At 61.0% G+C, this 56966-nt stretch carries 56 protein-coding genes, 4 tRNA genes and 1 pseudogene (1 of these 61 cut by a window edge); 33 read left to right on the forward strand and 28 right to left on the reverse strand.

Going from position 1 to position 56966, the window contains the following annotated elements:
* A pseudogene (locus P7F60_RS04740) lies at window positions 1-81 on the reverse strand (30S ribosomal protein S12); the annotation flags it as partial.
* A 503-nt stretch (window positions 82-584) separates the two neighbouring features.
* Between P7F60_RS04740 and P7F60_RS04745 the strand changes: the two are divergent.
* Window positions 585-878, forward strand: coding sequence for a transcriptional regulator (locus P7F60_RS04745; protein ID WP_277916571.1), 294 nt, complete (start codon window positions 585-587; stop codon window positions 876-878).
* 91 nt (window positions 879-969) lie between these two features.
* On the opposite strand, the gene rpoC is transcribed toward P7F60_RS04745, so the two are convergent.
* The 12 genes from rpoC to P7F60_RS04805 form a co-directional block, all read right to left on the reverse strand.
* Window positions 970-5181, reverse strand: coding sequence for a DNA-directed RNA polymerase subunit beta' (gene rpoC / locus P7F60_RS04750; protein ID WP_277916572.1), 4212 nt, complete (start codon window positions 5179-5181; stop codon window positions 970-972).
* Between the two features lie 190 nt (window positions 5182-5371).
* Entirely contained in the window at window positions 5372-9511 is a 4140-nt protein-coding gene (rpoB, locus tag P7F60_RS04755) for a DNA-directed RNA polymerase subunit beta (protein ID WP_277916573.1), read from the reverse strand.
* A gap of 257 nt (window positions 9512-9768) precedes the next feature.
* Complete coding sequence (gene rplL, locus P7F60_RS04760) at window positions 9769-10146, reverse strand: 50S ribosomal protein L7/L12 (protein WP_277916574.1); 378 nt, start codon at window positions 10144-10146, stop codon at window positions 9769-9771.
* Between the two features lie 57 nt (window positions 10147-10203).
* Window positions 10204-10722, reverse strand: a complete 519-nt coding sequence (rplJ, locus tag P7F60_RS04765) for a 50S ribosomal protein L10 (protein ID WP_277916575.1) — start codon at window positions 10720-10722, stop codon at window positions 10204-10206.
* Between the two features lie 340 nt (window positions 10723-11062).
* Complete coding sequence (gene rplA, locus P7F60_RS04770) at window positions 11063-11761, reverse strand: 50S ribosomal protein L1 (protein ID WP_277916576.1); 699 nt, start codon at window positions 11759-11761, stop codon at window positions 11063-11065.
* Window position 11762: 1 nt separating this feature from the next.
* Window positions 11763-12194, reverse strand: coding sequence for a 50S ribosomal protein L11 (gene rplK / locus P7F60_RS04775; protein WP_277916577.1), 432 nt, complete (start codon window positions 12192-12194; stop codon window positions 11763-11765).
* 148 nt (window positions 12195-12342) lie between these two features.
* On the reverse strand, window positions 12343-12873 hold the full coding sequence (gene nusG / locus P7F60_RS04780) for a transcription termination/antitermination protein NusG (protein ID WP_277916578.1): 531 nt from the start codon (window positions 12871-12873) through the stop codon (window positions 12343-12345).
* 18 nt (window positions 12874-12891) lie between these two features.
* Window positions 12892-13092, reverse strand: coding sequence for a preprotein translocase subunit SecE (secE, locus tag P7F60_RS04785; protein WP_277916579.1), 201 nt, complete (start codon window positions 13090-13092; stop codon window positions 12892-12894).
* Between the two features lie 183 nt (window positions 13093-13275).
* Window positions 13276-13351: transfer RNA gene (locus tag P7F60_RS04790), tRNA-Trp, on the reverse strand.
* A 372-nt stretch (window positions 13352-13723) separates the two neighbouring features.
* Window positions 13724-14899 (reverse strand): elongation factor Tu, encoded by a 1176-nt coding sequence (gene tuf / locus P7F60_RS04795; protein WP_277916568.1) that lies wholly within the window; start codon window positions 14897-14899, stop codon window positions 13724-13726.
* Window positions 14900-15107: 208 nt separating this feature from the next.
* Window positions 15108-15181, reverse strand: a tRNA-Gly gene (locus P7F60_RS04800).
* A gap of 26 nt (window positions 15182-15207) precedes the next feature.
* Window positions 15208-15292 (reverse strand) — tRNA-Tyr (locus P7F60_RS04805).
* Between the two features lie 258 nt (window positions 15293-15550).
* Here P7F60_RS04805 and P7F60_RS04810 point away from each other — a divergent pair.
* Complete coding sequence (locus P7F60_RS04810) at window positions 15551-16420, forward strand: RNA methyltransferase (RefSeq protein ID WP_277916580.1); 870 nt, start codon at window positions 15551-15553, stop codon at window positions 16418-16420.
* Between the two features lie 4 nt (window positions 16421-16424).
* Here the strand turns inward: P7F60_RS04810 and folK are convergent, their stop codons facing one another.
* Genes folK through folP form a run of 3 tightly spaced genes read right to left on the reverse strand, consistent with a single transcriptional unit; the run spans window position 16425 to window position 18169 of the window.
* Window positions 16425-16943 (reverse strand): 2-amino-4-hydroxy-6-hydroxymethyldihydropteridine diphosphokinase, encoded by a 519-nt coding sequence (gene folK, locus P7F60_RS04815; RefSeq protein WP_277916581.1) that lies wholly within the window; start codon window positions 16941-16943, stop codon window positions 16425-16427.
* Complete coding sequence (gene folB / locus P7F60_RS04820; RefSeq protein ID WP_277916582.1) at window positions 16936-17304, reverse strand: dihydroneopterin aldolase; 369 nt, start codon at window positions 17302-17304, stop codon at window positions 16936-16938. The genes folK and folB overlap by 8 nt, the downstream gene beginning before the upstream one ends.
* A 13-nt stretch (window positions 17305-17317) precedes the next feature.
* Window positions 17318-18169 carry a dihydropteroate synthase gene (gene folP / locus P7F60_RS04825; RefSeq protein WP_277916583.1) on the reverse strand — a complete coding sequence of 284 codons (852 nt, stop codon included), beginning with the start codon at window positions 18167-18169 and terminating at the stop codon, window positions 17318-17320.
* Between the two features lie 109 nt (window positions 18170-18278).
* Here folP and P7F60_RS04830 point away from each other — a divergent pair, with 109 nt between their 5' ends.
* Complete coding sequence (locus P7F60_RS04830; protein WP_277916584.1) at window positions 18279-18905, forward strand: DUF922 domain-containing protein; 627 nt, start codon at window positions 18279-18281, stop codon at window positions 18903-18905.
* A gap of 324 nt (window positions 18906-19229) precedes the next feature.
* On the opposite strand, the gene P7F60_RS04835 is transcribed toward P7F60_RS04830, so the two are convergent.
* Both P7F60_RS04835 and P7F60_RS04840 read right to left on the reverse strand, forming a co-directional pair.
* Window positions 19230-19550 (reverse strand): 2Fe-2S iron-sulfur cluster-binding protein, encoded by a 321-nt coding sequence (locus P7F60_RS04835; RefSeq protein WP_277916585.1) that lies wholly within the window; start codon window positions 19548-19550, stop codon window positions 19230-19232.
* 173 nt (window positions 19551-19723) lie between these two features.
* The gene (locus P7F60_RS04840; protein ID WP_277916586.1) at window positions 19724-20092 is read right to left on the reverse strand and encodes an Hpt domain-containing protein; all 369 of its coding nucleotides are present in this window, start codon (window positions 20090-20092) and stop codon (window positions 19724-19726) included.
* A gap of 477 nt (window positions 20093-20569) precedes the next feature.
* Between P7F60_RS04840 and P7F60_RS04845 the strand changes: the two genes are divergently transcribed.
* Window positions 20570-28204: a hypothetical protein gene (locus tag P7F60_RS04845; protein ID WP_277916587.1), complete on the forward strand. Its 7635-nt coding sequence runs from the start codon at window positions 20570-20572 to the stop codon at window positions 28202-28204.
* A gap of 77 nt (window positions 28205-28281) precedes the next feature.
* Here the strand turns inward: P7F60_RS04845 and P7F60_RS04850 are convergent, their stop codons facing one another.
* The 5 genes from P7F60_RS04850 to P7F60_RS04870 all read right to left on the reverse strand — a co-directional run bounded on the left by P7F60_RS04850 (window position 28282) and on the right by P7F60_RS04870 (window position 33012).
* On the reverse strand, window positions 28282-30060 hold the full coding sequence (locus tag P7F60_RS04850) for a PAS domain-containing methyl-accepting chemotaxis protein (RefSeq protein WP_277916588.1): 1779 nt from the start codon (window positions 30058-30060) through the stop codon (window positions 28282-28284).
* 203 nt (window positions 30061-30263) lie between these two features.
* Window positions 30264-30569, reverse strand: coding sequence for a hypothetical protein (locus P7F60_RS04855; RefSeq protein WP_277916589.1), 306 nt, complete (start codon window positions 30567-30569; stop codon window positions 30264-30266).
* A complete protein-coding gene (locus P7F60_RS04860; RefSeq protein ID WP_277916590.1) occupies window positions 30566-30694 on the reverse strand; it encodes a hypothetical protein in 129 nt (42 codons plus the stop codon). Before P7F60_RS04860 ends, P7F60_RS04855 begins: the two co-directional genes overlap by 4 nt.
* Before the next feature lie 689 nt (window positions 30695-31383).
* A complete protein-coding gene (locus P7F60_RS04865) occupies window positions 31384-32619 on the reverse strand; it encodes a site-specific integrase (RefSeq protein ID WP_277916591.1) in 1236 nt (411 codons plus the stop codon).
* Window positions 32620-32622: 3 nt separating this feature from the next.
* The gene (locus tag P7F60_RS04870; RefSeq protein WP_277916592.1) at window positions 32623-33012 is read right to left on the reverse strand and encodes an Arc family DNA-binding protein; all 390 of its coding nucleotides are present in this window, start codon (window positions 33010-33012) and stop codon (window positions 32623-32625) included.
* A gap of 73 nt (window positions 33013-33085) precedes the next feature.
* On the opposite strand from P7F60_RS04870, the gene P7F60_RS04875 reads away from it, so the two are divergent.
* From P7F60_RS04875 to P7F60_RS04995, 25 genes are all read left to right on the forward strand, one after another.
* Window positions 33086-33319: a helix-turn-helix domain-containing protein gene (locus P7F60_RS04875; protein WP_347276853.1), complete on the forward strand. Its 234-nt coding sequence runs from the start codon at window positions 33086-33088 to the stop codon at window positions 33317-33319.
* Window positions 33316-33735, forward strand: a complete 420-nt coding sequence (locus P7F60_RS04880) for a hypothetical protein (RefSeq protein ID WP_277916593.1) — start codon at window positions 33316-33318, stop codon at window positions 33733-33735. Before P7F60_RS04875 ends, P7F60_RS04880 begins: the two co-directional genes overlap by 4 nt.
* Window positions 33732-33908: a hypothetical protein gene (locus P7F60_RS04885; protein ID WP_277916594.1), complete on the forward strand. Its 177-nt coding sequence runs from the start codon at window positions 33732-33734 to the stop codon at window positions 33906-33908. The genes P7F60_RS04880 and P7F60_RS04885 overlap by 4 nt, the downstream gene beginning before the upstream one ends.
* A complete protein-coding gene (locus P7F60_RS04890; protein WP_277916595.1) occupies window positions 33905-34033 on the forward strand; it encodes a hypothetical protein in 129 nt (42 codons plus the stop codon). Before P7F60_RS04885 ends, P7F60_RS04890 begins: the two co-directional genes overlap by 4 nt.
* Window positions 34030-34278 (forward strand): hypothetical protein, encoded by a 249-nt coding sequence (locus P7F60_RS04895; RefSeq protein WP_277916596.1) that lies wholly within the window; start codon window positions 34030-34032, stop codon window positions 34276-34278. The genes P7F60_RS04890 and P7F60_RS04895 overlap by 4 nt, the downstream gene beginning before the upstream one ends.
* On the forward strand, window positions 34275-35300 hold the full coding sequence (locus P7F60_RS04900) for a hypothetical protein (protein WP_277916597.1): 1026 nt from the start codon (window positions 34275-34277) through the stop codon (window positions 35298-35300). Before P7F60_RS04895 ends, P7F60_RS04900 begins: the two co-directional genes overlap by 4 nt.
* Entirely contained in the window at window positions 35297-35842 is a 546-nt protein-coding gene (locus P7F60_RS04905) for a hypothetical protein (RefSeq protein WP_277916598.1), read from the forward strand. The genes P7F60_RS04900 and P7F60_RS04905 overlap by 4 nt, the downstream gene beginning before the upstream one ends.
* Entirely contained in the window at window positions 35842-36051 is a 210-nt protein-coding gene (locus tag P7F60_RS04910; protein WP_277916599.1) for a hypothetical protein, read from the forward strand. The genes P7F60_RS04905 and P7F60_RS04910 overlap by 1 nt, the downstream gene beginning before the upstream one ends.
* A 547-nt stretch (window positions 36052-36598) precedes the next feature.
* Window positions 36599-37765 carry a phage portal protein gene (locus P7F60_RS04915; protein ID WP_277916600.1) on the forward strand — a complete coding sequence of 389 codons (1167 nt, stop codon included), beginning with the start codon at window positions 36599-36601 and terminating at the stop codon, window positions 37763-37765.
* Window positions 37749-38165 (forward strand): hypothetical protein, encoded by a 417-nt coding sequence (locus P7F60_RS04920; protein ID WP_277916601.1) that lies wholly within the window; start codon window positions 37749-37751, stop codon window positions 38163-38165. The genes P7F60_RS04915 and P7F60_RS04920 overlap by 17 nt, the downstream gene beginning before the upstream one ends.
* Window positions 38165-38668: an HK97 family phage prohead protease gene (locus P7F60_RS04925; RefSeq protein WP_277916602.1), complete on the forward strand. Its 504-nt coding sequence runs from the start codon at window positions 38165-38167 to the stop codon at window positions 38666-38668. The genes P7F60_RS04920 and P7F60_RS04925 overlap by 1 nt, the downstream gene beginning before the upstream one ends.
* A 1-nt stretch (window position 38669) precedes the next feature.
* Window positions 38670-39077 (forward strand): hypothetical protein, encoded by a 408-nt coding sequence (locus tag P7F60_RS04930; RefSeq protein ID WP_277916603.1) that lies wholly within the window; start codon window positions 38670-38672, stop codon window positions 39075-39077.
* Window positions 38963-39913, forward strand: a complete 951-nt coding sequence (locus tag P7F60_RS04935) for a phage major capsid protein (protein ID WP_277917181.1) — start codon at window positions 38963-38965, stop codon at window positions 39911-39913. Before P7F60_RS04930 ends, P7F60_RS04935 begins: the two co-directional genes overlap by 115 nt.
* Before the next feature lie 11 nt (window positions 39914-39924).
* Complete coding sequence (locus P7F60_RS04940) at window positions 39925-40308, forward strand: hypothetical protein (RefSeq protein WP_277916604.1); 384 nt, start codon at window positions 39925-39927, stop codon at window positions 40306-40308.
* 1 nt (window position 40309) lies between these two features.
* Window positions 40310-40537 carry a hypothetical protein gene (locus tag P7F60_RS04945; RefSeq protein ID WP_277916605.1) on the forward strand — a complete coding sequence of 76 codons (228 nt, stop codon included), beginning with the start codon at window positions 40310-40312 and terminating at the stop codon, window positions 40535-40537.
* Window positions 40537-40941 (forward strand): HNH endonuclease signature motif containing protein, encoded by a 405-nt coding sequence (locus P7F60_RS04950; protein WP_277916606.1) that lies wholly within the window; start codon window positions 40537-40539, stop codon window positions 40939-40941. The genes P7F60_RS04945 and P7F60_RS04950 overlap by 1 nt, the downstream gene beginning before the upstream one ends.
* 21 nt (window positions 40942-40962) lie before the next feature.
* A complete protein-coding gene (locus P7F60_RS04955; RefSeq protein ID WP_277916607.1) occupies window positions 40963-41283 on the forward strand; it encodes a head-tail connector protein in 321 nt (106 codons plus the stop codon).
* On the forward strand, window positions 41276-41707 hold the full coding sequence (locus P7F60_RS04960) for an HK97-gp10 family putative phage morphogenesis protein (RefSeq protein ID WP_277916608.1): 432 nt from the start codon (window positions 41276-41278) through the stop codon (window positions 41705-41707). Before P7F60_RS04955 ends, P7F60_RS04960 begins: the two co-directional genes overlap by 8 nt.
* Before the next feature lie 70 nt (window positions 41708-41777).
* Window positions 41778-42188, forward strand: a complete 411-nt coding sequence (locus P7F60_RS04965) for a DUF3168 domain-containing protein (protein WP_277916609.1) — start codon at window positions 41778-41780, stop codon at window positions 42186-42188.
* A complete protein-coding gene (locus P7F60_RS04970) occupies window positions 42185-42496 on the forward strand; it encodes a phage head closure protein (protein ID WP_277916610.1) in 312 nt (103 codons plus the stop codon). The genes P7F60_RS04965 and P7F60_RS04970 overlap by 4 nt, the downstream gene beginning before the upstream one ends.
* The gene (locus P7F60_RS04975) at window positions 42493-42921 is read left to right on the forward strand and encodes a phage terminase small subunit P27 family (RefSeq protein WP_277916611.1); all 429 of its coding nucleotides are present in this window, start codon (window positions 42493-42495) and stop codon (window positions 42919-42921) included. Before P7F60_RS04970 ends, P7F60_RS04975 begins: the two co-directional genes overlap by 4 nt.
* Window positions 42893-44506: a terminase TerL endonuclease subunit gene (locus P7F60_RS04980; RefSeq protein ID WP_277916612.1), complete on the forward strand. Its 1614-nt coding sequence runs from the start codon at window positions 42893-42895 to the stop codon at window positions 44504-44506. Before P7F60_RS04975 ends, P7F60_RS04980 begins: the two co-directional genes overlap by 29 nt.
* An 11-nt stretch (window positions 44507-44517) precedes the next feature.
* A complete protein-coding gene (locus tag P7F60_RS04985; RefSeq protein WP_277916613.1) occupies window positions 44518-47841 on the forward strand; it encodes a tape measure protein in 3324 nt (1107 codons plus the stop codon).
* Complete coding sequence (locus tag P7F60_RS04990; RefSeq protein WP_277916614.1) at window positions 47838-48581, forward strand: hypothetical protein; 744 nt, start codon at window positions 47838-47840, stop codon at window positions 48579-48581. The genes P7F60_RS04985 and P7F60_RS04990 overlap by 4 nt, the downstream gene beginning before the upstream one ends.
* The gene (locus P7F60_RS04995; RefSeq protein ID WP_277916615.1) at window positions 48581-49507 is read left to right on the forward strand and encodes a hypothetical protein; all 927 of its coding nucleotides are present in this window, start codon (window positions 48581-48583) and stop codon (window positions 49505-49507) included. Before P7F60_RS04990 ends, P7F60_RS04995 begins: the two co-directional genes overlap by 1 nt.
* 2 nt (window positions 49508-49509) lie before the next feature.
* On the opposite strand, the gene P7F60_RS05000 is transcribed toward P7F60_RS04995, so the two are convergent.
* Both P7F60_RS05000 and P7F60_RS05005 read right to left on the reverse strand, forming a co-directional pair.
* Window positions 49510-49728 carry a hypothetical protein gene (locus P7F60_RS05000; RefSeq protein ID WP_277916616.1) on the reverse strand — a complete coding sequence of 73 codons (219 nt, stop codon included), beginning with the start codon at window positions 49726-49728 and terminating at the stop codon, window positions 49510-49512.
* 534 nt (window positions 49729-50262) lie between these two features.
* Window positions 50263-50338, reverse strand: a tRNA-Thr gene (locus P7F60_RS05005).
* A gap of 253 nt (window positions 50339-50591) precedes the next feature.
* On the opposite strand from P7F60_RS05005, the gene P7F60_RS05010 reads away from it, so the two are divergent.
* Both P7F60_RS05010 and P7F60_RS05015 read left to right on the forward strand, forming a co-directional pair.
* Window positions 50592-51356, forward strand: coding sequence for an NAD kinase (locus tag P7F60_RS05010; RefSeq protein WP_277916617.1), 765 nt, complete (start codon window positions 50592-50594; stop codon window positions 51354-51356).
* A gap of 10 nt (window positions 51357-51366) precedes the next feature.
* On the forward strand, window positions 51367-51846 hold the full coding sequence (locus P7F60_RS05015; protein ID WP_277916618.1) for a hypothetical protein: 480 nt from the start codon (window positions 51367-51369) through the stop codon (window positions 51844-51846).
* Between the two features lie 12 nt (window positions 51847-51858).
* Here the strand turns inward: P7F60_RS05015 and P7F60_RS05020 are convergent, their stop codons facing one another.
* A complete protein-coding gene (locus P7F60_RS05020; protein ID WP_277917182.1) occupies window positions 51859-52434 on the reverse strand; it encodes a J domain-containing protein in 576 nt (191 codons plus the stop codon).
* A gap of 270 nt (window positions 52435-52704) precedes the next feature.
* A complete protein-coding gene (dusA, locus tag P7F60_RS05025; protein WP_277916619.1) occupies window positions 52705-53715 on the reverse strand; it encodes a tRNA dihydrouridine(20/20a) synthase DusA in 1011 nt (336 codons plus the stop codon).
* A gap of 311 nt (window positions 53716-54026) precedes the next feature.
* Between dusA and P7F60_RS05030 the strand changes: the two genes are divergently transcribed.
* Window positions 54027-55028 (forward strand): DUF4214 domain-containing protein, encoded by a 1002-nt coding sequence (locus tag P7F60_RS05030; protein WP_277916620.1) that lies wholly within the window; start codon window positions 54027-54029, stop codon window positions 55026-55028.
* A gap of 6 nt (window positions 55029-55034) precedes the next feature.
* Here the strand turns inward: P7F60_RS05030 and P7F60_RS05035 are convergent, their stop codons facing one another.
* The gene (locus tag P7F60_RS05035; protein ID WP_277916621.1) at window positions 55035-56129 is read right to left on the reverse strand and encodes a DUF4214 domain-containing protein; all 1095 of its coding nucleotides are present in this window, start codon (window positions 56127-56129) and stop codon (window positions 55035-55037) included.
* A 145-nt stretch (window positions 56130-56274) separates the two neighbouring features.
* Between P7F60_RS05035 and P7F60_RS05040 the strand changes: the two genes are divergently transcribed.
* A protein-coding gene (locus P7F60_RS05040) for a fumarylacetoacetate hydrolase family protein (RefSeq protein ID WP_277916622.1) crosses the window boundary here: on the forward strand, window positions 56275-56966 show its 5' portion. It continues 4 nt past the right edge of the window; the window shows 692 of its 696 coding nt (coding positions 1-692); its start codon is at window positions 56275-56277; its stop codon lies off the right edge, out of view.

Here is a 56966-nt window from a genome sequence, read left to right on the forward strand (position 1 = left end):
ATTTTCCTGCAGGGCAGGAACCTTGTTACGCTTGACCTGTGCCTGGCGAGGCTTGCGGATCAGCTGGTTTACGGTAGGCATTGAACCATCCCTTGCGACTAAACTTGCCCTTGCGGGCGTTTTCCTGCCGTTTCCGGCGACGAGCACACGCGTCTTTCATGCACAAACGTGGCCCTATCCGCGTTCGACGGATGGACCACGGGAACCAGAGGACGTGTGAGGGTCACGCGTCTTGCGAGCGGCATTTCATGTCAACGTGCGTTTTGGTACCTTGCGAGAAGCCATTTCCGGGCGCAATAACCCGTAAAGCCATGCCTTGCATGGGAACCGATGTGCGGCGTACTACTGATTAAACCCCTAAACGTCAAGGGCATTTGCGTATATTGTCACCGCGCGCGGCCTGACGCGGCGGCTTGCGCCGCGTTTCCGACTAAAATTGCCGGCAATCCTCATTCGGCGCAAGATAATTCTCCGTGAAGCCCTGCTCTTCTGCTAGTCAGGGGCGCCGCGCCAGCGGCCGCAGCCAGTTTTCCGACTCGCATCGGGCGAGTCGCGGGCGGTTTTCCCGCGGAAAGGACGATCTCATGATTTCCACCTATGACAACGACAACCACAACGATTCCCCCTTCGTCTTCATCGTTATCGGCCGCGCATATCTGGAGAAGGATGGCGAAGGGATTGAACTGCATGTGATGCTGCAGGCGCCGGATGACGATTCCGCCGTGCGCATGACGCTAAACGCGCTGCAGGAGGAAGGTTTCCTCGAAGCTGACCTCGACCAGATCGGCACCATCACCGAACCGCCGGTCGACGAACCGCACGCCTCCGCCTATCAGGGCGCGCTCGAAGGCGAAGTCGCGATCATCCGCTTCGGCTGATCCGCCTCTGCCCTTCCTTTCTCAAGCAGGTTGAAACACAAAAACGCCCGGATTGCTCCGGGCGTTTTGTCTTGTCTCGGAGGCCGGCCGATTATTCGGCGGCCGGTGCGTTCTCGCCGGCGAGATCCTGCAACATTGGCGTTGCGGTTCCTGCCCCGCTGCTCTTGCGACGCTCTTCGAGGATCAGCTCGTCGCGCGAGGTGGCGATACGGCGGATCTGGGTCATGGTGCCGCCGGTACCGGCCGGGATGAGGCGGCCGACGATAACGTTTTCCTTCAGACCCTGCAGCGTGTCGGTCTTGCCGGCGATCGCCGCTTCCGTCAGCACCTTCGTCGTTTCCTGGAAGGACGCGGCGGAGATGAAGGACGGCGTCTGCAGCGAGGCCTTGGTGATGCCGAGCAGCACCGGTTCGCCCGAAGCCGGCTTCTTGCCCACTTCGATCAGATGATCGTTGGTGTCTTCCAGCTCGATCCGGTCGACATTGTCGCCGACGATATAGGTCGAGTCGCCCGCATCGGTGATCTCCACCTTCTGCAGCATCTGGCGCACGATCACTTCGATGTGCTTGTCGTTGATGACAACGCCCTGCAGACGGTAGACTTCCTGGATCTCGTTGACGAGGTAGGAAGCGAGTGCTTCCACGCCCTTGATCGCCAGGATGTCGTGCGGCGCCGGGTTGCCGTCGAGGATGTAGTCGCCCTTCTCGATGTAGTCGCCTTCCTGAAGATGGAAAGGCTTACCCTTCGGGATCAGGTATTCGACCGGCTCGACACCGTCCTCCGACGGCTCGATGATCACGCGACGCTTGTTCTTGTAGTCGCGTCCCAGGCGGATCGTGCCATCGATTTCTGCGATGATGGCGTGATCCTTCGGACGACGCGCTTCGAACAGTTCGGCAACCCGCGGCAGACCGCCGGTGATGTCCTTGGTCTTGGCGCTTTCCATCGGCGAACGGGCAAGCACGTCACCCTGGCTGACCTTCTGACCCGGTTCGACCGACAGGATCGCATCGACCGACAGAAGGAAGCGGGCTTCGCCACCGCGCGACAGCTTCATGACGTTGCCGCCGGCATCCTTGATGACGATCGCCGGCTTCAGGTCGGAGCCGCGCGGCGTCGAACGCCAGTCGATAACCTGGCGCTTGGTGATACCGGTGGACTCGTCGGTCGCTTCGAGAACCGACAGGCCATCGACCAGGTCTTCGAAATGAACGACGCCTTCCACTTCCGTCATCATCGGACGGGTGTAGGGATCCCACTCGGCCAGACGTTGGCCGCGCTTGACCTTGTCACCATCGTCCACGAACAGCTTGGAGCCGTAGGCCACGCGCTGCGAAGACCGCTCGACGCCACGCTCGTCCAGGATCGCGACCGCCATGTTACGACCCATGGCGACGAGATTGCCGTCCGAGTTGCGCAGCATGTTGCGGTTCTTGATCTGGATCGTGCCTTCATAGGACGCTTCCAGGAACGACTGGTCGACCACGTTCGCCGTACCGCCCAGGTGGAAGGTACGCATGGTGAGTTGGGTGCCCGGCTCGCCGATCGACTGCGCCGCGATGACGCCGACCGCTTCGCCCATGTTGACCGGCGTGCCGCGCGCGAGGTCGCGGCCATAGCAGATCGAGCAAACGCCGGTCTGCACTTCGCAGGTCAGGGCCGAGCGGATGCGGATCGACTGGATACCGGCCTTCTCGATTTCGACGACGTCGGCTTCGAGGATCATCTTGCCGGCATCGACGATGCGCTCACCCGTGATCGGATGATCGATGTCGTCGAGCGCCGTGCGGCCGAGGACGCGGGCGCCGATCGAAGCGACCACCTGGCCGGCGTCGACGATGGCGGTCATGGTCAGGCCGTTCGGCGTGCCGCAATCGACCAGATTGACGATGCAATCCTGGGCGACGTCGACGAGACGGCGGGTCAGGTAACCGGAGTTCGCGGTCTTCAAGGCGGTGTCTGCCAGACCCTTACGGGCGCCGTGCGTCGAGTTGAAGTACTCGTTCACGGTCAGGCCTTCCTTGAAGTTCGAGATGATCGGCGTCTCGATGATTTCACCCGACGGCTTGGCCATCAGGCCGCGCATGCCGCCCAACTGGCGCATCTGGTTCGGCGAACCGCGGGCACCCGAGTGGGACATCATGTAGATCGCGTTCATCGGCTTCTGGCGGCCGGTCTCGGGGTCGAACTCGACGGCCTTGATGCGGGCCATCATGTCTTCCGCGACCTTTTCGGTGGCCTTGCCCCATGCGTCGACGACCTTGTTGTACTTTTCGCCCTGGGTGATCAGGCCGTCATTGTACTGCTGCTCGTATTCCTTGACGAGCGACTCGGTGTCGCCGACGATCTTCGCCTTGCTGTCCGGGATCACCATGTCGTCCTTGCCGAACGAAATGCCGGCGCGGCAGGCATGGGTGAAGCCGAGCTGCATGATGCGGTCGCAGAAGATGACCGTGTCCTTCTGGCCGCAATGGCGGTAGACGGTGTCGATCATCTTGGAGATGTTCTTCTTGGTCATCTCCTGGTTGCAGATATCGAACGGAATATTGCCGTTCTTCGGCAGCAACTCGCCGATGATCATGCGGCCGGGGGTCGTTTCATAGATCTTCGACACCGGATTGCCATCGAGATCGACGGACTTGAAGCGGCCGCGGATCTTGGCGTGCAGCGTCACGACCTTGTTTTCCAGAGCATGGTGCAGTTCGCCCATGTCCGAGAAGGCCATGCCTTCGCCCGGCTCGTTCTGGTTCAGGATCGACAGGTAGTACAGGCCGAGAACCATGTCCTGCGAAGGAACGATGATCGGGGCGCCGTTGGCCGGATGCAGGATGTTGTTGGTCGACATCATCAGCACACGCGCTTCCAGCTGCGCTTCCAGCGACAGCGGAACGTGAACGGCCATCTGGTCGCCGTCGAAGTCGGCGTTGAAGGCGGTGCAGACGAGCGGATGCAGCTGGATCGCCTTGCCTTCGACCAGGATCGGTTCGAAGGCCTGGATGCCCAGGCGGTGCAGCGTCGGTGCGCGGTTCAGCAGCACCGGATGCTCGCGGATGACCTCGTCGAGGATATCCCAGACTTCCGGCTTCTCTTTTTCAACCAGCTTCTTGGCCTGCTTGACGGTCGAGGAGAAACCCTTGGCGTCGAGGCGGGCGTAGATGAACGGCTTGAACAGTTCGAGCGCCATCTTCTTCGGCAGGCCGCACTGGTGCAGCTTCAGTTCCGGACCGGTCACGATGACCGAACGGCCGGAATAGTCGACGCGCTTGCCGAGCAGGTTCTGGCGGAAGCGGCCCTGCTTGCCCTTGAGCATGTCGGACAGCGACTTCAGCGGACGCTTGTTGGCACCGGTGATGACGCGGCCGCGGCGGCCGTTGTCGAACAGGGCGTCAACCGATTCCTGAAGCATGCGCTTCTCGTTGCGGATGATGATGCCCGGTGCGCGCAGCTCGATGAGGCGCTTCAGACGGTTGTTACGGTTGATGACGCGGCGATACAGGTCGTTGAGGTCCGACGTCGCGAAACGGCCGCCGTCCAGCGGAACCAGCGGGCGCAGGTCCGGCGGGATCACCGGAACGACCTTCATGATCATCCATTCCGGGCGGTTGCCAGAATCGATGAAGTTCTCGACGATCTTCAGCCGCTTCATCAGCTTCTTCTGCTTCAGATCCGACGTGGTGTCGGCCAGATCAGAGCGCAGGTCGCCGGCCAGCTTGTCGAGGTTCATCGACGCCAGCATTTCATAGATGGCTTCGGCGCCGATCATCGCCGTGAACTGGTCTTCACCATATTCGTCGACGGCGATCATGTATTCTTCTTCGGACAGAAGCTGGTTCGCCTTCAGCGCGGTCAGGCCCGGCTCGGTGACGATATAGTTCTCGAAATAGAGAACGCGCTCGACATCCTTCAGCGTCATGTCGAGCAGCGTCGAGATGCGCGAGGGAAGCGACTTCAGGAACCAGATATGGGCAACCGGCGCTGCCAGCTCGATATGGCCCATGCGCTCGCGGCGAACGCGCGACAGCGTCACTTCGACGCCGCACTTTTCGCAGATGATGCCCTTGTACTTCATGCGCTTGTACTTGCCGCACAGGCACTCGTAGTCCTTGATCGGGCCGAAGATGCGCGCGCAGAACAGGCCGTCACGCTCGGGCTTGAACGTGCGGTAGTTGATGGTTTCCGGCTTCTTGATCTCACCGTAGGACCACGACAGAATCTTCTCCGGAGACGCAATCGAAATCCGGATGGAATCGAAGGTCTGCGCAGGCAACTGCGGGTTGAAAAGGTTCATGACCTCTTGGTTCATGCCTATCTCCTTATGGGGCTGGCGAAGCCCTCAACTTGCGTCCCTGCCCGGCAATTCCCGGGAACCGGGCCGGACGCATTAAACGACGGTAACCGCAGAATGCGGCAAAAATCCCCGTTTCCAGCCCGGCGAAAAGCTGGCTCGAAACGGGAACGGTGCGCGCCGGCGTGGGCGCGCACCCTGTCGATCCTTATTCCGCGGCGTCGGGAAGCTGCTGGCCGCCATTCTCGTCGAGCTTGGAATTCTCCAGTTCGACGGAAAGGCCGAGCGAGCGCATTTCCTTGACGAGAACGTTGAAGCTTTCCGGAATACCGGCCTCGAACGTGTCGTCGCCACGCACGATGGCCTCGTAGACCTTGGTGCGGCCGGCAACGTCGTCCGACTTGACGGTGAGCATTTCCTGCAGCGTGTAAGCCGCACCATATGCTTCCAGAGCCCAGACTTCCATTTCCCCGAAGCGCTGTCCGCCGAACTGCGCCTTGCCACCCAGCGGCTGCTGGGTCACGAGGGAGTACGGGCCGATCGAACGGGCATGGATCTTGTCGTCGACCAGGTGGTTCAGCTTGATCATGTACATGTAGCCGACGGTCACCTTGCGGTCGAAGGCTTCACCGGTACGGCCGTCATACAGGACCGACTGACCCGATTCGTTCAGGCCCGCCTTCTTCAGCATCGCGGCAACGTCCGGCTCATGCGCGCCGTCGAAGACCGGCGTGGCGATCGAAACGCCGCGCTTGGCCTCTTCGGCAAGCTTCACCAGCGACTCGTCGTCGAACCGCTTGACCTCGTCATGGGCTTCGCTTGCGTAGATCTCGGTCAGCTCACTGCGCAGCTCGGAGATGTCCATCGTCTTGCGATAGGCTTCGAGCATGTCGCCGATCTTCTTGCCCATGCCTGCGCATGCCCATGCGAGGTGGGTTTCGAGGATCTGGCCGACGTTCATGCGCGAGGGAACGCCAAGCGGGTTCAAGCAGATGTCGACATGCGTGCCGTCTTCCAGGAACGGCATGTCTTCGATCGGCACGATGCGCGACACGACACCCTTGTTGCCGTGACGGCCGGCCATCTTGTCGCCCGGCTGGATCTTGCGCTTCACGGCGACGAAGACCTTGACCATCTTCATGACGCCCGGAGGCATTTCATCGCCGCGCTGGACCTTCTCGACCTTGTCCATGAAGCGCTGTTCGAGGCGCGACTTGGATTCGTCGTACTGGCCGCGGAGCGCTTCGATCTCGCCCTGCACCTTCTCGTCCTCGACGGCGAACATCCACCACTGCGAGCGGGGATATTCCGAGACGATGGCGTTGGAAAGCTCGACGCCCTTCTTGAAGCCCTTCGGACCGGCGACGGAGACCTGGCCGCGCAGCATGTCGACCAGGCGGCCGTAGACGTTGCGGTCGAGGATCGCCTGTTCGTCGTCGCGGTCCTTGGCGAGGCGTTCGATTTCCTCGCGCTCGATCGCCATCGCGCGCTCGTCCTTTTCAACGCCGTGGCGGTTGAAGACGCGCACTTCGACGACGGTCCCGAACGTGCCCGGAGGCATGCGCATCGAGGTGTCGCGAACGTCGGAAGCCTTTTCGCCGAAGATGGCGCGCAGAAGCTTTTCTTCCGGCGTCATCGGGCTTTCACCCTTCGGCGTGATCTTGCCGACCAGGATATCGCCCGGCTGAACTTCCGCACCGATATACACGATACCGGCTTCGTCCAGGTTCTTCAGCGCTTCTTCCGAAACATTCGGAATGTCGCGGGTGATTTCTTCCGGACCCAGCTTCGTGTCGCGCGCCATCACTTCGAATTCCTCGATGTGGATGGAGGTGAACACGTCGTCGGAAACGATACGCTCCGACATCAGGATCGAGTCTTCGTAGTTGTAGCCGTTCCAGGGCATGAACGCGACGAGCGCGTTGCGGCCGAGAGCCAGATCGCCCAGATCCGTCGACGGACCGTCGGCAATGATGTCGCCCTTGTTGAGGACGTCACCGACCGTCACCAGCGGGCGCTGATTGACGCAGGTGTTCTGGTTCGAACGCTGGAACTTCTGCAGGCGGTAGATATCGACGCCCGACTTGCCGGCATCGAGGTCTTCCGTGGCGCGGATAACAATACGGGTGGCATCGACCTGGTCGACCACACCGCCACGACGGGCCGCGATGGCAGCGCCGGAGTCGCGAGCCACGATCGGTTCCATGCCGGTGCCGACGAACGGCGCTTCGGCGCGCACCAGCGGTACGGCCTGACGCTGCATGTTCGAGCCCATGAGCGCGCGGTTGGCGTCGTCGTTCTCAAGGAACGGGATGAGCGCCGCCGCCACCGAAACGAGCTGCTTCGGCGAAACGTCCATCAGGTTGATGTTATCGCGCGGGGCGAGCATGACTTCGCCGGCATGACGGCAGACGACGAACTCTTCCGCGAACGAATTGTCGGCGTTCAGCGGCGAGTTGGCCTGCGCGACATGGTACTTGGCCTCTTCCATGGCGGAGAGGTAGACCACGTCGTTGGTAACGCTGCCGTCCACGATCTTGCGGTACGGGCTTTCGATGAAGCCGTACTTGTTGACGCGGGCGAAGGTCGCGAGCGAGTTGATCAGACCGATGTTCGGTCCCTCTGGCGTTTCGATCGGGCAAATACGGCCGTAATGGGTCGGGTGAACGTCGCGGACTTCGAAGCCGGCGCGCTCACGGGTCAGACCGCCCGGACCAAGAGCCGAGAGACGGCGCTTGTGGGTGATTTCCGAAAGCGGGTTCACCTGGTCCATGAACTGCGACAGCTGCGACGAACCGAAGAATTCGCGCACGGCAGCCGCGGCCGGCTTGGCGTTGATCAGATCCTGCGGCATGACCGTGTCGATCTCGATCGACGACATGCGCTCCTTGATGGCGCGCTCCATGCGCAGCAGGCCGAGGCGATACTGGTTTTCCATCAGCTCGCCGACCGAACGGACGCGGCGGTTGCCGAGATTGTCGATATCGTCGATCTCGCCCTTGCCGTCACGCAGCTCGACCAGCATCTTGACCACGGCCAGGATGTCGTCCTTGCGCAGCGTGCGCACCGTGTCCGCGACGTCGAGGTCGAGACGCATGTTCATCTTGACGCGACCGACGGCCGACAGGTCGTAACGCTCGGCGTCGAAGAACAGCGAGTTGAACATCGCTTCGGCCGATTCCATGGTCGGCGGTTCGCCCGGACGCATGACGCGGTAGATGTCGAACAGCGCGTCCTGGCGGTTCTCGTTCTTGTCCGCAGCAAGCGTGTTGCGGATATAGGCGCCGACATTGATATGGTCGATGCCGAGAACCGGAATCTCGGTGAAACCGGCATTCAGGATGACCGGCAGGGTCTTCTCGTCGATCTCGTCGCCGGCCTCGAGATAGATCTCGCCCGTCGAATAGTTGACGATGTCTTCCGCCAGGAAGTTACCGTACAGGTCTTCGTCCGTCGCCTGCAGGGCCTTCAGGCCCTTCTCGGTAAGCTGGCGCAGCAGGCGCGGGGTCAGTTTCTTGCCGGCTTCGACCACGACTTCGCCGCTGTCTGCGTCGATCATGTCGTTGATCGTCTTGGTGCCCTTCAGCACCTCCGGCTGGAACGGAATCCGCCAGCCGCCCTTGGCGTCGCGCTCGTAGAGCGACTTGGTGTAGAAGGTCTCGAGGATCTGCTCGCCATCCATGCCGAGCGCCATCAAGAGCGACGTCACCGGAATCTTGCGGCGACGGTCGATACGCGCATAGACGATGTCCTTGGCGTCGAATTCGATGTCGAGCCAGGAGCCGCGATAGGGGATGACGCGGGCGGCGAACAGCAGCTTGCCCGAGGAGTGGCTCTTGCCCTTGTCGTGATCGAAGAACACGCCGGGCGAACGGTGCATCTGGGAGACGATGACGCGCTCGGTACCGTTGACGATGAACGTGCCGTTGTCGGTCATGAGCGGCATGTCGCCCATGTAGACGGACTGTTCCTTGATGTCCTTGATCGACTTCGCGCCCGTATCCTCGTCGATATCGAACACGATGAGACGCAGGGTCACTTTCAGCGGCGCCGCGAAGGTGAGGTCACGCTGACGGCATTCCTCGACGTCGAACTTCGGAGGTTCAAACTCATAGGAGACGAATTCGAGCATCGATGCACCGGAAAAATCGGTGATCGGGAAAACGGACTTGAAAACGGACTGCAGCCCCTCGTCCGGACGACCGCCCTTGGGCTCGTCGACCATGAGGAACTGATCGTAGGATGCCTTTTGAACCTCGATGAGGTTCGGCATCTGCGTGACTTCTGGGATTTTTCCGAAAAACTTGCGTACGCGCCTGCGACCATTATACGAAAGGGTCTGAGCCATCGTCGCTCCTTCAAACTTTGTGCATCCGGGCCTGCAACGGACGGGGTTCGCTGGCCAGTCGATCCCGTCGATCAATGGGAAGTTCAAACTCGTTCCGGGGCGAAAGCGTGGGCCGGATTGCCTGCACGTTCCCGTCCGGAACCATCCTCTTGAAGAACCCATTACCCAAAAGCCGTTTTTCACCGCGGCTTTTGGGTAATATGTTTGAAGGGATGCGAAATCCGGGAGAGGAAAACCTCTCCCGGAGCATTCCGATATTACTTGACGTCGACCTTGGCGCCGGCATCCTCAAGCTTCTTCTTGAGATCAGCGGCTTCAGCCTTGGAAACGCCTTCCTTGACAGCCTTCGGAGCGCCTTCGACCAGGTCCTTGGCTTCCTTGAGGCCGAGACCGGTGATGGCGCGGACTTCCTTGATGACGTTGATCTTGTTGGCGCCGGCATCAGCGAGGATGACGTCGAACTCGGTCTTTTCTTCTTCGACCGGAGCAGCGGCAGCAGCGCCGCCAGCAGCAGCAACAGCAACCGGAGCAGCGGCGGAAACGCCCCACTTTTCTTCGAGCAGCTTGGAAAGCTCAGCGGCTTCCAGAACGGTCAGGGCGGACAGGTCTTCAACGATCTTTGCGAGATCAGCCATTGTAGTAGTTCCTTTTGTTCGGTTCGAACTGGTTTAAATTGTACAGCGAAAACCGCCTTACGCGGCTTCGTCCTTCTTGGCATATGCCGAGAACACGCGGGCGAGCTGTGCCGCCGGTGCCTGGACAACGCCTGCGATGCGCGTGGCCGGGGTCTGAATCATACCCACCAGTCTTGCACGCAGTTCGTCCAGCGAAGGCAGGGTCGCGAGCGACTTGACTGCATCCGCATTGAGCGTCGTTGCCCCCATGGCGCCACCGAGAACAACGATCTTGTCGTTGGTCTTGGCGAAATCCATGACGATTTTCGGAGCCGTGATCGGGTCGGCGCTGAAAGCGATCAGCGTCTGGCCCTTGAAGAGATTTGTCATCCCTTCGGACTCCGTGCCCTGAAGAGCGATCTTGGCCAGGCGGTTCTTCGCGACTTTGACGGTGCCGCCAGCAGCGCGCATCTTCGAACGGAAGTCGTTCATCTGCGCAACTGTGACACCAGCATAGTGGGCCACGACAACCGAACCGGAAGCCTTGAAGACTTCGTTCAGCTCCGTGACGAATTCGCGTTTTTCCGCTCTTTCCACTGTCTGTCTCCAGTAGACGGGACCGCAATCCTGCAAGTCCCATCGGGTTTGCCTTTGCCGCCAACAATCTCCTCGAAAGGAGATCCAAAGCGACGCTTGAGGATCCTGTCCCCTCCGCGCTGTCGCCGTAGCTCCAGGCAAAAGGCACTCTAGGTTCGAACCGAAAGCGTTTGGAAACGCTTTAAAACTCGGGTCTCACCCGTCTCATGCAGGCCAAGTGATTAAGGGAAAACCACCTGCAATCTCGGACAGGAGTTCCGGATAACTCCGGAAATCTCCGGCCCCGAAGGGCCGGAAATCTTTAAATCCGGACGAGTGAAAGTCCGGAAAACTTGAAAAATCAGGCGGCGGTGACCGAGGACGGCTCGACCTTGACGCCCGGGCCCATCGTCGAGGAGATGGCGACGCGCTTCAGGTAGTTGCCCTTGGCACCAGCCGGCTTCGCCTTGATGACGGCGTCGGCGAATGCCTTGATGTTCTCTTCGAGAGCCTTGGCATCGAACGAGGCCTTGCCGATACCGGCATGGATGATACCAGCCTTCTCGACGCGGAACTCGACGGCGCCGCCCTTGGATGCCTTGACGGCACCGGTGACGTCCATCGTGACCGTACCGACCTTCGGGTTCGGCATCATGCCGCGCGGGCCGAGAACCTTACCGAGGCGGCCGACGAGCGGCATCATGTCCGGGGTGGCGATGCAGCGATCGAAGTCGATCTTGCCGCCCTGGACGATTTCGAGCAGGTCTTCGGCGCCGACGATGTCTGCACCGGCAGCCTTGGCTTCGTCAGCCTTGGCGCCACGTGCGAAGACGGCGACGCGAACGTCGCGGCCCGTGCCGTTCGGCAAGTTGACCACACCGCGAACCATCTGGTCGGCGTGACGCGGGTCGACGCCGAGGTTCATGGCGATTTCGACGGTTTCGTCGAACTTGGCGGTGGCACGCTCCTTGACGAGGGCGATGGCGTCCGTGAGAGCGACCAGCTTGGTGGGGTCGATGCCTTCGCGGATCTTCTGAATGCGCTTTGCGAGCTTTGCCATGTTATGCCACCACTTCCAGACCCATGGCGCGGGCGGAGCCCTCGATCATGGCCATTGCGCCTTCGATATCGGCGGCGTTCAGATCCTTCATCTTCGCTTCCGCGATCGACTTGATCTGAGCCTTGGTGAGCTTGGCGGCGGCAGCGCCCTTGCCCGGCGTCTTCGAGCCGGACTGGATCTTCGCTTCCTTCTTGAGGAAGTAGCTGACCGGCGGCTGCTTCATCGCGAAAGTGAAGGACTTATCCTGGTAATAGGTGATGACGACCGGGATCGGCATACCCTTTTCCATTTCCTGCGTGGCGGCGTTGAACGCCTTGCAGAATTCCATGATGTTGATGCCGCGCTGACCAAGTGCAGGACCGATCGGCGGGGACGGATTGGCCGACCCAGCCTTTACCTGCAGCTTGAGCTGGCCCATGACTTTCTTAGCCATAACTCTCTGCCTTTCTAAAGAGGCCGGAAAACCGGCCGATGATGCCGGACGTCCGTCCGGCGGCTGCGGTTGCGTGGTCCGGTTGATTGACGGCCGGCCAAAGCCGCCTCACCTTCCACGCGCATGCGGACCGGAGGTCCGCGATCGCTCAGACCTTTTCGACCTGAGCGTATTCCAGTTCGACGGGCGTCGCGCGGCCGAAGATCGAGACTTCGACCTTGAGGCGCGAGCGCTCCTCGTCGACATCCTGAACGATGCCATTGAACGAAGCGAACGGACCGTCGGACACCCGAACCTGCTCGCCGATCTCGAAGGAGATCGTGGACTTCGGACGCTCGACGCCCTCCTGGACCTGGCCCAGGATACGGTCGGCTTCGGAGTCCGGGATCGGAACCGGCTTGTTGTCGGAACCGAGGAAACCGGTGACGCGCGGCGTGTTCTTGATCAGGTGATAGGCTTCATCCGTCAAGTCGGCCCGAACCATGACATAGCCCGGAAAGAACTTGCGCTCGGAATCGACCTTGCGACCCCGCCGCACCTCGACCACCTTCTCGGTCGGGACAAGAATCTTTTCGAAGAGATGCTCAAGGCCCTTCTGGCGAACCTTCTCCTCGATCGACTCCGCGACCTTCTTTTCAAAATTCGAATATGCGTGGACGATATACCAGCGCGCCGCCATTGCCTGTCTCCACCCGTATTATCTGCTGATGTTCAGCACGAGGCTCAAAAGCCAGCCCATCAACTGATCCGCGGCGAAGAAGAACAACGCAGCGAAAATAACCATGACCAGCACCATGGCGGTCGAGATCATCGTCTCGCGGCGCGACGGCCACGTGACCTTGGCCGTCTCCGCCCGGACCTGCCGGAGAAACGTAACTGGGTTGGTTTTCGATGCCATTGACTACCCACGCAATTACGGCGCGTAAAGCTGGTTGAATCAGCCCCACGCACCGCGTGTCTGTTTGAACCTTACATAAACATCGAAGACGCGATTCTCAAGTGTCAATTCGATATTTACGGCCTTAGATATGTTTTGCCAAACCAGCGTCGGCTGCATGATACTGCGCCGGATGAAATGGAATGGCAGGGGCAGAGGGGCTCGAACCCCCGACCTGCGGTTTTGGAGACCGCCGCTCTACCAACTGAGCTATACCCCTTCGTCTCCGCCTCCGGCATCGGCTCGCTTTTGCGCCGCACCGTCGGCATGGGGCTCCTTTAAGGCGGCTTGGCCGGCATTGCAAGCCTGTTTTTTCATTTTCCTATCGGGATGGTCAAATTTTCGCAAGAGCACCCTGCCCGCCGGTGGAAAACCGCAAGGCCCTGTTTTCACGCTGCGATTTGAAACAACGGAATCGCATCACAGAACGCAAAAAGCCCCGCCGTTTCCGGCGGGGCTTTTCGAATGGATACCGAGTAAAGACTACTCGATGATCGAGGCGATGATGCCGGCGCCGCCTGCAAATCGCGCTTGCGCGTCATTTGCAGATCTTCACTTGCCGTCGGCAAGCTTACGGCATCGTCATCATCGATTACTCGATGATCGAGGCGACGATGCCGGCGCCGACGGTGCGGCCGCCTTCGCGGATCGCGAAGCGCAGCTTTTCTTCCATCGCGATCGGAACGATCAGCTCGACGTCAACGGTCACGTTGTCGCCCGGCATCACCATTTCCGTGCCTTCCGGCAGCGTCACGATGCCCGTCACGTCCGTCGTGCGGAAGTAGAACTGCGGACGGTAGTTGGTGAAGAACGGCGTATGACGGCCGCCTTCTTCCTTCGTCAGGATGTAGGCTTCGGCCTTGAACTTCTTGTGCGGCTTGACCGAACCCGGCTTGCACAGGATCTGGCCACGCTCGACGCCGTCACGGTTCACACCGCGAACCAGCGCGCCGATGTTGTCGCCGGCCTGGCCCTGGTCGAGCAGCTTGCGGAACATTTCAACGCCGGTCACCGTCGTCTTCGAGGTCGGGCGGATGCCGACGATCTCGACTTCTTCACCGACCTTGACGATGCCGCGCTCGACGCGACCGGTCACGACCGTACCGCGGCCCGAGATCGAGAACACGTCTTCGATCGGCATCAGGAACGGCTGGTCGATCGGACGTTCCGGCGTCGGAATGTAGGCGTCGACTTCTTCCATCAGCTTGCGGACAGCGTTCTCGCCGATTTCCTTGTTGGAATCTTCGAGAGCGGCCAGCGCCGAGCCCTTGACGATCGGAATGTCGTCGCCGGGGAAGTCGTAGGACGACAGCAGTTCGCGCACTTCCAGCTCGACGAGCTCGAGCAGCTCGGCGTCGTCGACCTGGTCGACCTTGTTGAGGAACACGACGATCGCCGGAACGCCGACCTGGCGGGCAAGCAGGATGTGTTCGCGCGTCTGCGGCATCGGGCCGTCAGCAGCCGAGCACACCAGGATCGCACCGTCCATCTGGGCAGCGCCGGTGATCATGTTCTTGACGTAGTCGGCGTGGCCGGGGCAGTCGACGTGGGCGTAGTGGCGGTTGGCGGTCTCGTACTCGACATGCGCCGTCGAGATCGTGATGCCGCGGGCCTTCTCTTCCGGTGCTGCGTCGATCTGGTCGTAAGCCTTGAATTCACCGAAGAACTTGGTGATCGCAGCCGTCAGAGACGTCTTGCCGTGGTCGACGTGGCCGATCGTGCCAATGTTCACGTGCGGCTTGTTGCGCTCAAACTTACTCTTTGCCATTTGAATGCTTCCTGTGGATCGGTAAGAGGAGACCCGGCGAACGGGTTTAGTGCCGCCGTTTAAGGCTTTCGCAATAAATGCGCAAGACTTAAATATTTGCAGCGGGCGGCGGCGAAGCGATAATCCTAGGCTTTGCGCAAATCAGGTTAACGAGCTGAAATCACACAGGCCCAAGACGTCAAACAAGTATGTTTTCGGAAGTTACAGATGGAGCGGGTAGCGGGAATCGAACCCGCGTATTCAGCTTGGAAGGCTGCTGCTCTACCATTGAGCTATACCCGCAGGGTCTGGCGCTTTCCGAGGACGAATGGTGGAGAGAGTTGGATTTGAACCAACGTAGGCTGAGCCAACGGATTTACAGTCCGTCCCCTTTAACCACTCGGGCATCTCTCCAGTTTCGTCCTGGTCGGAAGGCCAAGTTTTCTCGACTTCGTAGCGTGTGCTCCGCTGTCTGTGCGGCGTATATGACTTCCCCGATCCGATCTGTCAACACGCATTCTCATGAATAAATTCGATTTTTTAAAGCGGCTGTGGAAAGCTCGATTTTTCTGGGCTTCGGTCGAAAAACCATCGGCGACCGCCCGTGGCGTCTTTGCGCGCGTCCATGCGATTGTCCCTAGCGGGCCGGTTTTCCCCCCGATATAAAGCGCCATGACCAAGGACAAAGACAACGATAAATCCGCCCGCGACACGCATTACGCCACTCTGCGGCGTGCTCATCGCGATGCCCGCCGAGAGCGTGGCGAGATTCCCACTCCCGACAGCCGCAAGCGCGCCGGCCAGAAGGACTGGAAGCCGCCGGCGCTCGAGGCCAACCAGGTCTTCCTGTATGGCTTGCATACCGTGCGCGCAGCACTGGCCAATCCGCAGCGCAAGAACGTGCGCCTCAGCGTCACACAGAACGCTCTGGCGCGGCTGGAGGTCGAGCCCGAAACGCTCGGCATTCCCGTCGATATCGTCTCGCCGCATGAGATCGAACGCATCCTCGGCCCGGAGGCCATACACCAGGGCGTCATGCTGGAAACCCGTCCCCTGCCCGTGCGCCGGCTGGAAGCGCTGAAGGACAGCCCGCTGATCCTGGTTCTCGACCAGGTGACCGATCCGCACAATGTCGGCGCGCTGATGCGTTCGGCTGTCGCCTTCGATGCCGGCGCGGTCATCACCACGATTCGCCATAGCCCGACCGAATCGGGCGTGCTCGCCAAATCCGCCTCCGGCGCGCTGGAAATGATTCCCTATATCCAGATCACCAATCTGGCGGATGCGCTGGCTGAGTTGCACGACCTCGGCTTCCAGACCCTCGGCCTCGATTCAGAGGGACCGGCGGTTCTCGAAGACAGCTTTTCGGGCGACAAGGTGGCGCTGGTGCTGGGTTCGGAAGGCAAGGGCCTACGCCAGAAGACGCGCGAGACCGTCAGCACGCTCGCCCGCCTCGACATGCCCGGGCAGATCAAGTCGCTGAACGTCTCCAATGCCGCCGCCATCGCGCTCTACGCGACGCGTGCCTATCTCAAGCGCTGACCTCTCAGGCGCGCCGCCACCAGTCGGGATCGCCATCGGCGATCTCGATTCCGGTGGTATCGGCTGCCTGTAGCCAATCGGACACCGGCCGTCCGGAAACGACCATTGCGCCGGCGAAATCGGCGAGTGGCATCAGCACGAAGCCGCGCTCCAGCATCCGCGGATGCGGAATCACCAGTCGCTCACTGTCTAGCGTCAAATCATCATAGGTCAGGATATCGATATCCAGCGTGCGCGGCCCCCAGCGCGCGTCGCGCACCCGCTTCATATGCCGCTCGATATCGAGGCAGAGCGCGATCAGTTCCGCCGGTGTAAGCACGGTGTGCAGTTCCGCGCAGGCGTTGAAGAAATCCGCCTGGTCGGTCTTGCCCCAGGGCGGCGTGCGGTAAAGCCGCGAGACGGCGCTGACCATACAATCGTCGCGGGCGTCGAGCGCCTGCAATGCATCCGCCATGGCGCGGGCGGGATCGCCGAGATTTCCGCCGAGACCCAGCGCCGCGCGATGCGTTAAAGCCTCAGGCACGGTGCTCAACGCTCACCTGGACGTAATCGAGAATGCCTGGCACCGGTGCGCCGGGCTTGCGCACGGTGATTCTGGCGCGGCGCACCTGAGGATGCTGCTGACAGATGGATTTGGCGATGTCATGCGCCAGCGCCTCGATCAGGTAGCGGCGCGTGCCGGTCACGATCGATTCGACGACTTGGAACACCTCGCCGTAATGCACGGTATTGTCGATCGAATCGGTTTCCAGCGCATCGCCTGGGTCGACCTCCATTTCGACATCGACGAAGAAGCGCTGCCCGAGGAATTCTTCCTGCTCGAAAACCCCATGGCGGGCGAAGAAGGCGCAGTTCTGAAGGTGGATGGTGTAGGTGCCGCTCATGCCGCCGCTCCGCTCAAGGCTTTGTCTGGAAGGCGAGCATAGCATCCGCCATTGCCAGCGCATCCCTGTTGATTGCGACATTGTGAACACGGAAAATCGCAAAGCCCTTCATGCGCAACAGCGCCGTCGTCGCCGCCGTCGCCACGTCGCGGTCCTTGGCGTCGCGGCCGGTGACATTGCCGAGAAAGCGCTTCCGCGATGTGCCGGCCAGCAAAGGCAGGCCGAAGACAGCCAGTTCATCGCTTCGCGCCATCAACTCCAGATTGGCCTGAGGCGTTTCCTTGGCAAAGCCGAAACCCGGGTCGAGCACGATGCGCTCGCGGGAAACGCCCGCCGCATCTGTTATGGCAAGCGAGCGGTCGAGGAACAGGCGCTGGTCGGCGATGACGTCGGCAAGCCGTTCGCGGTTACGCCCGGTATGCATCAGGCAAAGCCCGGCGCCGGCTTCGGCGCAGACGGTCGCAAGCTCCGGCTCCTTTTGCGCGGCCCAGACGTCATTGACGATATGGGCGCCGGCGGCAATCGCCAGCCGCGCCGTCTCAGCCCGGTAGGTATCGATGGAAATCAGCGCATCTGTGCGCGCCGCCAGCGCCTCGACGACCGGCAGGACGCGGTCCTGCTCCTGCGCCGCCGAGACAGGATCGGCGCCTGGCCGTGTCGATTCGCCACCGATGTCGAGAATGTCAGCGCCCTCTCCGACGCAGCTAAGCGCATGTTCCACCGCGCTCGCCGCGACGGCATGCTCGCCGCCGTCGGAAAAGGAATCGGGCGTGACGTTGACGATCGCCATCAGGCGGCCGGTCTCGCCGAGCGCCAGCGTGCGGCCATGCGCCACCGGCCAGATGCGTGTTGTCAAAACTGTCACCGAAAAACGATCCCCGGTCAGAAAGTTTGGAGAAGTGCGGCAGCGTGTTGCCTTCGCCGCCGCTATGCCGCAAGCTTGCCGTGGTTTCAACCCGCCTGCCAAGGACGAAATGACCAGATCCGCTGCTTCGCGCCTTTTTCTTGTTCTGCTTGCCACCGCGACGCTTGCCTCCACTGGCGCAAACGCCGAGGTCGTGATCCGCAAGAGCATCCGCTATTTCACCGTCAAGGGCGCCACCGCCGAGCAGCTGGACGACGCGTTGTCGAGGCACGGGCCGAAGACGCTGGCCTCCCCCATGCGCCATCCGGGCGCCACGCGCATAAAATTCGGCGGCTCGGTCACCTATGCCGAGACCGGCCATCTCTGCCGCGTCGACAAGGTGCTGATTACGCTGAGCACGCAACTGATCCTGCCGCGCTGGAACCGCCCGAAAAATGCCTCGAAGGGCCTGGCGATGATCTGGAACACGCTCGCCGCCGATATCAAGCGGCATGAGGAGCGCCATGCCGAGATCGCCCGCAACCATGCCCGGCAGATGGAAAAGAGCTTCTCGCGCCTTGGAGCGGAACGTTCCTGCAAGGTGCTGCAGGCTCGCGTCGCGGAGGTCTCCCGCCGGGAGCTGGACGACCACGACCGCGACCAGGCCCGATTCGACCGGATAGAGGCGGCGAATTTCGAAAGCCGGATGACGCGTCTGATGCGCTACCGGCTATCCGGCCGTTCCGCGCAGGATTGAGCCTTTTCAGGGGCGCCGCCGGAACCGAGTCGAAAAACGGCCTGTCAGTAACGATCCGAAGCTTGCGCGAGGCTTGCTTCGACCCCTGTCAATAACCGGTCATTTCTCGGCATGGCTATCCCGCCGCAAGCGTAGTATAGTCGTCTCAACTTAAAGCAGCCGATACGAATACATTGATCGCATCAATCCGGGTTCTCCTGGCGCGTCTGTCAACCGCAGGTGTTTCCTCCCTCGCCTGATATGGTGATGCGCCCTCCTAGCCTCGCTCCTCCTCAAAGAGAGCGAGGCTTTTTTTGAGCGCCTCATGGGAGAAGGATTGAAAGCTCAAGCCTGCCGTTCCGGCACATGCACCACCAGCCCGTCAAGGGCCGGCGTCATCTTGATCTGACAGGAGAGACGCGAGGTGGGACGCACGTCGAAGGCGAAGTCGAGCATGTCCTCTTCCATCGGCTGTGGCTGCCCCACGGCCTCCGTCCAGGCATCGTCGACATAGATATGACAGGTGGCGCAGGCGCAGGCGCCGCCGCACTCGGCATCGATGCCGGGCACGGAATTGCGCACGGCATTCTCCATCACCGTCGACCCGTTCTCGACATCGAGATCGAAACGCGTTCCGTCGAAGGCAAGGATGGTAAGCTTGGTCATGGCATCGGATTCCGTTCAGTCATTCCAATCGAATGGCCGTTCTTCCACGAATTCGTCATGCGCGTCAATCAGTGACGCGCGGATGGCAGGCATGGCCCCATGCCCTCGCCCGAGACCGGAAGTGAGACACCCCGGTCTTTTCTCACAACCCCGGAAAGCGGGCGCGTCGTTCCTTATCGACACAGCTTGAGAATGAAGTTTTCCGCTTCCAGGACGGCTGCGTCGACGCCGGCGAACAGGGCCGCGTCTGCGGGACTGGCTTCAAGCTTTTCGGCGGCGGCCGAAACCTGGAAGGCGCCGACGGCTGCGGCAGCGCCCTTCAGCCGGTGGATGGCAATCGCCGCGCCAGCTCGGTCGCCATGGGCGATTTCCTGCAGGCTGGCGCGGGCATGGCGCGCAAAGGTCTGAAGAACTTCGATTTCGAGCGCCTTGTCGCCCATGGTCTGGCCGGCCAGATGCACGAGATCGATGGGCCGCGAGGGCGCTGCGCGGTATCCGGTGACGTTCTCGGGAGCTTCGAAAGCGATACTGACCGCTGCCATATGCCAATTTCCTTTTTATGTGCTTCCGGTCGGAAACATCCTGTAACCCGCCGCGCTGGATTCCCGTTAAATTCAGGCGCAATCAGGGCGGAAAACATCAAAGATGGTTAATATGGGCTAAACATGGCTAAAATAACTGTTTTTTAGGGATGAATTGCTTTAAAAACTGTTAACAAAGCCTGCGGGGCAAGGGCGTCCGGGTGGGGTCGAATTGTCTCTGTCTGCCGAATGTGTCACTACGGTACTTCTGAAAAAGGGTGAAATGCCGTCCTCAGGTCCGCGGACCGGCCGGACGGGCTGTCCCGGAGATACCCATGCGACGAAAAAGCGGGTATCTCGTCAGATCGGAATTCGCCGGGGCCGCGGCAGCTTGCTGTTTGCGCCCCCGGTTTCCAAGCGGAGTGATGCGTTTCCGGCTGAATGGCGGTTGCCGGTAACAGTGCGAACGAAGCCGATGTGTAGCGAGGCGTAAATCGTATGGCGAACAACAAGAACAACGAGTCGATCGACGAAAAGGCATATGAGGCGTTGGAAAACGCCTTGCAGATCAATTTTCGCGACGACAAATCCTCGCCGCGGCAGAAGGCCCTGCCGGATGCCAAGGGAGCGGTGAACAAGCCGCGCCAGAGAAGCGAGCAGGCCCAGCCTCGCCGCGCGCCCGACGCCGCCCAGGGGCAGCGTGCGCCCTCGTCGGCCGCCAACGACGCCAGCCGGCGCAATTCCGCCAGTATCATGAAGTCGCTCGACGGTGGCTCGCTCAAGCCGGCGCTGCGCATGGCGACGATCGTCAGCGCCCTGTGGGTCCTCGGCGGCTTCGGCCTGGCGCAGATGCTGCTTTCGCCGCAGATCTGGCAGGTGCGCTCGCTCGCCGAATTCATCGCCCTTCCCGGCGCCGGTGCGCTGCTGATCGGCACGCTGCTGCCGCTGCTTCTGATCTATGCCTTCGCGATCATGATCGCCCGCGCGCATGACCTGCGCAACGCCGCGCGTTCCATGGCCGAAGTAGCATTGCGCCTGTCCGAGCCGGAAACGATTGGCTCCGAGCGCATCATGACCGTCGGCCAGGCCGTCCGCCGCGAGGTCATGGCGATGAACGAGGGCATCGAGCGCACCATCGCTCGCGCCGCCGAACTGGAAACCCTCGTCCATTCCGAAGTCAATGCGCTGGAACGCAGCTATACCGACAATGAAATGCGCGTGCGCGGCCTGGTGCAGGAACTGGGCAGCGAGCGCGAGGCGATCGTCAACCATGTCGAGCGCATCCGCTCCACGATTGCCGGCGCAAACGAGCAGCTCAAGGAAGAAATGTCGCTGGCGACGGAGGAGATCACCATCCGCCTCGCCACGTCGGGCGAGGCATTCGCCTCGTTGATCGACACCCGCGCGGCGATGCTGACGGAAAAATCCGACGCCGCCGCCGAAGCCATCGGCAACCTGCTCAGCAGCCGCACCGAAACCCTGCTGCAGACGCTGAATTCCTCCGGCTTCGCGCTGACCAACGAATTCGACACCCGCCTCGAGGAACTGAACATCACGCTCGGCGAGCGCGGCCGTGAACTGCTCGACCAGTTCGAGACCCGCGCCTCGACGCTGGACCAAAACACCGAGCGCCTGAACGCAGCCCTGAACGAGCGCGCCCAGCAACTCAACGAAAGCCTGATCGCCCGCACCCGCGAGATCAACGACACCCTGACCGGCGGCCACAGCACGCTGGCCGGCACGCTCGACGACGTGCTCGCCAAGCTCAACAGCTCGATCGAGGAAAAGGGCAGCAGCTTCCGCCAGTCGCTGCAATCGAGCATCGACGACACGATCATGGATCTCGACCTGCGCTCGGGCTTCTTCGAGGAACGGCTGCAGACCACCGTCAACCAGCTGTCGACCATCTTCGACGACCGCGTCTCGGAATTCACCGAAGCCTTCGAAAACCGCGTCGGCTCGCTGGACAGCAAGCTGATGGAAAGCCTGACCCGCATCAGCGAAACGCTGAACGGCGGCAGCGATTCCATCGACGGCATCCTCAATTCCAGCATCGACCGCCTCGGCGCTTCGCTGAGCGACCATTCCTTCGCGCTGGCGACCGCGCTCGGCACCGGCCAGGAAGTGCTGGAAAGCAGCTTCGACAGCCGCATGCGCGACCTGACCGACAGCCTGCACGCCCGCTCCAACGACATTTCAGGCGTGCTGGCAAGCACGGCCGGCGAAATCACCGCCGCGCTCGGCGAAAAGACGGTGGAAATGGCCGCCGTTCTCGGCGCCCGCACCGATGAATTCCACCGCGCGCTCAACAATCGCGCCGAGGAAATCTCCGGCGCCATCGGCCAGCGCACCGACGAATTCTCCGCCATGCTCGAAGAGCGCACCGCCGGCCTCTCCGGCGCGCTCGAAAGCCGCAGCCGCGAACTGTCGAACACGCTCGATGCCCGCTCGGAGGAATTCCAGCGCGCCGTCGGCGGTCGTGCCGAAGAAATCGCCAGCGCCATCGGACAGAAGGCGGTCGAATTCTCCGCCATGCTCGGCGAACGCACTGCCACCCTGTCCGGCGAATTGGAAAGCCGCAGCCGCGAACTGTCGCAGACGCTGGAGGCACGCTCCGGCGACCTCAGCCGCGCGCTCGAAGACCGCGCCGGCAGCATTTCCTCCGCCCTGGAAAAGCGCACGGCGGACTTCGCCACGATGATCGGCGATAAGACCGCCGACATGGCCAGCGAGATCGACCTGCGCAGCATGGAACTGACCGCCGCCCTCGGCGCCCGCACGGAAGAGTTGAGCGGCGCCCTGGCCGCAGGGACCGAACAGCTCGGTTCGGCGCTCGGCGAACGCGTGCTCGACATGACCACCACGCTCGCCCTACACAGCGACCAGATCGCCTCCGCCATCGACAGCGGTAAGACCGAGATCGCCGATAGGCTCCAGTCCACCGGCAGCGAAATCGCCTCCATCCTCGGCGCCCGCACGCGGGAGATGCAGGCCACGCTCGTCTCCGGCACGGAACAGCTCGACGCAACGCTTGGCGAGCGCATGCTCGACATGACCACCACGCTTGCCCTACACAGCGACCAGATCGCCTCCGCCATCGACAGCGGCAAGACCGAGATCGCCGATCGCCTGCAGACGACCAGCAACGAGATCGCCTCGACGCTCGGTGCGCGTACCCGGGAACTCAACGAAACCCTGGCCTCCGGTACCGAAAGCCTCGGCTCCGCCCTGGGCGACCGCATGCTGGAAATGGCGACGACGCTCAGCCTGCACAGCGACCAGATCACCTCCGCCATCGACAGCGGCAAGGCCGAGATCGCCGATCGCCTGCAGACGACCAGCAAGGAGATCGCCTCGACGCTCGGTGCCCGCGCCCAGGAAATCAACGAAACTCTGGCCTCCGGCACCGAACGCCTCGGCTCCGCCCTGGGCGACCGCATGCTGGAAATGGCGACGACGCTCGGCCTGCACAGCGACCAGATCACCTCCGCCATCGACAGCGGCAAGACCGAGATCGCCGACCGCCTGCAGGCCGCCAGCACCGACATCGCCTCGACGCTCAGCGCCCGCACGCGCGACGTCGCCGGCGCGCTGGCCAGCGGCACCGAGAAGCTCGATGCCGCCATGACCGAGCGCATGCTGGAAATGACCACGGCGCTGGGTCTCGGCAGCGACCAGATCGCCTCCGCCCTCGATTCGACCGAACACCGTCTGGAGCGGCTGATGAGCGAGCGTGGCGACGCCTTGCTCGGCACGCTGGAGCAGACGCGCACCCGGTTCGAGGAAAACTTCTCCGAGCGCGCCGATGCGGTCATCGACGCTGTCACCGGCGGCCAGGGCCGCATCGCAGAGGCGCTCGATCAGCGCACGAGCGCGCTCGCCGAGCACCTTTCCGATGGCGAACGGCGCATCGCCGCCGCCATGGACCAGCGCGCGGCCTCGATGGCGGCGGCGCTCGAAAGCGGCCACTCGCGCATCGCGGGCTCGCTGGCCGACGGGCAGTTGCGTCTGGACCAGGTGATCGGCGACGGCGCCGCCCACGTCGCCTCGACGCTGGAGCGTAGTGAACAGCGCATCGCCGAAACCCTGCGCGACGGCCAGACGCGTCTCGACCTGACGCTGGAAGAACGCACCGGCGCTCTTCTGAATTCCGTTGCGGGAACGCAGCAGCGCCTGACCTCGACGTTCGGCGAGCACAGCGAAGCCATCACCCAGGCCTTGAAGAACAGCGAGGAGCGGCTCGGCAATGCCCTTCTCGATGGCCAGATCAACCTGGACATGATGCTGGAAACACGCACCACCGCCGCCATCGAGGCGCTCGGGGATGCCGAAAATCGCATTGCCGCCTCGCTCGGCCAGCAGGCCGATTCGATCCGCGAGACCTTCGAGACCAACCAGCAGCGCTTCGAGACGTCGCTGACCAGCCAGACCGGCAATCTCAGCGCCCTGATCGAAGCCGGCCGCAATGCCATCGATTCGGTGCTCGGCGCTTCCGTCGAACGGGCGGAGACGGCGATTTCCAGCGGCGCCCGCCGCATCGCCGAAACCGTCTCCGGCGGCATTGCCGGCATCGAGACGACGCTCGGCTCGACCGAGGACCGCATCCGCGGCGCCCATGAGCAGATTCGCACCACGTTGGACGAGCGCGGCAACATGATCGGCTCGGCCCTGGAACAGGCCCGCTCCGGCCTGGAGCACATGCTGTCCGAACAGGCGACATCGATCGGCACCACCATCGCCACCAGCGCCAGCATGATGGAAATGTCGCTGGAAGACCGCGAGACCGCGCTGCGCCAGGCCATCGACGCCAGCGCCGAGCGCCTCGACCAGCGCCTGCGCGACAGCACCGGCCATATTGCCGACCGCATGCTCGACACGGCCGGCCGCATCGCAATCACCGCAGAGGAGACCGCTGCCCGCATCGATCGCTCCGCCGAAACGCTTTCCAGCCGTGTCGACGACGCCGGCTCTCGCGTCGAAGCCAGCTTCTCGCTGATGGACAACAAGGTGCGAGACAATGCTGCAGGCATCGTCGACCGCGTCGGCGCCACCGGGCGGCAGCTTGCCGAGGCGCTGTCGATGCAGGTTCACGGCATCGAGCGCAGCAGCGCCGAAGCCACCAACCGCCTGACCGAATCGCTCGATGCCCGCCGCACCGAGATCGCCCAGACGATCGACAACGGTGCCACGCGCCTCGCCGAAAGTGTCGAAAGCCGCGCGCAACGACTGGCCGAAACCCTCGACAGCCGAACCGAGCGCCTCGACGAACGTCTCGACACCATGAACCGGGCGCTGAATGTCGGCCTCGACAACGTCACCCGCACCATCGAGGAAAAGGCCACCGGCCTTGCCTCGACGCTGCGCCATGCCGTCACCGATGCCACGCAGGGAATCGACGCCGAAGCCATGCGCACCGCCGACATCCTGTCACGCACCGGCGCCGAGTTCCTCGACCAGATCGACCGGAAGAACACCGAGTTCACCCAGTCGGTGGAGGAGCGCGCCGACCGCATCGTCGGCCGCGTCACCGAAACTCAGAACCGCCTTGCCGCCCAGGCCGCCGCCGTCGCCCAGACCTTCTCGGCCGCCGGCAATGCCATCGTCAACAAGGTGGCCGAGGCCGAAGGGCTGGTCAGCAACCAGGTCAGCGCCATCTCGCAGACGCTCGCCAATGCTGAGGCCTCCCTCGAAGCGCGCGGCGATGCCATTCGCGGTTCGCTGCAGCAGAGCAGCGACGTGATTTCCCAGGCCGTCGGCGAGGCCGAACGGGCGCTGACGCAGCGCGGTGCCTCGATCCGCACCACACTGCATGAAAGCACCTCGGAACTGGCCGACATGCTGGCCGAAGCCGAACGTGCCCTGGATGCGCGCGGCGAATCGGTGCGCACGACGCTGGAAACCAAGACGACGGAACTGGAAAGCACGCTGTCACAGGCCGAGCGCACGCTGGAAGCCCGCGGCAACGCCATCCGCTCCGCCCTGCACGGCAGCACCGAGCAGATCGCCGAGACATTGTCGAATGTCGACCGCGCGCTCGAAGCCCGCGGCGACGCAATTCGCACAGGCATCGACGCCCGCGTCCGTGAAATCGACGAATCGCTTTCCAACGTCGACCGCCAGCTCGAAGCCCGCGGCGCCTCGGTCCGTTCGTCCATCGACGAGCGCACCCGTGAGCTGAATTCGATGCTGGCCGGCCGCTCCGCCGAACTTGCCCGCCTGATCGAGGAGAAGGCGCGGCCGGTCATCGACGATTACGCCGCCATCGGCCGCGCCGCTGCCGAACAGATCACGGCCGCCGCCCAGACCGGCGCGGATCGCCTGCGTGCCGAGAATGCCGCGCTCATCAACGCCATCACCGCCCGCGCCGACAGCGCCGCCAACCAGCTCTCGACTATCGAAAGCACCCTGGCCGAAAGCGTCAACGGCCTGATCGACCGGCTTGCCCAAAGCAATTCCGGCATCGCTTCGGTGGTCAACCGCGCAAGCGAAGACCTTCGCGGCGTCAACCAGACGATGGAAGCCGCGACCTCGCAGTTCGTCGAAGCCGCCGACAAGGCCGCCGAGCGCGTCTCGACCTCGACACGCTTCCTCGAAGGCAAGGTCGAGCGCCTGGCCGGTATCTCCGGCGACACGCTGGCGCAGGTTTCGGGCATCGTCACCCGCTTCGGCGATCATTCCAAAATGCTCGGCCAGGCGACGGACCTGCTCTCGGCTGCCCAGACCAATCTGGTCAGCACGCTGGAGGAACGCGAGGAAGCCCTGCGCAACCTCGCCGTTGGCCTCGTCAAGCGTTCGGACGAAATCGAATCGTCGATGCGTTCGCTGGCCGGCATGGTGGAAAGCGCCTTCGATCAGGCCGAGCAACGCTCCAGCCAGGCGACCAGCAATCTGCGTCAGGGTATCCAGACCTCGTTTGCCGAAGTCGGCCGCGTTCTCTCGGATGCGGAAAAGCGCGCCGAAGCCGCTGCCGAAGGCATGCGCGACATGGTGGTCAAGGCCTCGCAGGACGCGCGGCAGGCGCTGGAACACTCCTTCACGGAAGCCGAGAAGCGCTCCGGCGATCTCGCCGGCCGGGTTCGCAGCGGCGTCGGCCAGTCGCTGGCCGATGTCGACAAGCTGCTGGCCGAAAGCGGCCAGAAGTCCGGCGCCGCCGCCGAGCAGATGCGCGCCGCGCTTCGCGAAGCCGTCGACGAAGCCGTCAACCGCTTTGCCGGTGCCACCGATGAAATTCGCCGCTCGGCGCATGAGATCCGCAAGGAACTCGACGTCACCCGCGGCGAACTGCGCAAGGGCGCCTTCGATCTTCCGGAAGAGGCTAAGGAAAGTGCCGCCGCCATGCGCCGCGCCGTCTCCGAGCAGATCAAGGCGCTACAGGATATCTCGCAGATCGTCGGCCGTTCCTCGCGCAATCTCGAAGTCTCCGAGCCGTCGCTGCGCGCCATGGCCGAGGCCCAGCCGCAACAACGCCGCCCGGCGCCGCAACCGGTAGAACAGCCACGCGAGACGCAAGGCTTTCGCCCGGACGACAGCTTCGGCCTGCGCGGCAGCATTTCAATGAGCCGCCCGGTCGTCGCCCCGCCGGCTGCGCCCGCCGCCCCAGCCCCCGCTCCCGCACCGCGCACCACTGAAGCGGCTCTGCGCGGCGCGGAAACCGGCGGCTGGATCAGCGACCTGCTGCGCGGCGCCTCGCGTGACGAAGCGCCACAGGCCGAGCCGGCGCGCGCGCCGCAGCCGCGCCCGGTGGAAGCCGCCGCGCAGCCGCGCAACGGTGACACGCGCAACCCGCGCCATGTGGTCGAATCGCTGAATTCGCTGTCGGTGGATATCGCCCGCGCCATCGATCACGATGCCTCGGTCGAGCTGTGGCGCCGCTACCAGCGCGGCGAGCGCGACGTCTTTACCCGTCGCCTCTACACGCTGAAGGGCCAGCAGACCTTCGACGAGATCAAGCGCAAGTATGACCGCGAGCCGGAATTCCGCACCGCCGTCGATCGCTACATCGCCGATTTCGAAAAGCTGCTCGGCGATGTCGCCCGCACCGACCGCGACAAGACGGTGACCCAATCCTACCTGACCTCCGATACCGGCAAGGTCTACACGATGCTGGCCCACGCCGCAGGGCGGTTCAACTAAGCCGACCTGGAGGTCAAAGCGAAAAAAGCCCCGTGCGTCGTACGGGGCTTTTTTATCGGGTGCTGAAATGCGGCCGCCTAAAATTCTTCCCAGTTTTCGCGGACCGCCGCCGCGGCACCGCTGACGAGCCGCGGCCTGGCAAAGCGCGCCGCCACTTCGCCTCTGCCGTCCGGCGCACCAACCCTGTGCGAACTGACCGCTCCCAACCGATCGCTGATCTGGAACCGCGCCAGCAATTGCGTCAGCGCCACCGCGCGTTCGGAGAGCATGTTGCTGGCCGCACTCTGCTCCTCGGCGGTCGCGGCGTTCTGCTGCGTGCCCTGGTCGAGCACGTTCACCGCCTGGCCGATCTCGGTGACGCCCATCGCCTGCTCACGGCAGGCATCGACGATAGCGCTGACATTGCCGTCTATCTCCTGAACCCGCGCAACGATTGTCGTCAGCGCCGCCCCTGTCCTGTCGACGAGGCAAACGCCCGCCTTGACCTGTTCGGAGGAGACGGTGATTAGCGCCTTGATCTCCTTGGCAGCCTTTGCCGAACGCTGTGCCAGTTCGCGCACCTCCTGGGCCACGACGGCAAAGCCCTTGCCCGCTTCACCGGCGCGGGCCGCTTCCACACCGGCATTCAGCGCCAGCAAATTCGTCTGGAAGGCGATCTCGTCGATCACACCGATGATATTGGCGATCTCATGCGAAGACTGTTCGATCCGACCCATCGCCGAAACGGCATCACGGACGATAGCGCCGGATTCCTCCGCGGCGCTGCGCGTCTGCCGCACAATGGCGCCAGCCTCGCCAGCGCGCTTGCTGGTATCGCCCACCGTCTGGGTGATCTGCGCCAGCGCGGCAGCGGTCTCCTCGATCGATGCCGCCTGCTGCTCCGTCCGCTTAGCGATGGCATCGGCACTCGCCATCATTTCACCGGCGGTGCCGGCAATATCGCGGGCGGTCATCGAAATCTCGCCGATGGTTCGGTCCAGCGTCGTCACCGCCGCATTGAAATCCGTACGCGTGCGCTCCACCGCCTTGTCGAGCGGCTGCGGCACCTGCGATGTCAAATTCCCCTGCGCCAGTTCGCCGATGGCATTGCCGAGAATATCGACCGATTTCATTCTGGCGGTAACATCGGTCGCGAACTTCATGACACCATAGATTTTTCCACGGCTGTCGGCGACGGGGTTATAGGAGGCCTGGACCCAGACGCGCGCGCCATCGCGAGTCCTGCGGATATAGGTGTCGCTTAGAAGTTCGCCGTTGCGCAGCCGCTCCCAGTGGCGGCCATACTCGCTCGATGCGACATAATCAGCCTCACAGAAGGTGCTGTGCGGCTTGCCCCTGATGTCCTCCAGCCGATAGCCCATCAGACGGCAGAAATTCTCGTTGGCATCCAGCACCTTTCCATCGAGATCGAATTCGATGACCGCCAGGGAGGCATCGAGCGCGCGCAACTTGTTCTGGTTGTGAAGCGAGAGAAGTTTGGTGGCAGTAATATCGGCGGCGATCTTCACGACTTCGATCACCTTGCCGCCCGAAAGAATTGGATCGTAGGAGGCTTCGATCCACACATCCTGCCCGGATTTGGAAAGACGCCGGAACTGCCCCACCTGTGGCTTTCCGGTCGCCAGTTCCCGCCAGAAGGTTTCGTAGGCCGGCGATGCGGATAGGTCCGCGCCGACGAAAATCCGGTGATGCTGACCGATGATTTCCTGCAGCGAATAACCAAGCGCAGCGCAAAAATTCTCGTTTGCGCCCTTGATGATCCCATCCGGCGCGAACCAGATCAGTGCATGCGATTTGGAGATCGCCTGATAATGTTGCGAAATGCGACGGCTTTGAATCCAGGCGGACAGTGACATGCAACCCTCCAGGGAAAAGTTACCTGGAGTTTGATATCGATTATCAAATTTTCTCTTAACTCAGAGTTGCATCAATAATAAATAATCTCATGAATTGCATATTGTCGACATTACGGTCAATCAAGTCTGGTTCTGGCGACCCGCATGACCGCAATGTCCTGCGTCCAATAATGACCAGCAAAGGGCTGGCCGACCTACTCCATCTATTTGACCGGCTTCACAAGCGAGAGGACGCGAGGCTTGGACGGAGCGTCGAGCCAATCGATCCACCTGTCCCGTTCTTCTATCGTGTCGAAGAATCGCCAGAGCTTGTATCCCTGGTCAGTCGCCTCCACCATCTCCCCGATGGTCGCCAGTTCCAGAGGCAGCGTCACCTCATTGCCGTCGAAACGGACGAAATAGACCCCTTCGGCAGCGAGGCGTATAACCTGACCGGTTCCGTAGGCACCGTCCTCGTCGTCAACCGTGAAATACATGCCGGTCAAAGTGTCGATCACTGCGTCTCTCATGGGGTCTCGGATGCCAGCCTGGAAATACTCATCAGACCACGTTTGCCCAGGCGCGCGGCAAAGGCAAGCCGCACACGCAATGTTTTTTTCAGTATCGCGCCGATCTCACTTGCCTTGATGGCCAAAACAAAAGACCCCTGCTGCCAATGAGGTCGGTGCAGCAGGGGCACTGGAAATTGTAGCAACTGACAAGTCACCGAATCGAATCTTAGAGAATGTCGATCAAACGCTCAATACTGCGACTGGGTGAGGACTTCGCTTTGCCATATGGGCAAAAGCGGCCAGCGCGGTCGCGCCGAAAAGAAAAGCCCGGCGAAAGAGCCGGGCAAGGAGCGCTGACTAGAAGTAGGGACACCGCAGGATCATGCGTAGGGATAAGCAAACTATCCTGCAGCATAACTAGAATTGTTTATGCGAAAAAATGTTCCCGGAAAACAATCAAAAATTGTCGCAAAGACCGATGGCCGCAAGCAGGAAACGAGGCCAAAGACTGAAAAAATCAAACCGTGCCACGACTCTCGAAGTCGCCACATGGGCGCGAATATCGCCGAAACAATGAAATTCAACAAGGCCTGATAGGCCAACGCACAGCGAATGTGAACCAGCGTACCGTATTGAGGCAGCGTCGCGAAAGAAAAAATGGCGCACCCAAGTAGAGCGAAGGCGAACCCGCGAGATTGGTTGGATGACGGCAGCGCGCAAGAAAAAAATGGTGCCCCCGGCAGGATTCGAACCCGCGACCCCCTGATTACAAATCATGATTTTCGCCCTACGGTATAAGGGTTTTGGCGGTCCATGTTGCACCCATGTTGCATCAAGCCAGCACCAAGTCAACCGCAGCGGCCAATTCCGAGCCGTCATCGTCTCGCGGGAATAGGTGAGAATAGAGGTCCATTGTCAGGGCAATCGTGCTGTGCCCCATGCGTTCCTGCACCATCTTCGGCGGCAGGCCGAGGCCGCCGTCCTCGCGCCGGTTGATGCACCACGAAGCGAACCAGTGCCTCAGGCAGTGAAGACCGGAATATTTTGACACGAAGACCGGCTGCTCCTTCTCGTCAACCTCTCCTGTTTCGATCGACACGCCCGCCTTCACCCAAAGCGGATGAAGACCGCGCTTCAGGATGTTGTTCAAGTTCTCGACCTTGCCTTGACCATTCGGGAAAACGAGATCGAGCGCCTTCACCGGCTTACCGTCTGCATCGGCCTTGCCCGTCTCCCGACGTGGGCAAGCCAGCTTCCATTCCTTCAATGCGTTGATGACGATCGGCGGCGCCGGAACCGTGCGCTCGCCCGAAACCGATTTGGGCTTGCCGATATCGTTGAAGCGGTCGGCGCGCTGATGCACCCGGATTTCCCGCTTATCGAGGTCAACGTCCTGCCAGCGTAAGCCGCGCAACTCTGAAGCCCGTAGACCGCAGAATGCCGCCGTCAGAATGAAAGGCCTCCACCGGCCCTCACAGACGGCCAGCAGCGCCTTCACGTCCTCCCGAAGCGGAATGTCTACGCCGATCTTCAGCTTGCCCTTCTGGCGCTTCTCTTGTCGGGTGGATTTGCTCCCCCGGCGAGACTGCATCTCCCGAGCGGCGTTGCGAACGACAAGACCCCTCTCCTGAGCGTCGGCAAGCATGGTGCCGAGCGATGTCATGACGCGCTTTGTCATAGAGGCGGATCGGCCGCCCTCGCGCAATTCGTCCTCGAATGCCCGCAGTCTTGCCGTGGTCAAGGTGTTCAGCTTCAGGGCGCCGATAAACGGGACGATGTGCAGTCGAAGTGTCCGTTCGTAATCTTCGATCGAGGACCGCTCCAGTCCGGCCGCCCTGGTCGACAAAATCCACAGCTTGCTTGCCGCCTCGACAGTCACAGTCTCGCGGTCGGCAACGTGCGTGCCCTCGCGGACCTCGACGTCGGCTTTGCTGGCGAAGGCGTCAGCCTCTTTCTTGAGCCGAAATGTCTTCAGACGGCGCTTGCCGGCCATGTCGTTATAGTCGACGACCCAGGCTTGCTTCTTTTCGCCCTTCGGCGTTGTCCATTCGCGTTTTCTGACCGACACAGATCAACCGTTTCGCAGAGCAAAATTCAAGTTTGTAAGGTGCTCTAAGAGCCGAGTTGTAAAAAGAGGATCGTTGTGAAGACCTTCATCTTCCGCTCTCTTCAAAAACTCATCAAGCGTTGCAAGAAGCTCTTCTTTTGAAGGGAGGCCGGGATACATCATATCTAGCGTTCCTAAAATTTCGCCTCTGACTGAACGTTCATTTAATCTAGCAGACTGCTTAATTCGGCGCATCAAATCTTCAGGTAATGATAGGTTTTCACCGAAGCTTTCTTCCAGACGCGCAACTATTTCCGAGTTTACTGATCGGTTATTTGCTTTCGCGGCCTCTGTGACCCTTTCCTTAAGTTCCTCTGTCAAACGTAGCTTAAGCTGCGGATCATCTCGGCCCATTTCCACAATCCTCTCGATTTACACACTGCATAGCACCACCGTGGTCTTGACATCAAGTCACCACGGTGGTTACGTGATCACCGTGGTTACACGTTCATCCATTACGAAAGGCTTAAGGATGGAAGGAAGCGAAGAAAAAATTGATCTCCTGTGGGGTGGAGAGGAGATCGCAAAATTCATCGGCAGAACGCGCCGCGCAACGTTCGACATGCTCGATAAAGGTCAACTGCCAGCAAGGAAGGTCAATGGTCGATGGGTCGTGGAGCGCAAGACGCTGATCGCCTTCTTCACGGAGAGCGCAGCGTGAAACCGCCCCTCCGCCAAGTCCCGCGCACATTCGCGGATCACCAGAACGCAAAAGGCCCGGCAGAGGCGGCAACCTCTCCGAGCCGTGGTTCCACCATTCCAGAGAAGGAAAAGGAAATGAACAGGACGGACGATAGCACCGGGACGGCCGAAGCGCCAGCCCCTTCCTATGATCCATATGAGGCCGGACCTTTCCGCTGCGTTACCGACATGGAAACCCCCCTCACAACTATCAGTGATCTTCTTCGCGGTTTGTGCCTGATCGCGGAAACGTTCGACGAACACCATGGGCGCGTTGTACAGCGAATTGCGATGCTCGCGGAAAAAGAATGCGATGTGGCTGAGGAGCTTCGTTGCAAGCTCTTTCACATGACGCATCCTCATCCTGAGAACTATGTGCGGGAGCGCTCACGATGAAAAGCCCCGCCATCTATCAGTTCCGCCGCGCCGAACTCGAACGGTGGGTCGAGAACGCAATCGCGCTGCTCGACGAGATCGACGGCGACCCCGACCGTGAAGACGACGAGCTTGAAGCGATTGACGAGCGCGAGCCGCCGTTCTCGCGCGTGCTCGGAGGGTTTGGCGCATGAAGCTCCTCGCCCTCTGGACCGCAATCCTCCTCTTCAAGCTCGCGAAACTCTTGGCAGCGGTCGGCGACATCATCGCCGCGCCCGGAATGTGGATCCTCGATCACTACGAGGAGCGCCGGAATTGAAGAACGACAAGCCTCTCGGCCGTCAAGCGCAATGGCGCAAGGACAACCCGAAGAAATATCGCGCACATTTGCGGGTGGCTACGGCCCTCCGCAATGGCTCCCTCGTCAAACAGCCGTGCAAGGTCTGCGGAAATCTGCGGACCGACGCGCACCACCCCGATTATCGCCGTCCGCTCGAAGTGATCTGGCTTTGCAGGTTTCATCACTCTGCTGCGCATCGGAGGGAAAAGGCGGGTGACGAGTGAGCGCCATTCGCATCGATTTCAAAACTGGTGATGCGGCCCGGTTCAATATGCTTCGAGATCAGTGGAGAAGTGCGGCCGCGAGCTGCACTCTCCCTCGCGCCGCATATCGTGTTGCCAACGTTCTGCCGACATTCCTCAATCGAGAATATGGCTACGCCTTCCCAACCGACGACGATCTTGCCAGCGCCATTGGCGCAGACCAGCGCACGGCAAAACGTGGTCTCGGCGCACTCGATGATGCCTGCCTCATAGAGCGCACCACTCTCGTCAAACGAGACCCGAAAGGGGAAGCAATTGGGAAGACACGTCGCATCTATCTCACCTTGCCGGATGTGAAGGGACAGATCGGCGAAGTGAAGGGACAGATTTTGCCCGAAGTGAAGGGACAAAATGTGAAGGGACAGGGGGGGGTGAAGGGACAGAAATGCGTATGTGACGGGACACCCGTATGTCCCTATATACCTGACATATATACCCCTGACAGTATTTCTGCTTATGAAACGGGAGATCCTATCGAGGGTACGTATACGCGAGACAGCCTTGCGCAGCCGTCCACCACAGGCGAAGCAAGCAAGGCTGTCGGGACGCAGCCTCCGGCCTTCGATGTGGCAGAAGAAAAAAAAGCGTATCCGCATTCTGTGCCCTCGCCTGCGCCCGCTGTGGCTGCTTCCTCACCCGCTCAAGAGCCCAATAGCTACCTCTCCGCGAAGAACGGCGATGCGGCTTTTGCGCCTTCGGAAAAAAAAGGCGGCGCTGTCCCTTCGGTGGAAACTGACCCTTCGGTGAATTCTGCACCTTCACCTGTCCCTTCGGTGGATTGGCGAAAGGCAAAGCATCCGAAGGTTCTCCAGGGCCGCCCGCTCAGCCGCAAACCGTTCCCGGCTCCGAAGTCTCAGGCAGCGGCAGAAGCTTTCCTGCTCAAGCATCATGTGCCCGTCATGCACTGGCCTCGGCTGATGCAAAACCTGATGGACGGGCAGCTTTACGAATTCGACATCGAACCATGGATGGACGTAGCATGACTGACGACATCGAACCCTCTCAGGACGATATCGAGCGCTGGACGCGGAACCTCCTGAAACCGTCTGCCCCGGTCAGCGCGGCCTCGGTCGCCGAGCAACGGATGATCGCCAAGGTTCTAGGCTCCAAGACCAGCGCCGAGCAGTTCCTTCGCCACGAAGCGCGGCGGCCGGCTGCAAACCCAGGCCGCATCGACCTTCGCCAGCCGAAGACTTTCAAGCCAGCGAAGCCCGTCCTGCGCTTCGAATACTGGGAGCGGCATATCTCGGCTTTCCCGGAGTGGATCATCGAGCGATACGAAAACGGCAAGCTGGTGAAGAGCCATTCGGGTAACGACTGGCAGAAGCGGGATGAATTGCTGATCAGGCTTCAGGCTGGCGGCTTCACCTGCAAGCCCGTCACGGTAGCCGGTGTCGTGCCGGAGCCGATCAAGGGGCGGATGCGAGACAAGCCGCGAGCGAGCAGCCAGCGCAAGGCGATCCTTGGCCGCATCGGCGCGCTGTCTTCCGACGACCTGATCGACTATCCAGAGGACGAGATTTGATGGGCGACAACAGCGAACGCATCATCTGGACACTCCCCGCCATCGGCAGGCGCATCGGCGTCGGAGCAGATTTTATCCGGGACACGATCGCAAAAATGCCGAACACGCCCATCAAGGACATCGGCGGCAGATACTATGTTTTTGAGAACGATCTCTTGGAATTTCTACGACTTAACCAGAGCGATCAAAAGGCTGGCGATACTGATTAATAAGGCGCCCGTAGAATAAAATGGTTTAAACCTAATTTCAATTTCAGTGTAAATTTCACGCCTTAGATACGTCTTACCAACATCCGTTAGAAAGAATTTTTCTAATTGGGGTGAGTAATACCAAAATTCATTCTCTTCGTACTTGGATTCCGGCTTCCTAGGCAAAGGAACCGCCCATCGGTATGCTCTGTCAGTTGCTTGGTTTGTCTCAATTTCGTCGATCCGGGATTGGACAAGGTCAAATTCATTTTTGAATTCATAGTAAGGCAACTTAAATTCGGAGCTTGATGTATCCGGAAATTGCGTCGCAGGACCGCTCTGAAAATCGGATTCGAGCTTATCTAACTGATACTTCAGCTGAAGAGCTGTATACCTAGCGTCTCGCCAATCGAATATGCGTCTAAGCAATGACGTAACCTCATAAAACCACGAAATCCGGGCTCAAACCACTACATGATTCGACTCAGTTCGGGCCATAAGCTTTTCCATGAAGCTGTGGCCCTTTCGATCCGAAAAGAAAGCACTGACCGACGAGCAGATCCTCGACATGCTCGGCGGCGGCGTGACGACTGCATCGGGTGCGGCGGTCTCTGCGGAAACGGCGTTGCGAACTCCGGCCGTTGCCGCTGCGGTTCGCACCATCTCCGAAGCTGCCGCCTCGCTCGGCATCAAGGTCGTGGAGATAAAAGACGGCAAGGAGACCGCCGTCGAAAGCCATCCCGTCGCCGCGCTGTTGACCGGCGAGGCGAATGAATGGACCAGCGGTTTCGAGCTTATCCGCTCCGTCATGGTCGATGCCCTGACCCGCGATCAAGGCGGCCTTGCATGGGTCAATCGCACCGGCGATGGCCCGGTTGAAATCATCCGCTACCGCCCAGGCTTCATCAACGTCGATTATCCCGATGATAGCCTTCAGCCGCGATACCGCATTCGCGGGATTATTAAGCCGGCGCAAGACATCATCCATCTTCGCGGTACCTACGACAAAGCCCCGTTGACGCTATGCCGCGAAGCAATCGGCGTTGCCATCGTCATGGAGCAGCACGCGGCTCGCCTGTTCGGCAAGGGCGCTCGCCCTGGCGGTGTCGTGGAAGGCCCTGAAAAGCTCGGCGACGATGCGATCAAGAAAATGATTGCTGGCTGGAAGGCTTCGATGGAAGGCGCCGATAACTCCGGGAAAACGGGCTTTCTATGGGGTGGCGCAACGTGGAAGCAGATGACGCTCAACAGCGTTGATGCGCAATTCCAGCAGCTTCGGCTTTTCCAGCTTCAGGAGATTGCCCGCGCTTTCAACATACCCGCATCGCTGATCGGCGATCTTGCCCGCGCAACCTGGTCGAATAGCGCTGAGATGCAGCGTCAGTTCCTCCAGCTTTGCCTTGAGCCCTGGCTCCGATCCCTCGAAGGCGCTCTCCGCCGCGCGCTTTTCACAAAGGATGAGCGCCCGCGTTTCGCCATCCGCTTCGACCGTGACGACTTCACCAACGTAGACCTCGTGGCCCGCGCCACGGCGATCAACAGCCTCGTCTCCTCCCGTGTGATCAACCCGAATACAGGCCGCGATTGGCTCGACCTGCCGCCCTACGACGGCGGCAACGAGTACGCAAACCCGAACACGGGCGCCAGCCAGCCCAACACCCCGCCCACCGGCGCCGGCCACAATGGCGGCCCTCCTCTCGACGACAAGGAACCGACGAATGAAAACGACGCCTGATGCTATCAAGCCGACTGCCAGCTTCGACCTCGCTGACATTCAGCAAGCCAACGATCGACAGAACCAGGGAGCTTGGTTCGACGTCTTGCACCCCGTCACATCCGAGAACACCGGAATGCGGGTGAAGATCGCCGGCCCGGACTCGGAACAGCATCGCCAAGCGCGCATCAAGCTCCAAAACAAACTTGCGAAATTCAAAGCAGGGTCCGTCACCGGCCGCGAAGAAGCGTCTATCGATTTTCTGGCGAATTGCATCCTCGACTGGGAAATCACCGAAAAAGGCCAGGCCCTTCCATTCAGCCATGCGAACGCCTGCCGCATCCTAAGCGCCGGAACCTGGATTCGCGCTCAAATCGATGCGTTTGCCGGCGACCGTTCCCCGTATTTCGAGGCGCACTGATGGAACACGTCTTCGTCGAGACAAAGATGATGCTGGACGATGCCGGGGCCATCTCGGGCATCGGCTGGAAATTCGGCGTTCCTGACCGTATCGGCGACGACATCTTGCCGGGTGCCTTCAAGGGCGCTCGTTTGCCGGTCCCGATGCTCTTCGGCCATGACCTCAACGATCCGATCGGCACATGGGACACCCTAACGGAAAAGTCGGATGGCCTTCACCTGTCTGGCCGCCTCCTTGTCGATGAGGTGCCTCGCGCCCGCGAAGTCCGCGCCCTAGTGAAGTCCGGCGCCGTAAAAGGCCTCTCTATCGGCTTCATCAGCAAGAGCGCGTCGAGCCGCGCCGGCGGTGGCCGCACCATCAAGTCTCTTGAGCTTTTGGAAGTCAGCCTTGTGACCATCGGATTGCATCCGGGCGCAAAGGTGACTTCCGCGAAATCGGCAGTAACGGCGCTCAATCTTGCCGCTGCCATCAACCGCGCAGCCGCGCACATCGGAAGGAGCTGACATGCTCAATGTCACTGAAAATGCGCTGCGTGGAAGCGTGGCAATCATTCGAAAAGGCGACGAGGACGATCCTGTGTCCATCGTCACCAAGAGCCTTGAGGATCTGACGAGGAGCGTTGACGAACGCCTGAAAAAGGTCGAAGGCGGCGCCGAAATCAAGGCGGCGCTTGATCGTATTGCCGAACTGGAGAAGAAGGCCAACCGCCCGAACCCCGGTAAGAACGACACCGACGAACAGCGCGATATCGAAAAAAGGCGCTGGCCTCGCTTCTGCGTTCTGGCAACTCTAGCGCAATCGCCGATGCTGGCGGCACCTTCGAAGCCAAGTCTGCAGCGTCGAGCGATAATGACCCTTCGGGCGGATGGTTTGTTCTCCCGACCGTGGACCTGTCGATCCGAATGCTACTAACCGACCTTTCGGTTCTGCGCAGCTTGGCTGAAGTCGTCAGTATTTCCACAGACCGATATGAACGCTTCTACTCGATGGGCAAGCGCGGGGCGCAGTGGGTTTCCGAGCGCGATGAGCGTCCACAGGACACGCCTCGTCCAGAATTGATCAAGCACAGCTATCCCGTTCAGGAGATTTATGCTGCCCCGCCCGCCACTCGGCACCTGCTCGACGATGCTGCAACCGACATTGCTTCATGGCTGATCAGAAATGCCGTCCACGATTTCGACGAGACCGAAGGCGAGGCCTTCTGGACCGGCGATGGTGTCGAGGGCAAGCCGCGTGGTCTTCTCAGCTACGGCACGGCGCCGGAGAAGGACTTCACCCGTGCATGGGGCAAGCATCAGTATATCCCGGCTGGCCACGCATCCGCGCCGACGGATGATCAGCTTACGACTTCGCTGATCAAACTCGTCGCAGCGCTGCGCCGTCCCTATAAAGGCAACGCGCGGTTCATCATGAACAGCAACACCGCCGTGCGTATCCGCACGATCAAGGATGGCGACGGCCGCTTCCTGTGGGCACCGACCGGCAACCTGATCGACGGCGTCGAGCATCCGCTCCTCGGTTATCGCGTCGAGATCGACGAGAACATGCCCGACATCGGCGCCGGCACGACGCCCATTGCCTTCGGCGACTTCCGTCAGGGCTATGTGATCGTTGACCGCCAGGGCGTGCGCATCAACCGCGACGAACTCACCCAGAAAGGCAAGGTCGTATTCGACGTCTATAAGCGCGTCGGTGGCGGTGCCGGTGACTTCAACGCGATCAAGTTCCTCAAGATCGCTGCGAGCTAAGGAGAAGCCATATGCGCAAGGGTCTCTATCACAACCTCAAGGCCATCCAGGCGATTAACTCTGCCTCGCAGGCAGCAGCCGCCGACGGCATTGAAATCGATCGCAAGGGCTCGCAGGGCCTCATGTTCATCGTCAGCACGGGAGCCGTCACCGGTGCCGGCGACTTCGGCGTGAAGGTGCAGGAGAGCGATACCTCCGGCAGCGGCTATACCGACGTTGCTGCCGACGACGTGATCAGCGGCGTTCCAGCCACACTTGGCGCCACCGCTGCCTATCAGGTCGAATACATCGGCAAGCGCCGCTTCGTCCGCCTGTCGATTACCAAGGCCGGCGGCACGTCTATCCAGCTTGCCGCCATCGCTATCATTGGCCACGAACACATCAGGATGCCGTAAAATGAAACAGGCACAATTTGACATGCAGATGAGCGCATCTATGGCCGAAGGGACGGTTGCCGACGACATCGCTTCGCTTGCGTCTCTCGCAATCATGGTAACTCGCGATCCTGAAACGGGAGACCTCTCGCTCACCTTCCGCTTCGATGCGAAGGATGAAGAAGGCCGTGACCGGTTTTCATCCATCTTGGAGGAGACCGTAACAAAGATGGCGATGGGCGTAGCCTGATGCCGTTTCGCGCTCCTCGCATCTGCAAGTGTGGTGCTGTTGTGCCTTCCGGCATCACATGTGCTTGCCAGGAGCGTGACGCACGCGAGCGGAAGGCTCGCTTCGATAAGAAGCGTCCTTCCGCTCGCCAGCGTGGCTACACCAAGGAGTGGGAGCAGGCCTCCAAGGACTTCCTGCGCTTCTATCCATATTGCGAGCGCTGCAAGGCACCAGCCACCACCGTGCATCACAAGGTGCCGCACAAGGGCAACCAAACTGTCTTCTGGGACAAGTCGAACTGGATGCCGGTGTGCAAGCCCTGCCACGACGGACCTCTTCAGAGTGCCGAACGCAGGACCGGGGGGTGGTCTTCAACTTTCGACCCCTCAAGGGGACCGGCGGCGGGTCCATCGCGCAAGAGTTGACCGAATTGGGATTTTTCAGACATGGCCATCGTGACGGTAGACGAACTGAAGCAGCAATTGAACCTGACCGACGACCTCGGTACGGGCGATGATGCGCTTCTCGGACGCAAGATCGCAGCCGCGCAGAACCATATCGAGCGCCTTCTCGGCTTCAAGATCGAGGCGACCTACGGCGGCGCCGGGCAGGACGAAATTCCGCCCGCACTCGTCGAAGCCGTCCTCCAGCTTGCATCGCATTGGTACGAAAACCGCGAGGCAACCCTTGTCGGCGTCAACGCTCAAGAGCTTCCGCTTGGTCTCTGGGACATCGTGAACGAATATCGGGAGTGGTCCTTTGGCTAACGACGGCGGCCTTTCCCGAATCCAGAAGCGTTTGAATGCGATCCCGCGCAAGGTGCGTGAGGCCGCAACTCAAGCCGCCGCAAAAGTCGCCGACGACATCGCCGACGATATGAGGCACTTCGCGCTGTCGTCGAAAGACACGGGCGCCTTGATCGAAAGCATCACCGTCACCGGCCCGGAGAAGAACACGCCTCCGTTTTCCCAGCCGGGCGGCGCTGCCGTCGTGCCGGAAGGAACGTATCGGATCACGGCCGGCGACGAAGAAGTGCGGTATGCGCATCTAGTCGAATACGGCCACAACGCGCCGGGCGGCGAGGCGCAGCCGTTCTTCTGGCCGGCGGTTCGAGCCAACAAAAAGCGCGCAACGTCCACGATGACGCGGGCGATCCGCAAGGCGATCAAAGACGATTGGGGGAAGAAATGACCCTCTTCCTCACGTTCGTCAGCGGCCTTTTTGTCGGTCTCGCGATCCGAGGTTTGTGGGAGAGCGCCCGATGACTCCGGAACTCGCCCTGCAGAAAGCTGTCCGCGCTAGACTTGTCGTCACTGGGGATATCCTCAGTGAGGTGCCAGCCTCCAGCATCCTCGACCGCAACGAGCGGCCGGCACCCGATCCGTCCATCATCATCGGCGAAGGCCAGAGCGTCGACGAGAACGACAGCATCAAGCGCCGTCTCACCCGCGTCTATATGGACCTGCATGTGTGGAAGAAAGAGCCTTCGACGACGGGCGTAAAGGCCATTGCCGGGGCGATCCGGGCCGCGATCCATACTACGAAACTTCCGCAGTATGACGGCTACCACTTCGCTGACTGCTACGTCCGCACCATCCGGTTTCTCCGCGATCCCGACGGCGAGACTTCGCACGCCATTGTCACTCTTTCCGCAAAGGTGCAAGAGCTATGAGGAGTGGCAAACTCGACCGTACCATCACGATCCAGCGCAGCACCGACACCCCGGATGAATTCGGCACGCCGGCATTCACATGGACAGACCTCGCGACATTGCGTGCGCAGGTCGTCCAGTCGAGCACGGAAGAATTCATCGAGAACGGCGCGGAAGAGAAGACCATCGTCATTTTCCGCACGCGGTTCCTGCCCGGCGTCACGGCCGCCGACCGCATTCACTATCTCGGCAGCGATTTCAACATCAAGGAACTGAAGGAAATCGGCCGACGCGAAGGTCTCGAAATCCGATGCGTGAGGTCCGTATGAAGGGGACCAAGCCGCAACTCGCCATGGACAGGGATGCGATCCGCAAGGCGCCGCCGGCACCGGCTTGGCTTTCGGAAGAAGCCAAGAAGGAATGGCGCCGCGTTATCCCGATCTTGGTCAGCCGCAAAATCCTCACAGTTGCGGATCTCGGGAGCCTCGAAAACTATTGCGTGGCAATCGGGCAGGTTCGCGAGATGGAGGAGCATCTTCAGCGGCACGGGCACGTCGTCGAACAGTTCAAGGACAAGGACGGCGAGATTTTCAGCCTCGGCATGAAGCGCAATCCTGCTGTCGGTATCCAGGCGGACGCCATGACGCGCGCGCGCCTGCTGGCGGCAGAGCTTGGCCTCACGCCCGTTTCTCGATCCAGGCCGGCAATCAGGGAGGACGAGGACGATGGCGACGACCCGCTCAACATTTCCTGATTGGATTTACGACCGCACGGAAATCTCTGATCCACTCGGCTTCGGAGAGCGGGCGGTGAAGTTCCTGCGGATGCTGAAGCATCCGAAGTCCGGCAAGCCTTTCCAACTCGACCCGTGGCAAGAGCGCGTCGTGCGCCGCATCTACGGCCCTCGTAAAGAGGATGGCAGCCGGATAGTTCGGACGGTGGTTCTTCTCCTGCCTCGCGGCAACCGCAAGACCTCGCTGTCCGCTGCTCTGGCGCTCCTCCATACCATCGGGCCGGAAAAGGTTCCGGGCGGCGAAGTGATAACCGCCGCGTCGGATCGAAAGCAGGCGCGGATTGCCTACGAGGAAGCGCGCGGCCTCGTCTGGGCTCACAAGAAGATCGCCCCGAAGGTCAAGAACCTCGATTACAAAAACCGGCTCTATTATCCGACGGCGCGAAGCTTCTGCGAGGCGATCAGCGCGGACGCCGGAACGCAACATGGTAGGACGCCCGTCTTCGTCCTCGCCGACGAATTGCACGCTTGGAAGAAACGAGACCTTTGGGACGTGCTGCGCTCCGGTCTGGTGAAGACGCCGGGCAGCTTGCTTGTCGTGGCAACGACGGCGGGGCGCGGCCGGGAAAACGTTGCCTGGGATATCGTGGACGATGCGCGGCGCGTGGCGCGCGGCGAGGTAGACGATCCGTCCATCTTGCCGGTGCTTTTCGAGGCGACGGCGGATGACGATTGGCGCGATGAAGAAGTTTGGCGTCGGGTAAATCCGGGCCTCGCCCATGGGTATCCCGATATCGAAGGCTTGCGCCAGATGGCATTCGAAGGCGAGCGACGCATAGGCGACCGCGAGGCGTTCCGGCAACTCAATCTGAATATCTGGCTGGATAGTGCCGATGATCCGGCCTTCGACATGGAAGCGTTCGACGAATGCGCCGGCTCCATAGACTTGCTCGACCTGGAGGCAGAGGGGCGCCCGTGCTGGCTCGGCGTTGACCTGTCATCCCATGAAGACCTTTCCGTCATCGTGGCGGCTTGGCCGGATGGAAACGAAGGATACATCGTCCATCCCTGGTTCTTCTGCCCTTCGGACAATCTCAGGGAGCGGCAAGACCTCTCCGGCGCATTCTATGTGGATTGGGCGGCGGAAGGCCTTATCGAAGCGACCGACGGAAATGTCATCGACATCCGTCGCGTGGAGGCGGTCATCCGCGAACTTTGCGCACGGTTCAACGTCATGGAAATCGCTTTCGATCCGGCCTTGGCCCGGACGACGCTGGCGAATCTAGTCGAAGACGGGTTCCCGGCCGTGGAGATGCGGCAAGGCACGTTGACGATGATGCCAGCCTATCAGGAGCTTGAGCGCGTCGTTATCGGCCGCCGACTTCGCCACGACGGCCACCCCGTTCTTCGGTTTTGCTTCTCCAATGCCGAAGCGAAGCGAAACACGCAGGGCCATATCGTGCGGCTCTCGAAACCAAAACTGTGGATGTCAATCGATGGCGCCGTGGCCGCCGCGATGGCGGTCAGCCGCGCGTCGGCGGGCGATAGCGACCGATCAATCTACGAAACCCTGGGCGATGATTTTGAGAATTGGGCTTATGCCTGAAAGGAGACCCTATGGCTGACGGCAACACCGAACAGTTGGCGATTGATGTCGTCGCCAAAATCAGCGCCCTCGAAAAGCAGATGGCGAAAGCGAACGCGATCACCGCGCGCGCCTATCGCGATATGTCTGCCAGTTCCCGCGCTGCGACGAAGCAGATGGAACAAGACATGATCCGTTCGACGATACGGATCAATCAGGCCTTGGCGGCAACCTCGACGAAGATCGGCAGTTTCAGCAAGGCGTTTGCCGGTGCTGCCGCTGGAGCGCTATCGGTGCGGGAGGTGATCGCCTATGCCGATGCTTGGACCACGGCCAAGAACAGCCTCGCGGTTGCCGGCGTCGTGGGCCGCGATCAGGTCAAGGTTTTGGACGCGCTCTATCAGTCGGCGCAAAAGAACGCCGCTCCGGTGCAGGCGCTCGCCGACCTCTTCGGCAAGGCAGCGCAGGCGAGCGACAACCTCGGTGCATCGCAAAAAGACCTCCTGAAGTTCTCCGGCGGCGTGGCGACGGCGCTCCGCGTAGCCGGCACCAGCGCGACGGCTGCCTCCGGCGCGTTGACGCAGCTCGGCCAGCTTCTCGGCGCTGCCCGCGTCCAGGCCGAAGAATTTAACTCCGTCAACGAAGGCGCGCGGCCGATCTTGATCGCGGTTGCCAACGGCCTCGACGCCGCCGGCGGCTCGGTTTCGAAGCTGAAGACGCTCGTCAATGACGGCAAGGTCTCCAGCCAGCAATTCTTCAACGCCTTCCTGAAAGGCTTGCCGACAATCGAGGCAATGGCCGCCAACTCGACGCAGACGATCGAGCAGGGATGGACGAAGGTCAACAATGCCATGACGAAGTATGTCGGCGAGACCGATTCTTCGCTTGGCGCGTCTCAGCGGCTTGTCGAAGGCTTGAACACGCTGGCAGACAATTTCGACGAGACTGCCGATCGCGCGGTGCAGCTTGCGTCGGTTATCGCCGGTGCCCTGGTCGGCCGCTCCCTCTTCGGCATGATCGCCACGCTTGGAAAGGGCACCGAGGCGATCATCGCCTTCAGCCGCGCCTTGGCCACGGCGCGCACGGCGGGCGGCCTTGCAGCTGCATTCGGAGGGCTTGGCGCGGCGGCCGGCCCGGTCGGGCTGTTGATCGGCGGGACGGTGGTCACGGCTCTGATGGCGTTTTCCAGCTCGTCGAAAGACGCATCCGAGGGCGCCAAGCTTTACGCTCAAACGCTGAAGGAAGTCGAGGAACGGGCAAAGGGCGCCGATGCGGCCATCAAGGCGACGACGGTTTCTATCGACGAAAAAGAGAAGAACCGCATTAACGACGCGCTCGGCTTCAACGTAAAAGACATTGAGGAAACACGCGCTTCGATCACCGACATGTTCGAGCAGATGTTTCGCAACGCCGACTTTACCGTCGTCACGCCGGAGCAACTCGACCAGCTCAAGGCAATTCGTGACGGGTTCGACAACGGTACGAAATCGGCAAAGGCGACAGAGCAGGCGCTCTATGGGCTGGCAAACGCGAACCCGGATATCAAAGGGGTTGCTGATGCATTTTCGCCGCTGCTTGTGAAGCTGGAGAATGTCATTGCGACCGTCCAGCGCCTGAAAGGCGAGCTTGCCTCAGTCAGCGCAGTTGGCCCATCGTTCCGCGAAACCGAAAACGCATCTATGGACGCCTATCGGAAGATGAAGGAGCAAGCCGACAGCTTCATAAAGGAGCAAGGCCGCCGCGCTTCGCTAACTCGCGACCAGCTTTCCCTTGAGGCGGAAATCGCCAAGGTCCGCGGCGACGCGGCGAAGCAGGGTGTGACCCTCACTGAAAAGCAAATCGAGCAGGCTGCTCGGTTGAACATCGAAGGCGAAAAAGCCCGCGATGCGGAGAAGAAGACCAGGGGGCGGAAGGTCTCCGAATACGACGGCATCACCCGCAGCATCCGCGAGCAGATTTCAGCCATGCAATCCGAAGCCGCCGCGCTTGGCATGGTCGGCGCCGCGGCAACCGCATATCGCATCGAGCAAGAGCTTGTGAACGATGCCCTCGTTCGCGGGGTGAATGTCACGCCGCAGATGCGAGACGGATTTCGCCAACTTGCTGCCGAGGCCGGAGCCGCTGAGGAAGCGCTGTCGGCGATGAAGCTCAGCCACGATTTGCTTTTCGAACGGCAGCAGATGGGCCGCACGGAAACGGAGCGCCGCGTATATTCGGAGCTGCGCAGCGCGAACATCGACATCAACAGCCAGGCGGGCACCGCGCTGGCACAGCAAATCCGTCTCAACGAAGCATGGCGCGAAGCTCAAGACGAGCTGCAAGCGATCGGCGATATCGGGAAGGACGCGCTCGGTGGCATCGTAGACGCGCTATATGAGAGCGGCAACGCTGCCGAGAACCTCCTCAGCGTCTTTGCCGGGATCGGCCGTCAATTCGCCAAGCTGGGCGCTGACAAATTGTGGAAATCGATTTCCGGTCAAGGCGGCATAGACCTTTCAGGCGCGACCAGCATGACGCCACAGGGTGGCTCGGCACTGGTGCAGGTCGGAAAGCAGCTCAGCGCCGCCGTCGCTCCGGCTGTCACGCAGGGGCTTTCAACGGGCCTTGACACTTGGGCAGCCGCAATTCGCAAAATCGAAAGCGGCTCATATGAGGGCAATTATGGCGCCATCGGCCCTCTCGTCAGAAAGGGGCAGTATGCCGGCCAGCGGGCCATCGGCGCTTACCAGGTGATGCCAGGCAATGTGCCGTCGTGGACGAAAGAAGCGCTCGGCTATTCCATGACGGCCAAGCAATTCCTGCTTGATCGCGCGGCGCAGGACAAGGTTGTTCTATCCCGTCTGCAAGGTTCCTTCGATAAGTTCGGCAACTGGATCGACGCGGCAAGCGTCCACTTCTCAGGGGGGCCGCTCAAGAGCGCGAAACCCGGCCAGAACGACGGCTACAACACCGTGCCGAAATACCTGTCCATGGTGAATAGCGCAGCCGACAAATATCCCGGATCGATCCGCCAGGGCGTCACTGACGGCATTGTCGACGCGAACCGAAAAATGGCGAACACGGTGCAGGTTCAACAGCAATCCGCTTCGCAGGCGTCGATGCCGCAGATGTCGAAGCTTGAGGGAATGCTCGGGGTCGGCGGGGCAGCACTTGGGGCATTCTCGGGCGGCTACCAATCGGGGAGTCCTCTGATGGGCGGGCTGTCGGGCGCGATGTCTGGCTTCGGTGCAGCTGGCGCTATCGCTTCAGCGTTCCCCGCATTGGCGGGCGTGGCCGGCCCAGTCGGGGCGATCGGCGGCGCTATCGTCGGGCCATGTATCGGAAAAATCGGAAGGAAAAGGAGCAACCAGAAATGACAGCTATCAATGTATTTCTTCGCCGCGACCGGGCAATCATGATGACGGATGCCTCGCTTTACACAGCGCAAGGCGTGATCGTCGGCTTCGGACAAAAGGCCGTGGCGATGCCGAATATGCGTGCAGCTATCGCGTGCCGCGGAAGCCAGAAGGTCACCGCCCTCTTGGCCATGGAAATGTCGGCCGTTTATCAGGGATACGACGAACTTCTTGATAATGCAGAGCGCGATTTGCGCGCCTACCACGATCAACATCTCATGGAGCTTTCGCGCCTGGGGCTGCAGGATATCAACATCGTTGTCGCGGGATGGTCGGCATCCAAAAACGCCCCGGCCGGCTTCTATTTCGACAGCACGACAGACACCTTCGAAGAGATCGATGGCTATGCAGCCGGGCCGCTTCCAGACGAGGCTGAGGACGCCAAACTTCACGCCATCCGCTGCGAGATCGATGTCGACGTTGATCCTGCAAGCTTCGATCCCGTTCGCCATGGCATCCCGTTCATGGAAGCACAGCGGCGGATGAAGGTGGAAATTAGCGACGTCTCGGAGCCGATGTCGATTGTCGGCGGCCATATCCTTCTGACGGAGGTCAGCCGCGATGGGGTTTCCCAGCGTGTCATTCACCGGTGGGATGATGAAATCGGGATGCCGATCGAGCCGGCTGAATTCGTGCCGCCGCCGGCTGCTCCACTAAACCGTCACCAGCGCCGCGCTATGGCCCGTGCCGGAGGGCGATAATGTCCTATGCCGGGAACCGTCGTGAGTGGTTGGAATACCGCTACGGCAGACCAACGGGCAAGAAGGTCACTCTCCCGGAGATTTTCACCGGCGAGAGCCGGACACACGCGCGCGAAGGAATTCTGGACAAACTTCGCGATTGGCGCCTCAGTCCATTCGAAAATGAAGCGTCATGCCGGACTGGGATTCGGCAGACGCTGTGCTTGAAAGGCCATGGATGGCAGGTTTCTGACGTCACCGCAGAAAGCATCGTTTCTGAGGGACTTCACCTTCTAGGAGCAGAACGCCCCGACTGGAATGAGGGTCAGCGTCACTATTCCATCCCTCGCGAGAACTGCGTCCGTTGCGGCTGCGCGATCGACGAGGCAGATCAGACGCGCGGCTACAGATTTTGTTCGACGGTATGCGCTAGGGCTTACAAGCAACACCTGTCAGAGGAGCTGCCGTGGGATCACGAATTGCGCCGTAAAGCTTACTGGCAGTACGCCATCAGCCAGAAACCCGCCAGGGAATGTAAACACTGTGGCGGTTCTTTTCAGAGCTTTGATCGCGATCAACTGTATTGCTCGAAGAAATGCCGCGTCGATGCGTTCGCAGCAAGAGGGAAGGCAAACGCTGGGAGGCCAAGGAGTAAAACGAAACAATGCAAGGCATGCAGCACAGCGTTCAAGCCCAGTCAGGCCTATCAAGTGTATTGCTGCGAAGCTTGCGAGCGCGCCTCCATCCCTGCCGTACTATGTGGATGCTGTGGGATGGCGTTCCGCCCCACAGGAGCGCGCAGTGTATATTGTTCTCCAGTGTGCAGCTCCGCCGCTCGGCAGCGTCAGAAACAGCAGTACGCCAAGGCGAACTATCGGCCATCAAAGGTGATAACCCTCGTGATCCGCCGTATCGAGCAGATCGAGGAGATGTTTAGGGCGGCGTAACTTCAGTGATGATTCGGGTTGAGGGCCAAGTTGGCAAGCCACCGGCGCTGCTCAAAAACTTTATTCTGAATGTCGTTCGGAATGCCCCTAACAAACATCTTTGAGCCATCCACGAAAGACAGAGTGGTGAAGTCGTCTGCGGGGAACTGAAGGAAATATTTAACGGTATCGAAGTTAACGACGACGTCCATATCGTCGATATTTTGTAATTCAACCCACATAGTAGCTCCTATTATTCTGGCAAGTTGCAAAATGCGATAGTGTTATCACCGCTGTATGGCGACTTTATCTGAAGGGTCCATTGCCGACCTCGAAAATGGATGTTCCTCTGCGTTACCATCGCCACCATACCTGCGCACATCTTGCGCGCCTCACTGCTGCTTGTATTCATCGTTGCCGTGACTGAACCGCTCCAACCGGAGACTTCACACGGCGAGCTGGATAAGCCCGACGCATCGATCGCTTGGCACAACGTGTAAGCGTTTTCCACAGCATCCGCTAACGCCGGACTAGCTGTCACTAGCCCGGCAACCGTAACCAAAATTGCTTTCATGTAACCCCCACACTCTATGAGGGCAGCCTGACACAGGTTCGGAACCCATGCAACATGTTGCGTCCTATGTCGCATGGATTTGCGGGGTCTATGAGGGAATGCATGTAAATCAAGGGGAATCAGTCGCAACATGAAAATGCAACATGACGTCACCCAGCAGGGCGGCCGGAGCATCAAATTATTGATTCTAAATGAGAAAAAATGGTGCCCCCGGCAGGATTCGAACCCGCGACCCCCTGATTACAAATCAGGTGCTCTACCAACTGAGCTACAAGGGCAACCGATGTAAGGCAGTTACCAGATTTTGGCGGCATGTAAAGCGGAAACTGGGTTTGAGGGTGTTTCGGTGGGATGTTGGCGGGCTTTGATGAGAGGAAATGGAAAATGGCTTGTTCTTTCAGCGGTTTGCCGTTACCAGATCTGCACGCTGCCGTAGAATGTCCGAAATTGGAGAACGCGCGGTCTGCGCGCAATTGGGCAGCAGATCTCAGGCGTTACGGCGAGGCGCCGCAAGGGAAGGGTCAGGCATAGATGGGCCAAAAGCTCTCTTTCACCGCTTCGACTGCGGATGGCGCGCAGGCGGCCTGCGACGACCTCATCCGTCTTTACGGCAATTGCGATGCGGACGAGGCGGACGTCATCGTCGCGCTCGGCGGCGACGGCTTCATGCTGCAGACACTGCACCAGTTCATGGATACCGGCAAGCTGGTCTATGGCATGAACCGAGGTTCCGTGGGCTTCCTGATGAACGACTACCGGCTGGAAGGCCTGGAGGAGCGCATCGACGCCGCCGTCTCCAACGAATTCCATCCGCTGCGCATGACCGCCACCCATGCCGATGGCGCCAGCACCACGGCGCTGGCCATCAACGAGGTGTCGCTGTTCCGCCAGTCGCACCAGGCGGCAAAGCTACGCGTCGAGATAGACGGCCGGGTGCGCCTCGAAGAACTGATCTGCGACGGCGTCATGGTGGCGACACCGGCCGGCTCCACAGCCTATAACCTTTCCGCCCACGGCCCGATCCTGCCGCTGGAGGCGCCGCTCCTGGCGCTGACGCCGGTCAGCGCCTTTCGCCCGCGAAGCTGGCGCGGCGCGCTGCTGCCGAACAAGGTGACGGTCGATATCCATGTGCTCGAAGCCGGCAAGCGACCAGTCAATGCCGTTGCCGATTATACAGAAGCCAGGACGGTCACACATGTACGCATCGCCCAGACGGCGAATATCACCGCGCGCATTCTGTCCGATCCCGACCGCTCCTGGTCGGATCGCATCCTGGCCGAGCAATTTCCCTCGTGAGGACGGCGCCATGCCCCTGCCCATCCCGTCATTGACGCTTATTTCCGCTGCCCTCGTCGCTGTGCTGCTTGCAGGCGCACCCGCCCGCGCGGAAGATATCGATGCCCTGCCCTCGTCGGTGACCTTCGTCACCAGCACCGGCTATTGGGAGGACGCGGCCGAGGTCGGCACGGCGCAACCGCCACGCAAGGGGTATTACAAGCTGGTCGCCGTCCGCCAGGCGGATCGCACCGCCAAGATTTTCCTGCAGCAGATCGCCAGCACCGATGACGGCCCAATCGTCGTCTCCAGCGTCGAGGTAGAGGAGTTGACCCAGCTCAAGCCCTTCGTCACCGATATTCGCCCGGAAAGCTCCTCTGGTGTGACCAACCAACCCGGCATGTTCGCGACCGTCTACCTGAAGACGGAATCGCAGGCGAAGGAAGCGGAGAGCTGGACGGTGATGATCGACGATCTCGGCGAGATGATCGTTGAAAAGGCGACCAATTAAAACCTCTCCGGCTTACTCGGCCGCCTTGACCTCGGGAACCGGTTCGAGCATCTCGATTTCGTAGCTATAGCCCTCCAGCATGGTATAGGCGTGCTCGATCGTCTCGATCTGCGCTTCCGCCTTGCGGATGGCCTCGGCGATCGACTGGCTGCGGGCGCGCAGCATGGAGCCGAGCACGTCGGTTTCCGGCCGGCGGCCCATGCGATCCATATGCTTGCGCAGCCGCGCGCGGTGGCGCTCCAGTTCGAGAATGTGAAAACGGTTCTTGACGATGTCGTCGGTCAGCTTGCGGCGCATGGCGGCGACGGGATCGAAGCTGCCCGGCTCACGCTCGTCGAGGATGAAATCGTTGACCAGCGTCTCGAGGATCAGCACGCCCTCGATGTCACGGGCATCGGCCAGTTCGGGATCGTAGCCAGTATCGTCATAGACCTTGCGGCGCACGGGATCCTTCAAAAGGTCATAGGCCGTCTGCAGCCGGCTGAAATGGTCGACATCGCCTCCCGCATCCGGATGCGCGTTCTTGGCCGCCTTGCGCCAGGCAAGCTTGACCGCCTCCGCTCCGGCGTCACGGTCAACTCCAAGCATCGCATAGGGATCGATCACGCCGTCACCTGTTCCTTCCCGCCTGCGGCGGCCCGTTTCGATCACGATTCGTCCGGCGCGCCGCAATAGTCTGCACTTGTCATGACCCGGCTCAGCAGGTCATGCGCGAAAAAGCCGCCCCTCATTCAGTACCGGCTCACCCCATCAGCATCAAGCCCGAAGCAGCCGCCATTGTTTGCGGCAGTCGGGACGAAATTGTGTTCGCGGGATGATCTCCCCGTTTTCCACACCCCAAGGCGTCGCGCCAGACTCTCAGGCCGTCAGGCTCTCCGGCTGAGCCACAGCCGCGAAGGCGGCGGCGATGATATCCGGGCCGGCGCCGGGCCGGTTGGACTCTGTGGACAGAATCTGGCGGAAGCGCCGCGCGCCGGGCAGGCCCTGAAACAGGCCGACCATATGCTTGGTAACGTGATGCAGCCTGCCGCCGCCCACGATATGGCGCTCGGCATAGGCCATCATCCGGTCGCGCAGGGCATCCGCGTCCAGCGCCCGCGCCGGCGCGCCGTAGATGTGGTGATCGACATCGGCCAGCAGCGAGGCGTTGTGATAGGCGGCGCGGCCGAGCATTGCGCCATCCATGACCTCCAGATGGATCGCCGCATGGCCGAGATCGGTGATTCCGCCATTGATGCCAAGGAAGACATCGGGATTTTCCCGCTTCATCGCGTGAACGAGTGGATAATCGAGCGGCGGGATTTCGCGGTTTTCCTTCGGCGACAGGCCCTGCAGCCAAGCCTTGCGGGCATGGATCCACACCGCATCGGCTCCGGCGCCGATCATCCGGCGCAGAAAATCGGGCAAGACCTGCTCCGGCTCCTGGTCATCGACGCCGATGCGGCATTTGACGGTCACCGGCGCAGCGGAAATCCGCTTCATCGAGACGATAGCCCGCTCGACCGTTTCCGGCTCGCGCATCAGGCAGGCGCCGAAAGTGCCGGATTGCACCCGGTCCGAGGGGCAGCCGACATTCAAGTTGATCTCGTCATAGCCGTAATCCGTCGCGATCCGCAGCGCCTCGGTGAGCTTGCCGGCATCGGAGCCGCCGAGCTGCAACGCGACCGGGTGCTCGCCCGGATCATGCGACAGCAACCGCTCGCGCGGCCCATGGATGATCGCATCGGCGACCACCATCTCGGTGTAGAGCAGCGCATTCTGGGAAAGCTGGCGATGAAAATAGCGGCAGTGCCGATCGGTCCAGTCGATCATGGGAGCGACGGCGAAGATCTTCGCGCCGGAAAGGCGGGCTTTTTCGTAAAAATTCAAGCTTGTCGGTCCGCTGTTCGTATCATCTCAAGAATCTTCCGCGCGCCGCGACAATCCCTGGGGGAGCGCAACGGGATCATGCCTGGGGAAAATCGTCGACGATCAGAGCACGAAAACGGAAGAATGGTGAGAAAGGATATACAGCTTAAATCTTCCGAAAAAAAGGCAGTCGATCACCCGATGCGAATGCGGTCGCCGCCTTCCGGTTTGCGCGGAATTAACGAACATTTCAATTGTCGGGGCTATGGCTTGGATTTGCGGTGCAAAGGCCATAGCTTCCGGTCATCGAATTAGCGAGGACATGTCCTGTCATGAGCAACAATCTCTATGTGACCGGCTTGTGGCGCGCGGTCGATCCCGTCACAACCGGCGACAATCCCGGTTTCCAGTTCAACGGTTTCCAGAGCCCCGATGCCTACGGGCGCGGTTACGAACTGAACACCGGCACGCTCGACGCCGTCGCTCAATCGGTGGCGTGGATGATCGATTCCGTCACCGGCAAACCGCATGACTATGCCAAGGCCAATATCACGGCGCTTTTGACGGCCTTCGCCAAGATCGGCCTGTCCGGCGACGATCTGGTCACGGCCAGCGACGCAAACGATCTTCTGGTCGTCGAAGGCGGCAACGACACGGTCTATGCCGGTCGCGGCGACGATTATATCGATGGTGGCGATGGCAACGACACCATCTATGGCCAGGAAGGCAATGACACCATACGCGGCGGCCCCGGCCATGATTTCATCAATGGCGGCGCGGGCGTCGATACGGCGATTTTTTCCGGGCTCCGGCATCACTACGGCATCGAGGGCGACATGGCCTCGCGCATCGTCGCATCGCCGGAGGACGGGCAGGATACATTGGTCGATGTCGAGCGACTGCAATTTGCCGATGGCACACTGACTTTCGACGATGCCCATTCGGCCGGTGTCTTCACCGTCGATGAAACCGCGGCCCAGGTGGCGCGGCTCTATCGCGCCGCGATCGACCGCCTGCCGGATGGACCCGGCCTTCTCTATTGGCTCAATATCGTCAAGGGCGGCAAGCAGACGATTGGCGAGATCGCCGACATCTTCGTCGCGTCACCGGAATTCACCGCCACCTATGGCAACCTCTCGAACAAGGCCTATGTCGAGCGCATCTACCAGAATGTTCTCGACCGGACACCGAGCGAGAAGGAAGTGGGCTACTGGACCGGCTATCTTGCCGGCGGCGAACACGACCGTGGCGATCTCCTGAATTACTTTTCCGACTCCGCAGAGTTTCGCTCCATCATTGGCGGCACGAACGACACCGGCGTCGTCTTTATCTGACGAGGATCAGACGTACCAGATGCCATCGGAAATCGCATGGCTGACCCCGGCAATATTTTCGGCGCTTTCGGAAAAGCCGGCAAGAACGGCCGCCTTCGAAGCGCCGCCTTCAAGCTGCGAGGTCCAGTAGGCAATGCCACCGGCCTCGCCGTCGCGTCCGAGAACGTTGTGATAGAGCTTTTCGATATAGGCGCCATTGGACGGGCGGTCTCCATAGACCGAGGCAAATTCCGCCGACGAGACGAAACCGACCGCCGTATCCAGCAGCGACTTGCCGCCATCCATCGCCTTGATCCAGTAGGTCAGGCCGCCGGCATCCGGCGTCCGCGCGAAGGCGGCCTGGTAGATACGATAGGCTTGGCCGGCGATGCCGGAGAGATCGACCGCCAGCGTACCGTCTGAAAATTCCAGCCGCTCGATGGAATGCAGCGTGTCATGTCCGGTGCCGGCGGCCGAAACCGTCACCGCGCCATCGGCGAACGAGACGGCGTAATCGCCCCGCTTGCCGCTGTAAATCACGGTATCGGTACCGCCCTGCCCCTCGAAACCATCGTCGCCTGGCCCGGCCTTGAAGCGGTTGCTCTTCTCCAGATTGTCGACAAATGAGGACGGCGTGTCGTAATCTGCGAACTTGCGGAGATAGTCGAGGATCGAGGTGCCGTTGGCATCAGCGGCGATCGCCGTGCCGCCCGATTTGACGAAATCGATCAGTTTCTGCGTGCCGACCAGATGGGTGGCGGCGATCATGCCGCTCTTGGTCAGCGTCGTGCCGTTCAGCGTCTGCCCGGTGTAGAATTCGAGATCGTAATAGCGGATACGGTTCCACAACAGCGTGAACCAGGCGCCAGCGGCGGCGTCTTGTTCGGCCGGGCTTTTCAGGAAGTCATCAATGGAGCCAATCCCGTTCTTGCCGGTAAAACCCTTGCTATAGACATTGTCGTAGACATTGGCATCCTTCGGCGCATAACCGAGATCGATCAGCGCCGCTTCGCCGAACTGATAGGCGCCGGCATAGCCATATTTGTTGACCGCGCTGTAATTGTCGCCGGACTCCCTGACCCGCATGGCTTTGAAGAAATCCTGATAGGTTCCGCGCGACATGGGCACTCCGGCAAAATCGACAAATGATGGCGAACCATAGCCGCGATCCCCTCAAGATTCGGTAACGCCGGTTCCCACTTTTCGCTCAGGGCGTTAGGCTAACCCTACGATTCGCGTTCCGAGCCCTCAAGATTCGAGCAAAATCATGACCGCCAAGGCAACCGTCATCCCCATGCCGCCGCAAATCCTGCTTCCCGTCGAAGGAGAGGAGGCGCTGTTCCCCGTGCGCCGGGTCTATTGCGTCGGGCGCAATTATGCCGCCCATGCCGTCGAGATGGGCCATGATCCCGCGCGGGAAAAGCCGTTCTTCTTCCAGAAGAACCCGGACAACCTGCTGCCGCCCGGCCTCGGCATGCCCTATCCGCCGCTGACCGAGGACCTGCATCACGAGGTCGAGGCAGTCGTGGCGCTGCGCGCCGGCGGCGCCGACATTCCGCTGGAAGAGGCGCTGAACTGCGTCTACGGCTATGCGGTCGGCATCGATTTCACCCGCCGCGACCTGCAGGCCGAAGCCAAGAAGGAAGGCAAGCCCTGGGCCGCCGCCAAGGCATTCGAGGGCTCAGCGCCGATTTCTGCCATCGTGCCCGCCGCCCGTATCGGGCATCCCGAGCATGGCGCGATCTGGCTGAAGGTCAACGATCGCAAGAAGCAGCAGGGCGACATGAACCAGATGATCTGGAAAGTGCCCGAGATCATCGCCGAACTGTCCAAGCTTTTCGTGCTCGCCCCCGGCGACGTTATTATGACCGGCACGCCTTCCGGCGTCGGCCCCGTGCAGCGCGGCGATCGTGTCGATTGCGGCATAGACGGCATCGCGAACCTGTCCGTCACCATCGT

The sequence above is a fragment of the Rhizobium sp. YJ-22 genome (assembly GCF_029601685.1).
Lineage (GTDB): Bacteria > Pseudomonadota > Alphaproteobacteria > Rhizobiales > Rhizobiaceae > Metarhizobium.

Coding starts and splice junctions, on each gene's coding strand:
- P7F60_RS04870 (WP_277916592.1), bottom strand. CDS start 33,012: ATGGGCCGAGATGATCCGCAGCTTAAGCTACGTTTGACAGAGGAACTT.
- secE (WP_277916579.1), bottom strand. CDS start 13,092: ATGGCATCGAAAACCAACCCAGTTACGTTTCTCCGGCAGGTCCGGGCG.
- P7F60_RS04950 (WP_277916606.1), top strand. CDS start 40,537: ATGCCGTTTCGCGCTCCTCGCATCTGCAAGTGTGGTGCTGTTGTGCCT.
- P7F60_RS04925 (WP_277916602.1), top strand. CDS start 38,165: ATGGAACACGTCTTCGTCGAGACAAAGATGATGCTGGACGATGCCGGG.
- P7F60_RS05010 (WP_277916617.1), top strand. CDS start 50,592: ATGGGCCAAAAGCTCTCTTTCACCGCTTCGACTGCGGATGGCGCGCAG.
- P7F60_RS04910 (WP_277916599.1), top strand. CDS start 35,842: ATGGGCGACAACAGCGAACGCATCATCTGGACACTCCCCGCCATCGGC.
- rplA (WP_277916576.1), bottom strand. CDS start 11,761: ATGGCAAAGCTCGCAAAGCGCATTCAGAAGATCCGCGAAGGCATCGAC.
- P7F60_RS04980 (WP_277916612.1), top strand. CDS start 42,893: ATGGCGACGACCCGCTCAACATTTCCTGATTGGATTTACGACCGCACG.
- P7F60_RS04955 (WP_277916607.1), top strand. CDS start 40,963: ATGGCCATCGTGACGGTAGACGAACTGAAGCAGCAATTGAACCTGACC.
- P7F60_RS05000 (WP_277916616.1), bottom strand. CDS start 49,728: ATGTGGGTTGAATTACAAAATATCGACGATATGGACGTCGTCGTTAAC.
- rplL (WP_277916574.1), bottom strand. CDS start 10,146: ATGGCTGATCTCGCAAAGATCGTTGAAGACCTGTCCGCCCTGACCGTT.
- P7F60_RS05030 (WP_277916620.1), top strand. CDS start 54,027: ATGAGCAACAATCTCTATGTGACCGGCTTGTGGCGCGCGGTCGATCCC.
- P7F60_RS04850 (WP_277916588.1), bottom strand. CDS start 30,060: ATGTCACTGTCCGCCTGGATTCAAAGCCGTCGCATTTCGCAACATTAT.
- P7F60_RS05015 (WP_277916618.1), top strand. CDS start 51,367: ATGCCCCTGCCCATCCCGTCATTGACGCTTATTTCCGCTGCCCTCGTC.
- rplK (WP_277916577.1), bottom strand. CDS start 12,194: ATGGCTAAGAAAGTCATGGGCCAGCTCAAGCTGCAGGTAAAGGCTGGG.
- P7F60_RS04920 (WP_277916601.1), top strand. CDS start 37,749: ATGAAAACGACGCCTGATGCTATCAAGCCGACTGCCAGCTTCGACCTC.
- P7F60_RS04940 (WP_277916604.1), top strand. CDS start 39,925: ATGCGCAAGGGTCTCTATCACAACCTCAAGGCCATCCAGGCGATTAAC.
- P7F60_RS04990 (WP_277916614.1), top strand. CDS start 47,838: ATGACAGCTATCAATGTATTTCTTCGCCGCGACCGGGCAATCATGATG.
- P7F60_RS04930 (WP_277916603.1), top strand. CDS start 38,670: ATGCTCAATGTCACTGAAAATGCGCTGCGTGGAAGCGTGGCAATCATT.
- P7F60_RS04745 (WP_277916571.1), top strand. CDS start 585: ATGATTTCCACCTATGACAACGACAACCACAACGATTCCCCCTTCGTC.
- P7F60_RS04975 (WP_277916611.1), top strand. CDS start 42,493: ATGAAGGGGACCAAGCCGCAACTCGCCATGGACAGGGATGCGATCCGC.
- P7F60_RS04845 (WP_277916587.1), top strand. CDS start 20,570: ATGGCGAACAACAAGAACAACGAGTCGATCGACGAAAAGGCATATGAG.
- P7F60_RS04970 (WP_277916610.1), top strand. CDS start 42,185: ATGAGGAGTGGCAAACTCGACCGTACCATCACGATCCAGCGCAGCACC.
- tuf (WP_277916568.1), bottom strand. CDS start 14,899: ATGGCAAAGAGTAAGTTTGAGCGCAACAAGCCGCACGTGAACATTGGC.
- folB (WP_277916582.1), bottom strand. CDS start 17,304: ATGAGCGGCACCTACACCATCCACCTTCAGAACTGCGCCTTCTTCGCC.
- nusG (WP_277916578.1), bottom strand. CDS start 12,873: ATGGCGGCGCGCTGGTATATCGTCCACGCATATTCGAATTTTGAAAAG.
- P7F60_RS04885 (WP_277916594.1), top strand. CDS start 33,732: ATGAAAAGCCCCGCCATCTATCAGTTCCGCCGCGCCGAACTCGAACGG.
- P7F60_RS04810 (WP_277916580.1), top strand. CDS start 15,551: ATGACCAAGGACAAAGACAACGATAAATCCGCCCGCGACACGCATTAC.
- P7F60_RS04830 (WP_277916584.1), top strand. CDS start 18,279: ATGACCAGATCCGCTGCTTCGCGCCTTTTTCTTGTTCTGCTTGCCACC.
- P7F60_RS05035 (WP_277916621.1), bottom strand. CDS start 56,129: ATGTCGCGCGGAACCTATCAGGATTTCTTCAAAGCCATGCGGGTCAGG.
- P7F60_RS04855 (WP_277916589.1), bottom strand. CDS start 30,569: ATGAGAGACGCAGTGATCGACACTTTGACCGGCATGTATTTCACGGTT.
- P7F60_RS04840 (WP_277916586.1), bottom strand. CDS start 20,092: ATGGCAGCGGTCAGTATCGCTTTCGAAGCTCCCGAGAACGTCACCGGA.
- P7F60_RS04985 (WP_277916613.1), top strand. CDS start 44,518: ATGGCTGACGGCAACACCGAACAGTTGGCGATTGATGTCGTCGCCAAA.
- P7F60_RS04965 (WP_277916609.1), top strand. CDS start 41,778: ATGACTCCGGAACTCGCCCTGCAGAAAGCTGTCCGCGCTAGACTTGTC.
- P7F60_RS05020 (WP_277917182.1), bottom strand. CDS start 52,434: ATGCTTGGAGTTGACCGTGACGCCGGAGCGGAGGCGGTCAAGCTTGCC.
- P7F60_RS04945 (WP_277916605.1), top strand. CDS start 40,310: ATGAAACAGGCACAATTTGACATGCAGATGAGCGCATCTATGGCCGAA.
- P7F60_RS04995 (WP_277916615.1), top strand. CDS start 48,581: ATGTCCTATGCCGGGAACCGTCGTGAGTGGTTGGAATACCGCTACGGC.
- rpoB (WP_277916573.1), bottom strand. CDS start 9,511: ATGGCTCAGACCCTTTCGTATAATGGTCGCAGGCGCGTACGCAAGTTT.
- P7F60_RS04835 (WP_277916585.1), bottom strand. CDS start 19,550: ATGACCAAGCTTACCATCCTTGCCTTCGACGGAACGCGTTTCGATCTC.
- rpoC (WP_277916572.1), bottom strand. CDS start 5,181: ATGAACCAAGAGGTCATGAACCTTTTCAACCCGCAGTTGCCTGCGCAG.
- P7F60_RS04905 (WP_277916598.1), top strand. CDS start 35,297: ATGACTGACGACATCGAACCCTCTCAGGACGATATCGAGCGCTGGACG.
- P7F60_RS04915 (WP_277916600.1), top strand. CDS start 36,599: ATGCTCGGCGGCGGCGTGACGACTGCATCGGGTGCGGCGGTCTCTGCG.
- P7F60_RS04890 (WP_277916595.1), top strand. CDS start 33,905: ATGAAGCTCCTCGCCCTCTGGACCGCAATCCTCCTCTTCAAGCTCGCG.